Origin of the sequence: Priestia sp. YIM B13489, assembly GCF_042787645.1 — a bacterium.
GTDB classification, from domain to species: Bacteria; Bacillota; Bacilli; order Bacillales; family Bacillaceae_H; genus Priestia; species Priestia megaterium.
Genome location: NZ_JBHZOQ010000053.1, coordinates 682,271 through 739,808, shown reverse-complemented (window position 1 = coordinate 739,808; position 57,538 = coordinate 682,271). Strand labels below are relative to the sequence as shown.

Annotated in this window: 61 protein-coding genes and 1 tRNA gene (2 of these 62 cut by a window edge); 53 read left to right on the top strand and 9 right to left on the bottom strand. The window is 39.3% G+C overall.

What is annotated here, in order from left to right:
• From ACFX4W_RS09685 to spoVM, 6 genes are all read left to right on the top strand, one after another.
• On the top strand, positions 1 to 2 hold a 2-nt sliver of the coding sequence (locus ACFX4W_RS09685; protein ID WP_013084825.1) for a Stp1/IreP family PP2C-type Ser/Thr phosphatase. The gene continues 742 nt to the left of window position 1, outside the view; just 2 of its 744 coding nucleotides fall inside the window; its start codon lies beyond the left edge, outside the window; the stop codon is cut by the window's left edge — 2 of its three bases fall inside, at positions 1 to 2.
• Between the two features lie 5 nt (positions 3 to 7).
• Positions 8 to 2,053 (top strand): Stk1 family PASTA domain-containing Ser/Thr kinase, encoded by a 2,046-nt coding sequence (gene pknB / locus ACFX4W_RS09680; protein WP_028410789.1) that lies wholly within the window; start codon positions 8 to 10, stop codon positions 2,051 to 2,053.
• 13 nt (positions 2,054 to 2,066) lie between these two features.
• Positions 2,067 to 2,948: a ribosome small subunit-dependent GTPase A gene (gene rsgA, locus ACFX4W_RS09675; protein WP_013084823.1), complete on the top strand. Its 882-nt coding sequence runs from the start codon at positions 2,067 to 2,069 to the stop codon at positions 2,946 to 2,948.
• Positions 2,949 to 2,950: 2 nt separating this feature from the next.
• Positions 2,951 to 3,607, top strand: coding sequence for a ribulose-phosphate 3-epimerase (gene rpe / locus ACFX4W_RS09670; protein ID WP_013084822.1), 657 nt, complete (start codon positions 2,951 to 2,953; stop codon positions 3,605 to 3,607).
• Between the two features lie 116 nt (positions 3,608 to 3,723).
• Complete coding sequence (locus tag ACFX4W_RS09665; protein ID WP_043976450.1) at positions 3,724 to 4,371, top strand: thiamine diphosphokinase; 648 nt, start codon at positions 3,724 to 3,726, stop codon at positions 4,369 to 4,371.
• 79 nt (positions 4,372 to 4,450) lie between these two features.
• On the top strand, positions 4,451 to 4,531 hold the full coding sequence (gene spoVM, locus ACFX4W_RS09660; protein ID WP_016765421.1) for a stage V sporulation protein SpoVM: 81 nt from the start codon (positions 4,451 to 4,453) through the stop codon (positions 4,529 to 4,531).
• A 57-nt stretch (positions 4,532 to 4,588) separates the two neighbouring features.
• On the opposite strand, the gene rpmB is transcribed toward spoVM, so the two are convergent.
• Positions 4,589 to 4,777 (bottom strand): 50S ribosomal protein L28, encoded by a 189-nt coding sequence (gene rpmB, locus ACFX4W_RS09655; RefSeq protein WP_013058914.1) that lies wholly within the window; start codon positions 4,775 to 4,777, stop codon positions 4,589 to 4,591.
• A gap of 314 nt (positions 4,778 to 5,091) precedes the next feature.
• On the opposite strand from rpmB, the gene ACFX4W_RS09650 reads away from it, so the two are divergent.
• The 43 genes from ACFX4W_RS09650 to ACFX4W_RS09440 all read left to right on the top strand — a co-directional run bounded on the left by ACFX4W_RS09650 (position 5,092) and on the right by ACFX4W_RS09440 (position 47,708).
• Positions 5,092 to 5,454, top strand: a complete 363-nt coding sequence (locus ACFX4W_RS09650; RefSeq protein ID WP_013058913.1) for an Asp23/Gls24 family envelope stress response protein — start codon at positions 5,092 to 5,094, stop codon at positions 5,452 to 5,454.
• Positions 5,455 to 5,470: 16 nt separating this feature from the next.
• On the top strand, positions 5,471 to 7,138 hold the full coding sequence (locus tag ACFX4W_RS09645) for a DAK2 domain-containing protein (protein ID WP_043976452.1): 1,668 nt from the start codon (positions 5,471 to 5,473) through the stop codon (positions 7,136 to 7,138).
• Positions 7,139 to 7,334: 196 nt separating this feature from the next.
• Positions 7,335 to 8,363 (top strand): PTS sugar transporter subunit IIC, encoded by a 1,029-nt coding sequence (locus tag ACFX4W_RS09640; RefSeq protein WP_016765419.1) that lies wholly within the window; start codon positions 7,335 to 7,337, stop codon positions 8,361 to 8,363.
• A gap of 212 nt (positions 8,364 to 8,575) precedes the next feature.
• Positions 8,576 to 9,238: an L-serine ammonia-lyase, iron-sulfur-dependent subunit beta gene (gene sdaAB / locus ACFX4W_RS09635; protein WP_013058911.1), complete on the top strand. Its 663-nt coding sequence runs from the start codon at positions 8,576 to 8,578 to the stop codon at positions 9,236 to 9,238.
• Positions 9,239 to 9,336: 98 nt separating this feature from the next.
• On the top strand, positions 9,337 to 10,224 hold the full coding sequence (gene sdaAA / locus ACFX4W_RS09630) for an L-serine ammonia-lyase, iron-sulfur-dependent, subunit alpha (protein WP_013084817.1): 888 nt from the start codon (positions 9,337 to 9,339) through the stop codon (positions 10,222 to 10,224).
• Positions 10,217 to 12,265: an ATP-dependent DNA helicase RecG gene (gene recG, locus ACFX4W_RS09625; protein WP_025750343.1), complete on the top strand. Its 2,049-nt coding sequence runs from the start codon at positions 10,217 to 10,219 to the stop codon at positions 12,263 to 12,265. The genes sdaAA and recG overlap by 8 nt, the downstream gene beginning before the upstream one ends.
• 501 nt (positions 12,266 to 12,766) lie before the next feature.
• On the top strand, positions 12,767 to 13,330 hold the full coding sequence (gene fapR / locus ACFX4W_RS09620; protein ID WP_013058909.1) for a transcription factor FapR: 564 nt from the start codon (positions 12,767 to 12,769) through the stop codon (positions 13,328 to 13,330).
• Between the two features lie 20 nt (positions 13,331 to 13,350).
• Positions 13,351 to 14,355, top strand: coding sequence for a phosphate acyltransferase PlsX (gene plsX, locus ACFX4W_RS09615; RefSeq protein ID WP_028410795.1), 1,005 nt, complete (start codon positions 13,351 to 13,353; stop codon positions 14,353 to 14,355).
• Between the two features lie 3 nt (positions 14,356 to 14,358).
• Complete coding sequence (gene fabD, locus ACFX4W_RS09610) at positions 14,359 to 15,303, top strand: ACP S-malonyltransferase (protein WP_043976457.1); 945 nt, start codon at positions 14,359 to 14,361, stop codon at positions 15,301 to 15,303.
• Between the two features lies 1 nt (position 15,304).
• Positions 15,305 to 16,045, top strand: a complete 741-nt coding sequence (fabG, locus tag ACFX4W_RS09605; protein ID WP_013058906.1) for a 3-oxoacyl-[acyl-carrier-protein] reductase — start codon at positions 15,305 to 15,307, stop codon at positions 16,043 to 16,045.
• Positions 16,046 to 16,183: 138 nt separating this feature from the next.
• Complete coding sequence (gene acpP / locus ACFX4W_RS09600; RefSeq protein WP_013058905.1) at positions 16,184 to 16,417, top strand: acyl carrier protein; 234 nt, start codon at positions 16,184 to 16,186, stop codon at positions 16,415 to 16,417.
• A 181-nt stretch (positions 16,418 to 16,598) separates the two neighbouring features.
• A complete protein-coding gene (gene rnc, locus ACFX4W_RS09595; protein ID WP_013058904.1) occupies positions 16,599 to 17,345 on the top strand; it encodes a ribonuclease III in 747 nt (248 codons plus the stop codon).
• A 77-nt stretch (positions 17,346 to 17,422) separates the two neighbouring features.
• Positions 17,423 to 20,983, top strand: coding sequence for a chromosome segregation protein SMC (gene smc, locus ACFX4W_RS09590; protein WP_043976459.1), 3,561 nt, complete (start codon positions 17,423 to 17,425; stop codon positions 20,981 to 20,983).
• A gap of 25 nt (positions 20,984 to 21,008) precedes the next feature.
• Positions 21,009 to 22,007: a signal recognition particle-docking protein FtsY gene (ftsY, locus tag ACFX4W_RS09585; protein ID WP_013058902.1), complete on the top strand. Its 999-nt coding sequence runs from the start codon at positions 21,009 to 21,011 to the stop codon at positions 22,005 to 22,007.
• A 273-nt stretch (positions 22,008 to 22,280) separates the two neighbouring features.
• Positions 22,281 to 22,613, top strand: coding sequence for a putative DNA-binding protein (locus ACFX4W_RS09580; protein ID WP_025750337.1), 333 nt, complete (start codon positions 22,281 to 22,283; stop codon positions 22,611 to 22,613).
• A 12-nt stretch (positions 22,614 to 22,625) separates the two neighbouring features.
• The gene (gene ffh, locus ACFX4W_RS09575; protein WP_013058900.1) at positions 22,626 to 23,969 is read left to right on the top strand and encodes a signal recognition particle protein; all 1,344 of its coding nucleotides are present in this window, start codon (positions 22,626 to 22,628) and stop codon (positions 23,967 to 23,969) included.
• 136 nt (positions 23,970 to 24,105) lie between these two features.
• Complete coding sequence (gene rpsP, locus ACFX4W_RS09570) at positions 24,106 to 24,378, top strand: 30S ribosomal protein S16 (protein WP_013058899.1); 273 nt, start codon at positions 24,106 to 24,108, stop codon at positions 24,376 to 24,378.
• Between the two features lie 11 nt (positions 24,379 to 24,389).
• A complete protein-coding gene (locus ACFX4W_RS09565; RefSeq protein WP_013058898.1) occupies positions 24,390 to 24,620 on the top strand; it encodes a KH domain-containing protein in 231 nt (76 codons plus the stop codon).
• 151 nt (positions 24,621 to 24,771) lie between these two features.
• Positions 24,772 to 25,155 carry a YlqD family protein gene (locus tag ACFX4W_RS09560; protein WP_097824513.1) on the top strand — a complete coding sequence of 128 codons (384 nt, stop codon included), beginning with the start codon at positions 24,772 to 24,774 and terminating at the stop codon, positions 25,153 to 25,155.
• A gap of 12 nt (positions 25,156 to 25,167) precedes the next feature.
• A complete protein-coding gene (gene rimM / locus ACFX4W_RS09555; protein ID WP_013058896.1) occupies positions 25,168 to 25,680 on the top strand; it encodes a ribosome maturation factor RimM in 513 nt (170 codons plus the stop codon).
• The gene (gene trmD, locus ACFX4W_RS09550) at positions 25,680 to 26,420 is read left to right on the top strand and encodes a tRNA (guanosine(37)-N1)-methyltransferase TrmD (protein WP_097824512.1); all 741 of its coding nucleotides are present in this window, start codon (positions 25,680 to 25,682) and stop codon (positions 26,418 to 26,420) included. The genes rimM and trmD overlap by 1 nt, the downstream gene beginning before the upstream one ends.
• 161 nt (positions 26,421 to 26,581) lie before the next feature.
• Positions 26,582 to 26,926, top strand: a complete 345-nt coding sequence (gene rplS / locus ACFX4W_RS09545) for a 50S ribosomal protein L19 (protein WP_013084808.1) — start codon at positions 26,582 to 26,584, stop codon at positions 26,924 to 26,926.
• A gap of 180 nt (positions 26,927 to 27,106) precedes the next feature.
• On the top strand, positions 27,107 to 27,658 hold the full coding sequence (gene lepB / locus ACFX4W_RS09540) for a signal peptidase I (protein ID WP_013058893.1): 552 nt from the start codon (positions 27,107 to 27,109) through the stop codon (positions 27,656 to 27,658).
• A gap of 21 nt (positions 27,659 to 27,679) precedes the next feature.
• Complete coding sequence (ylqF, locus tag ACFX4W_RS09535) at positions 27,680 to 28,546, top strand: ribosome biogenesis GTPase YlqF (protein ID WP_028410801.1); 867 nt, start codon at positions 27,680 to 27,682, stop codon at positions 28,544 to 28,546.
• Positions 28,547 to 28,653: 107 nt separating this feature from the next.
• Positions 28,654 to 29,421: a ribonuclease HII gene (locus tag ACFX4W_RS09530; protein WP_043976467.1), complete on the top strand. Its 768-nt coding sequence runs from the start codon at positions 28,654 to 28,656 to the stop codon at positions 29,419 to 29,421.
• A 368-nt stretch (positions 29,422 to 29,789) separates the two neighbouring features.
• Positions 29,790 to 30,950, top strand: a complete 1,161-nt coding sequence (gene sucC / locus ACFX4W_RS09525) for an ADP-forming succinate--CoA ligase subunit beta (protein WP_013058890.1) — start codon at positions 29,790 to 29,792, stop codon at positions 30,948 to 30,950.
• A gap of 18 nt (positions 30,951 to 30,968) precedes the next feature.
• Positions 30,969 to 31,871 (top strand): succinate--CoA ligase subunit alpha, encoded by a 903-nt coding sequence (gene sucD, locus ACFX4W_RS09520; protein WP_013058889.1) that lies wholly within the window; start codon positions 30,969 to 30,971, stop codon positions 31,869 to 31,871.
• A 63-nt stretch (positions 31,872 to 31,934) separates the two neighbouring features.
• Positions 31,935 to 32,816: a DNA-processing protein DprA gene (gene dprA, locus ACFX4W_RS09515; RefSeq protein WP_043976470.1), complete on the top strand. Its 882-nt coding sequence runs from the start codon at positions 31,935 to 31,937 to the stop codon at positions 32,814 to 32,816.
• A gap of 154 nt (positions 32,817 to 32,970) precedes the next feature.
• Positions 32,971 to 35,046, top strand: coding sequence for a type I DNA topoisomerase (gene topA / locus ACFX4W_RS09510; RefSeq protein WP_028410804.1), 2,076 nt, complete (start codon positions 32,971 to 32,973; stop codon positions 35,044 to 35,046).
• Between the two features lie 206 nt (positions 35,047 to 35,252).
• Entirely contained in the window at positions 35,253 to 36,557 is a 1,305-nt protein-coding gene (gene trmFO, locus ACFX4W_RS09505; RefSeq protein ID WP_028410805.1) for an FADH(2)-oxidizing methylenetetrahydrofolate--tRNA-(uracil(54)-C(5))-methyltransferase TrmFO, read from the top strand.
• Between the two features lie 65 nt (positions 36,558 to 36,622).
• Complete coding sequence (gene xerC, locus ACFX4W_RS09500; RefSeq protein WP_014458427.1) at positions 36,623 to 37,525, top strand: tyrosine recombinase XerC; 903 nt, start codon at positions 36,623 to 36,625, stop codon at positions 37,523 to 37,525.
• Between the two features lie 14 nt (positions 37,526 to 37,539).
• Positions 37,540 to 38,082: an ATP-dependent protease subunit HslV gene (gene hslV / locus ACFX4W_RS09495; protein ID WP_013058884.1), complete on the top strand. Its 543-nt coding sequence runs from the start codon at positions 37,540 to 37,542 to the stop codon at positions 38,080 to 38,082.
• Positions 38,083 to 38,098: 16 nt separating this feature from the next.
• Positions 38,099 to 39,499: an ATP-dependent protease ATPase subunit HslU gene (gene hslU, locus ACFX4W_RS09490; RefSeq protein WP_013084801.1), complete on the top strand. Its 1,401-nt coding sequence runs from the start codon at positions 38,099 to 38,101 to the stop codon at positions 39,497 to 39,499.
• A gap of 28 nt (positions 39,500 to 39,527) precedes the next feature.
• Positions 39,528 to 40,307, top strand: a complete 780-nt coding sequence (codY, locus tag ACFX4W_RS09485; protein ID WP_013058882.1) for a GTP-sensing pleiotropic transcriptional regulator CodY — start codon at positions 39,528 to 39,530, stop codon at positions 40,305 to 40,307.
• A gap of 441 nt (positions 40,308 to 40,748) precedes the next feature.
• Positions 40,749 to 41,138: a flagellar basal body rod protein FlgB gene (gene flgB, locus ACFX4W_RS09480; RefSeq protein WP_043976473.1), complete on the top strand. Its 390-nt coding sequence runs from the start codon at positions 40,749 to 40,751 to the stop codon at positions 41,136 to 41,138.
• A 2-nt stretch (positions 41,139 to 41,140) separates the two neighbouring features.
• Entirely contained in the window at positions 41,141 to 41,590 is a 450-nt protein-coding gene (flgC, locus tag ACFX4W_RS09475; RefSeq protein ID WP_013084799.1) for a flagellar basal body rod protein FlgC, read from the top strand.
• 12 nt (positions 41,591 to 41,602) lie between these two features.
• Positions 41,603 to 41,893 (top strand): flagellar hook-basal body complex protein FliE, encoded by a 291-nt coding sequence (gene fliE / locus ACFX4W_RS09470; RefSeq protein WP_043976475.1) that lies wholly within the window; start codon positions 41,603 to 41,605, stop codon positions 41,891 to 41,893.
• A gap of 49 nt (positions 41,894 to 41,942) precedes the next feature.
• Positions 41,943 to 43,535 (top strand): flagellar basal-body MS-ring/collar protein FliF, encoded by a 1,593-nt coding sequence (gene fliF, locus ACFX4W_RS09465; protein ID WP_043976477.1) that lies wholly within the window; start codon positions 41,943 to 41,945, stop codon positions 43,533 to 43,535.
• 11 nt (positions 43,536 to 43,546) lie between these two features.
• Positions 43,547 to 44,566 (top strand): flagellar motor switch protein FliG, encoded by a 1,020-nt coding sequence (gene fliG, locus ACFX4W_RS09460; protein ID WP_025750326.1) that lies wholly within the window; start codon positions 43,547 to 43,549, stop codon positions 44,564 to 44,566.
• Positions 44,559 to 45,347, top strand: a complete 789-nt coding sequence (gene fliH, locus ACFX4W_RS09455; protein ID WP_043976479.1) for a flagellar assembly protein FliH — start codon at positions 44,559 to 44,561, stop codon at positions 45,345 to 45,347. The genes fliG and fliH overlap by 8 nt, the downstream gene beginning before the upstream one ends.
• On the top strand, positions 45,322 to 46,635 hold the full coding sequence (fliI, locus tag ACFX4W_RS09450) for a flagellar protein export ATPase FliI (RefSeq protein ID WP_043976481.1): 1,314 nt from the start codon (positions 45,322 to 45,324) through the stop codon (positions 46,633 to 46,635). Before fliH ends, fliI begins: the two co-directional genes overlap by 26 nt.
• A gap of 2 nt (positions 46,636 to 46,637) precedes the next feature.
• The gene (gene fliJ / locus ACFX4W_RS09445) at positions 46,638 to 47,081 is read left to right on the top strand and encodes a flagellar export protein FliJ (RefSeq protein WP_043976483.1); all 444 of its coding nucleotides are present in this window, start codon (positions 46,638 to 46,640) and stop codon (positions 47,079 to 47,081) included.
• 9 nt (positions 47,082 to 47,090) lie between these two features.
• A complete protein-coding gene (locus ACFX4W_RS09440) occupies positions 47,091 to 47,708 on the top strand; it encodes a MotE family protein (protein WP_043976484.1) in 618 nt (205 codons plus the stop codon).
• Positions 47,709 to 47,928: 220 nt separating this feature from the next.
• On the opposite strand, the gene ACFX4W_RS09435 is transcribed toward ACFX4W_RS09440, so the two are convergent.
• The 4 genes from ACFX4W_RS09435 to ACFX4W_RS09420 form a co-directional block, all read right to left on the bottom strand.
• The gene (locus tag ACFX4W_RS09435; RefSeq protein ID WP_377559363.1) at positions 47,929 to 48,066 is read right to left on the bottom strand and encodes a hypothetical protein; all 138 of its coding nucleotides are present in this window, start codon (positions 48,064 to 48,066) and stop codon (positions 47,929 to 47,931) included.
• A gap of 585 nt (positions 48,067 to 48,651) precedes the next feature.
• A tRNA-Asn gene (locus ACFX4W_RS09430) sits at positions 48,652 to 48,722 on the bottom strand.
• Positions 48,723 to 48,784: 62 nt separating this feature from the next.
• Positions 48,785 to 49,270, bottom strand: coding sequence for a DUF456 domain-containing protein (locus ACFX4W_RS09425; RefSeq protein WP_043976211.1), 486 nt, complete (start codon positions 49,268 to 49,270; stop codon positions 48,785 to 48,787).
• Positions 49,271 to 49,356: 86 nt separating this feature from the next.
• Complete coding sequence (locus tag ACFX4W_RS09420) at positions 49,357 to 51,012, bottom strand: Na/Pi cotransporter family protein (protein WP_080781555.1); 1,656 nt, start codon at positions 51,010 to 51,012, stop codon at positions 49,357 to 49,359.
• 220 nt (positions 51,013 to 51,232) lie between these two features.
• Between ACFX4W_RS09420 and ACFX4W_RS09415 the strand changes: the two genes are divergently transcribed.
• Positions 51,233 to 52,024, top strand: coding sequence for a DUF1189 domain-containing protein (locus tag ACFX4W_RS09415; RefSeq protein WP_237074129.1), 792 nt, complete (start codon positions 51,233 to 51,235; stop codon positions 52,022 to 52,024).
• A 147-nt stretch (positions 52,025 to 52,171) separates the two neighbouring features.
• Here the strand turns inward: ACFX4W_RS09415 and ACFX4W_RS09410 are convergent, their stop codons facing one another.
• Positions 52,172 to 53,383 (bottom strand): MFS transporter, encoded by a 1,212-nt coding sequence (locus ACFX4W_RS09410; protein WP_043976207.1) that lies wholly within the window; start codon positions 53,381 to 53,383, stop codon positions 52,172 to 52,174.
• Between the two features lie 76 nt (positions 53,384 to 53,459).
• Between ACFX4W_RS09410 and ACFX4W_RS09405 the strand changes: the two genes are divergently transcribed.
• A complete protein-coding gene (locus ACFX4W_RS09405; RefSeq protein ID WP_013059203.1) occupies positions 53,460 to 53,792 on the top strand; it encodes a hypothetical protein in 333 nt (110 codons plus the stop codon).
• Between the two features lie 151 nt (positions 53,793 to 53,943).
• Positions 53,944 to 55,047: a flavodoxin-dependent (E)-4-hydroxy-3-methylbut-2-enyl-diphosphate synthase gene (gene ispG / locus ACFX4W_RS09400; protein WP_201763664.1), complete on the top strand. Its 1,104-nt coding sequence runs from the start codon at positions 53,944 to 53,946 to the stop codon at positions 55,045 to 55,047.
• Between the two features lie 37 nt (positions 55,048 to 55,084).
• On the opposite strand, the gene ACFX4W_RS09395 is transcribed toward ispG, so the two are convergent.
• On the bottom strand, positions 55,085 to 55,450 hold the full coding sequence (locus tag ACFX4W_RS09395; protein WP_013059205.1) for a G protein-coupled receptor family protein: 366 nt from the start codon (positions 55,448 to 55,450) through the stop codon (positions 55,085 to 55,087).
• 259 nt (positions 55,451 to 55,709) lie between these two features.
• On the opposite strand from ACFX4W_RS09395, the gene ACFX4W_RS09390 reads away from it, so the two are divergent.
• On the top strand, positions 55,710 to 56,285 hold the full coding sequence (locus ACFX4W_RS09390) for a 5' nucleotidase, NT5C type (protein WP_013085038.1): 576 nt from the start codon (positions 55,710 to 55,712) through the stop codon (positions 56,283 to 56,285).
• Positions 56,286 to 56,315: 30 nt separating this feature from the next.
• Here ACFX4W_RS09390 and ACFX4W_RS09385 read toward each other — a convergent pair whose 3' ends face one another.
• Both ACFX4W_RS09385 and ACFX4W_RS09380 read right to left on the bottom strand, forming a co-directional pair.
• A complete protein-coding gene (locus ACFX4W_RS09385) occupies positions 56,316 to 56,729 on the bottom strand; it encodes a Fur family transcriptional regulator (protein ID WP_013059207.1) in 414 nt (137 codons plus the stop codon).
• A protein-coding gene (locus ACFX4W_RS09380; RefSeq protein ID WP_013059208.1) for a metal ABC transporter permease crosses the window boundary here: on the bottom strand, positions 56,726 to 57,538 show its 3' portion. It continues 30 nt past the right edge of the window; the window shows 813 of its 843 coding nt (coding positions 31-843); its start codon lies beyond the right edge, outside the window; the stop codon is at positions 56,726 to 56,728. The genes ACFX4W_RS09385 and ACFX4W_RS09380 overlap by 4 nt, the downstream gene beginning before the upstream one ends.

Below are 57,538 nucleotides of genomic sequence, written 5' to 3'. Positions count from 1 at the left end.
GAGAGTGTTGCTAATAGGTAGACGGCTAAACGACCGTTATAAGGTATTGCAAGTAATTGGTGGAGGCGGAATGGCAAACGTCTATTTAGGTCGCGACATGATTTTGGATCGTGATGTGGCAATTAAAGTGCTTCGTTTAGACTTTGCAAGTGACGATGCGTTTATAAAGCGTTTCCATCGAGAAGCACAATCTGCTACGAGTATTGCTCATCCTAATATTGTCAGTATTTATGATGTTGGAGAAGAAGAAGATATTTACTATATCATCATGGAATATGTACCGGGTATGACATTAAAGCAATACATTCTGCAAGAATCACCACTATCTCTTGATAAAGCCATACATATTATGACGCAGATTACATCAGCTATTGCCCATGCTCATCAGTACGGAATTATTCACCGGGATATTAAGCCTCAAAATATTTTAATTGATCATGATGATACCATTAAAGTTACTGACTTCGGCATTGCCGTAGCACTAAGTTCTACAACCATTACGCATACTAATTCTGTTTTGGGCTCTGTTCATTATTTATCTCCTGAACAGGCAAGGGGAGGGCTTGCGAATAAGCGTTCTGATATTTATTCGCTTGGCATCGTCCTATTTGAATTGCTAACGGGTCGAGTCCCTTTTTCTGGGGAATCGGCTGTGTCAATTGCATTAAAACATTTACAGACAGAAACACCTTCTCCCAAAAGATGGAATCCATCTATCCCTCAAAGCGTGGAGAATGTTGTATTAAAAGCAACAACTAAAGATCCATTTTACCGATACAGTTCCGTCGAAGAACTCGAAGCGGATTTACAGTCTGCTGTTCATCCAAATCGTTATAATGAACAAAGGTTTACGGTGCCTGATGATGAAGAAGTGACAAAAGCCATTCCAGTTATTAAGGAGGATTTTGTTGAATCCGAAGAAACGCACGTGCCTGTGAGAAAACCGCCTCACTTAGAGCGCGAAGAACAAGAGGAAGAAGAGTTAAAGCCGAAGAAAAAAAAGAAGAAAAAGAAAAAAGGCAAAAGCAAGCTGATTGTAACGCTTGTTTTAATTTTTTTGCTGCTGGCAGCTGCTAGCGTAGCCGCCGTTACATTTATTCCGGCTTTGTTACTGCCAAAAGACGTAAAGGTTCCTGATTTACATAATCAAGATTATGAATCAGCAGTAACCGATTTAGTTTCTTTAGGCTTTAAAGTGAAGAATCCTAAAGATATATCTGATAATGAGGTGGAAGAAGGCGACGTGGTTAAAACGATGCCAGAAGCGGGAGATGTTATCAAAGAAGGATCTAATGTCATTATTTATCGAAGTACAGGAAAGAAAAAAGAAGCATTTAACCGGTACATTGGAAGAAGCTTTACGGAAGTAAAAAGTCTGTTAGAAAAGCAGAATTATAAAGATATCCAATCCATCGAAGTTGAAAGCACAGAACCAAAAGGCAATATTACAGATCAGACCCCTAAAGAAACCGAACAAGTCGTGCCGGAGGATACAACGGTTACGCTATGGGTAAGTAAGGGGCCGCCGAAGATTACATTAAAGGATTTCTCGGGCTGGACGGAAAAAAGCGTAAAAGATTATGCATCAGATGAAGATATTGAAGTGGATGTAAAAACAGCGTATTCCGACACTGTTGAAAAAGGTCTTGTGATGTCTCAAAAGCCTGCAGCGGAGCAGAGTATCGAGCAAGGTGATAAGCTCACCATTACAGTCTCAATGGGCAAGGAGCCAAAAGCTCCTCAAACGGTGTCAGTGGACGTGACTATTCCGTATAAAGAAGAAACTGACACCGAAGCAAGCACGGAACAAGGCGACGCAACGGAAACAGGCGATGCCACCGGAACAGAAGAGGAAAAGCCAAAGCCGCAAAAAGTACAAATTTATATCGAAGATGCAGATAACGATATGTCCGTTCCTGCTAAAGAACTAACGATTACTGAAACAACAAAAGAATCGTTCGATGTTTTAGTTGATGAAAATGAAAAAGCGTCTTATAAAATTGTCCGAGACGGGGAAGTTATTGAAGAAAAAGACGTTGAATATCCAGAGTGATAGGAGTGAGGTTATGCCAGAAGGAAGAATTATTAAATCCCTTAGCGGATTTTATTATGTTCTTCATGACGGACAAGTAACGCAATGTCGAGGACGAGGTGTTTTTCGTAAAAAGAAAGTAACGCCTTTAGTCGGTGACAATGTAGTATTTCAGGCAGAAAATAAGCTTGAAGGATATATACTTGAAATTAAAGAACGTAAAAATGAATTAGTTCGTCCCCCAATTTCAAATGTTGATCAGGCGCTGCTTGTTTTTTCAGCGATTGAACCTGATTTTAGCACGATGCTTCTTGACCGATTTTTAGTGTTAGTGGAGTCTAATCATATTGAACCTATTATTTGTATTTCAAAAGTAGATCTTTTATCACAGCAGCAAAAGCAAGAAATCGAGCAATATGCCGAAGAATATCGTAAAATAGGATATGAGGTCATTTTAACGTCGACAGTCACAGAAAAAGGCATGGAACAAATTCAGCCGTTATTTGAAGATCGCGTAACGGTTATTGCCGGACAGTCAGGTGTAGGTAAATCTTCACTGTTAAATACACTTAAACCAGAGCTTGAGTTAAAGACAAATGATATTTCAATGTCACTTGGAAGAGGAAAGCATACAACACGTCATGTAGAACTGATTTCGTTTGGTGAAGGTTTAGTAGCCGATACGCCAGGTTTTAGCTCACTGGAATTTTTAACGTTAGAAGTAGAAGAGTTAACCCATTGTTTTCCTGAAATGTCGCGTTTGAGTGAACAGTGTAAATTTCGAGGTTGTTTGCATGTGAAAGAACCAAAATGTGCGGTGAAAGAAGCATACGAACAAAAAGAAATTCCGAGTTATCGCTACGAACATTACTTGCAATTTATTGAGGAAATTAAGCAAAGAAAGCCGAGGTATTAAAAATGACAAAAATCGCACCTTCCATTTTATCTGCCAATTTTTCAAAGCTTGCTGAAGAAATTCGTGAAGTTGAAGCAGGTGGAGCAGACTACATCCATATCGACGTTATGGATGGCCATTTTGTTCCTAATATTACAATTGGACCGCTTATCGTTGAGGCTGTACGCCCTGTCACAACACTGCCCTTAGATGTGCATTTAATGATTGAAAACCCAGATCAATACGTTCCAATGTTTGCAAAGGCAGGTGCTGATATTTTAACGGTACATGCTGAAGCGTGTACTCATTTGCACCGCACCATTCAATTAATCAAAGAGCACGGCATGAAAGCAGGCGTTGCTTTAAATCCTGCAACGCCAATTGACGTGGTAAAGCATATCTTAGAAGATATCGATCTTATTTTATTAATGACGGTGAACCCAGGCTTTGGAGGGCAAAACTTCATTCCAAATGTACTGCCGAAAATTGAGCAAATCTCTCAGCTTATTGAAATTCGTCACCTTTCTATTGAAGTAGAGGTTGATGGAGGAATTAATGAAGAAACAGCAAGAAAATGTGTGGAAGCAGGAGCAAATGTCTTAGTGGCTGGCTCAGCTATTTATAACCAAGAAGACCGAGCTGGCGCAATTAGTCAAATTCGCACAACTGTTCAAGCGTAAGTAATAAAAGCTGCTGTGTACAACGAGTAGAACTTGTACACAGCAGCTTTTTCTCTTAGGATAAAGAAAACATATTTATTTCGTTCATTTTTTAATAGAAAAGGAGCATATACATAATGAAAATTCATATTCTAGCAGGGGGACCGGATGAACATATGCCGCCCCTGCACCAGTCAAACGATGTAAAGTGGGTAGGAGTAGACCGCGGCGTATTCCTTCTTCTTCAGCAAGACATTTTGCCGGTAAAAGCATTTGGAGATTTTGATTCCATTACAAAGGCACAGCTTAAGCTAGTGAGAGAAGCATTACAAGATGTTGAATTGTATCCTGCAGAAAAAGATGCAACGGATTTGGAACTTGCTTTTGAGTGGGCAATAGGGCAAAAACCGGAAAGTATTTGTATCTTTGGAGCAACAGGTGGAAGGCTTGACCACATGTTTGGAAGCATTCAGCTCCTGTATAAAGGGTTAAAAGAGAAAGCGAATGTAAAAATGATTGACAATCAAAATATCATTCAATTGTTTGAACCAGGCACTTATCATGTTGATCGTTTAAAGGAGTTTCACTATATTTCATTCGTTCCTTTTGCAGGCGGTGTAAAAGAGCTTACGCTAGAAGGTTTCAAATACCCGCTCAATAAGCATGAAGTAGAACTCGGCTCAACTTTATGTATTAGCAATGAACTTATTCAACAAAGAGGTACTTTTTCATTTACAAAAGGCATATTAATGATGGTAAGAAGCAATGATAAACGTTGCTTGTGATGAAGCATGGAAAATGAGAGCAGGACATAGGGCTTTCTTTAAAAGGAGATAAAGTGTGGAGACGGTTAGGAGGGACAGTATGAAATTCTATACAATCAAACTTCCAAAGTTTTTAGGTGGCATCGTAAAGGTCATGCTTAATTCGTTCAAAAAAGATTAACAACGCCGGAATAATAAAAGAAGCACCATAAAATATGGTGCTTTTTCATTATAAAGATTAAACGCGTTGAACTTTACCAGACTTAAGGGCTCTAGCTGAAACGTACACACGTTTTGGTTTACCGTTCACTAAGATACGTACTTTTTGAACGTTAGCACCCCATTTACGCTTAGTAGCGTTCATTGCGTGAGAACGTGCGTTACCTGAACGAGCTTTTCTACCAGTTACTACACATTTGCGTGCCATGATTTTCCCTCCTAACACCAAAAAAACTACTCAATTCTGTTTTGAGAAATACTATATTAATTTATCACAGCCTTACAGAGAATGCAATAGTTCTGGAGAAAAGCTTTCAAGAAATTTTCCTTGACATATAAAATGAATCTATGTTCAATAATATAGAGAGTAGAAATAGGTATAACTTGGGCTATTACTTATTTTAAGACAAGTTGATACCTAATACTGTCATCTTTAAAAGGGACAAGCTGGACGCCTCTTTTAAAACGAGATTGATTATAGTAGAATATTTATAACCTATGAAAGTAGAAAGGGGAACGAGTATGTCCATCGAAATGAAAACGAAGTATGGTCAAATTGATATCTCTACAGATGTAATTGCAACAATTGCTGGAGGAGCAGCTGTTGATTGTTACGGGATTGTGGGAATGGCTTCAAAAAATCAGCTTAAAGATGGTCTTACAGAAATTCTTCGCAAAGAAAACTTTACACGAGGTATTGTGGTAAGACAAGAAGAGGATGACGTACATATCGACATGTACATTATCGTAAGCTATGGAACAAAAATTTCTGAAATTGCTCATAATGTGCAAACAAAAGTAAAATACACACTGGAACAAACGGTTGGTTTAACGGTTGATTCAGTAAATATTTATGTGCAGGGTGTTCGTGTAACGAACGTTTAATTAAGGAGGAAGATTCGTGTCAATGACAACGTTGGACGGAAAGCGGTTTAGAGAAATGGTGCTTCAAGGAGCCCAGCATCTATCTAACAATGCAGATTATGTAGATGCGCTGAACGTTTTTCCTGTACCAGATGGTGATACTGGAACAAATATGAACTTATCGATTACGTCTGGTGCTAAAGAAGTAAAAAATAAACTATCTGATCACATCGGCCAAGTGAGTCAAGCTTTGTCTAAGGGCTTATTGATGGGGGCGCGCGGTAATTCAGGAGTTATTTTATCTCAATTATTCCGCGGTTTTGCGAAATCGGTTGAGCAAAAGTCAGCGATTACAACAGTTGAGTTTGCTGAAGCTCTTGAGCTTGGGGTAGAAACTGCTTATAAAGCTGTTATGAAACCAATCGAAGGAACCATTTTAACAGTAGCTAAGGATACTGCTAAAAAAGCAGCGGCTGTTGCTAAAAAGCAATCTGATATGATTCTGTTCATGGAAGAAGTACTTAAGGAAGCTAATGCTTCGTTAAATCGCACGCCAGATCTTTTACCCGTGTTAAAAGAAGTAGGCGTAGTGGATAGCGGAGGTCAAGGGCTTGTTTTAATTTATGAAGGGTTTTTAGCTGAATTAAAAGGTGAAAAACTTCCGGGTGTACCCATGTCAGCTCCTTCGATGAATGAACTCGTAAATGCTGAGCATCATAAGCATGCACAAAGCCATATGAATACAGAAGACATTGAATTTGGCTATTGTACAGAATTTATGGTAAGGCTGGAAGAGGATAAGCCTGCAGCTAAAACATTTTCTGAAGAAACGTTTCGTCAAGACTTAAGTAAATGGGGCGACTCATTGCTTGTAGTATCTGATGATGAAATTGTGAAAGTTCATATTCACGCTGAGCATCCTGGAGAAGTGTTAAACTACGGGCAGCAGTACGGAAGTTTAATTAAAATGAAGATTGAAAACATGAGAGAACAGCATAGCACCATTGTTTCAGGTGAAGAAAAGCCTGCAGTAAAAAATGCTGAAAAACAGCCCTTTGGCATTGTTACTGTGTCAATGGGAAAAGGAATTGCTGAATTGTTCAAGAGCCTTGGGGCAACGGTTGTCATTGAAGGCGGACAAACAATGAATCCAAGTACGGAGGATATTGTCAAAGCGATTGAAGAAACAAATGCTGAACAGGTACTGATTTTACCTAATAACGGAAATATTGTGATGGCTGCTAACCAAGCGGCTGCTGTTGCCGGCAGTCACGTTTCGGTTGTCCCGTCTAAAACGGTTCCTCAAGGAATGACAGCGCTGCTATCATTTAATCCTCAGCAAAGCTTAAAAGAAAACGAGGAAGTAATGACAGAAGCTCTACAGCACGTGAAAACAGGACAAGTAACGTATGCAGTTCGCGATACAAATATTGATGGTCTTGAATTAGCTAAAGGCGATTTTATGGGTATTGCCGAAAAGAAAATCGTTGTAAAAGATTCAGAGAAATTAGAAGCAGCAAAAAAGCTATTGACTTATATGATCGATGACGAAGCGGAAATCCTTACGATTCTTCAAGGAGAGGATGTCTCAGACGATGAAGCTGAAGCGCTAACATCGTTTGTAGAAGAAACGTTTGAAGAAGTTGAGGTAGAGCTTCATAAAGGAGATCAACCTTTATATTCTTACATTTTTGCAATTGAATAACCAAAAAAGAAGCACCCCTCCCGAGGGGCGCTTCTTTTTTGGTGTTTTTTAAGATAAATACGAACTATTTTATTATTAAGTGTTGTAATCGTTCGGTATGTTAGGTATATTAGTTGAAAAGAACCCGTTTATATGGTAGTTTTGAAAACTGATTAAGTCAAATGTGAAAGAAAACAGCATGAGAGGAGAGACAACAGTGGATATTTTAAAAGGAACAGGTTTATTATTATTAGTTTTATTTTTATTTTGGTTGTTTAGCAACAAGGCACCTTATGGCATGAAAGCAATGGGGGCTCTGGCAAGCGGAGCGGTAGCTGCGTTTCTCGTAGAGGCCTTTCAGTCATATGTAGGAGGAGATTTACTAGGTATTTCATTCTTGGGTGAAGTTGGAAAGGCTGCAGGAGGAATGGGAGGAGTTGCGGCGGCAGCATTAGTTGCTTTGGCGTTAGGCGTATCTCCTGTATATGCTCTTATGATGGGGGTGGTGTGTTCAGGTCTAGGCTTGCTCCCTGGATTTTTTGCGGGATACCTCATGGCATTTGTAGTGAAATTTATTGAGAAAAAGGCACCTGCTGGTCTCGATTTATTAGGAAATATTTTAATTGCGGCACCTTTAACAAGATTAATTGGTAATGCATTCTCACCTATTGTAGATGCGACGCTTTTAAATATTGGAGGAATTATCAAAGACACAACAAGTGCTAGCCCTATTTTGATGGGAATTATTTTAGGGGGAGTTATTACAGTAGTAGCAACGGCTCCGCTTAGCTCAATGGCTTTAACGGCTATGCTAGGGTTAACGGGATTGCCTATGGCGATTGGAGCTCTTGCTGTGTTTGGTTCTTCTTTCATGAACTATGTGCTGTTTGATCGATTAAAAATTGGGGATCGTCGTACAACCATTTCAGTTGCAGTTGAACCTTTAACACAAGCGAATATTATTTCAGCAAATCCGATTCCTATCTACATTACAAACTTTGTTGGAGGTGCACTAGCCGGTGTGGTTGTGGCTCTGTTCGGATTGGTAAATGATGCTGCAGGCACGGCAACGCCAATCGCAGGACTTGCAGTGATGTTTGGGTTTAATGACCCTATGAAGGTCACAATTTGTGCAGTACTTTGCGCACTAGCGGGAGCATTAGCTGGGTTTATAGGTTCAGTTGTTTTTAAAAACTTTAAAATTAAAACAGTAGACGATGTAGCTTCCGAGCAAGAAGCAGCTTAAGTAATTCATCTTTTCCTGCATAATATAGCAAAAAAAGCGGTGTGCTTATCTTATTTTTATGGATAAATATACCGCTTTTTTTGTGCGTGAGTCCCTAATAAAAATGAGAATTTTTAAATTTTTTAAGAGCGTGAAACAAAGCTTCCAAAAAGTCAAAAGCTCAAGTAACATATAAGTAATAACAATGTCTAAATAGCAGGGGGAAAATCCTTATGAAATATAAATCTGTCTTTGATATTATTGGTCCGGTAATGATTGGACCATCTAGCTCACATACAGCTGGTGCAGCGCGTATTGGACGCGTTGCACGAACGCTTTTTGGCAAGCAGCCCACAAAAGTTGTGGTTTCACTGTACGGTTCTTTTGCTCAAACGTATAAAGGGCACGGAACAGACGTAGCGCTGATTGGCGGTATTTTAGATTTTGATACGTTCGACCAGCGTATTCCGCAATCTTTGGACTTAGCTAAAAAAGAAGGAATGGACGTCACATTTGTTGAGGAAGCGGCAATCACAGATCATCCGAATACTGCTCGCATCAAAATGAGCGACGGATTAAAGGAAATTGAAGTTGTTGGAATTTCAATTGGCGGAGGAAAAATTCAAATTACGGAGCTGAACGGATTTGAGTTAAATTTATCAGGCATGAATCCAGCTATTCTCGTTGTGCATAATGATCGATTTGGTGCCATTGCGACCGTTACGAATATTTTGATGAAACACTCAATTAATATCGGACATATGGAAGTATCTCGCAAAGAGCGCGGAGAAGTAGCGCTCATGGCAATTGAAATGGATACGAATATTGAAGATGATGTAATTGAAGAGTTAAAAACATTGCCTCACATTATTCAAGTAACAAGAATGGTTGAGTAGGATAGAGCGAATAGGAACGGCTTGAGAGAATAACTGAAGCCGGGTGATTATAGATGGTTCTAAAGTGAAAATAAGACAGAATGATAGCGGAGGTTACTATGTTTCGAAACGTAGCAGAACTAGTAGAATTAGCAGAAAGTCAAAATGTAAAAATTGCAGAGATTATGATTCAACAGGAAATAGATATCACGGGAGTTACTCGTGAAGAAATTATGGAAAAAATGGACCGGAACTTAACGGTTATGGAAGAAGCGGTTGAACGCGGTTTAAAAGGGGTACAGTCTGTTACAGGTTTAACAGGTGGAGATGCAGTGCTGCTTCAAAACTATATTCAAAGTGGAAAATCATTATCTGGAAATTTAATTTTAGATGCAGTCAGCAAAGCTGTAGCGACAAACGAGGTAAATGCGGCAATGGGGACAATCTGTGCAACGCCTACTGCTGGATCTGCGGGGGTAGTGCCAGGAACGCTGTTTGCAGTGCAGCATAAGCTAAACCCAACTCGTAAAGAAATGATTGAATTTTTATTTACATCAGGTGCTTTTGGGTTTGTTGTAGCCAATAATGCGTCTATTTCAGGAGCAGCAGGCGGATGTCAAGCAGAAGTTGGTTCAGCTTCAGGTATGGCAGCGGCAGCAATTGTTGAAATGGCAGGAGGTACACCGAGTCAGGCAGCTGAAGCAATGGCAATTACTCTCAAAAATATGCTAGGATTAGTATGTGACCCAGTAGCGGGACTAGTAGAAGTTCCATGTGTGAAACGAAACGCAATGGGAGCGGCGAATGCAATGATTGCAGCAGATATGGCCTTAGCAGGCATTACAAGTCGTATTCCATGTGATGAAGTCATTGATGCTATGTATAAAATTGGTCAAACAATGCCGGTTGCATTACGAGAAACTGCACAAGGAGGCTTAGCGGCAACACCAACAGGTCGCGAGCTTGAAGCGAAGATCTTTGGTATTGCATTAAATAAAAGTGAATGAACTAACAACTATTTCAATTAAAACCATTAAAGGTATTGGAGAGGAAACAGCACAGGCATTAGAGGATATGCATATTCATAGTGTGCATGACTTGTTAGAACATTTCCCATACCGCTATGAAGATTATGAGCTAAAAGATTTGGCTGAAGCAAAGCACGACGAAAAGGTCACCGTAGAAGGAAAGGTTCACAGCGTCCCTTCGCTTACGTATTACGGAAAAAAACGTTCGCGCCTTACGTTTCGGCTGCTAGTAAACCGCTATTTGATTACGGTTACTTGTTTTAATCGCCCTTACTATAAATCAAAGTTAGAAATCGATCAAACTGTTACGGTTACGGGGAAATGGGATCAGCATCGGCAAACGATTAACTTGCAGGAGCTTCAATTTTCTCCGTTTGTTAAAAATCAAACGATTGAGCCTGTTTACTCGGTTAAAGGCAGCTTAACGGTCAAAGGAATGCGGAAGTTCGTCTCTCTTGCGTTGAAGAATTATGGCAGCAGCATTCAGGATATGCTCCCGGCCTCTATTCGTTCTAGATACAAACTAGTAACGCGTGAAGAAGCGGTTAGAAGTATTCACTTACCTCGTGATCATGAAGATTTAAAACAAGCAAGACGCCGATTTGTCTATGAAGAATTTCTACTTTTTCAATTAAAAATGCAGGCGCTTAGAAAGCGCGAAAGAGAAGAAACACCTGGAATGAAGCAAGCATTTGATTCAACTGAGCTGGTAAACTTCACGAACTTGCTGCCGTTTCCGTTAACAAACGCTCAAAAACGTGTAGTAAACGAAATTACGCACGATATGAAATCGCCTTATCGCATGAATCGCTTGCTGCAAGGTGATGTAGGGTCTGGTAAAACAGTCGTAGCAGCGGTTGCTTTATACGCCACTGTTTTAGCAGGGCATCAAGGTGCTTTAATGGTACCGACTGAAATTTTAGCTGAACAGCATGCTGAGTCATTGACTGCGATGCTTGAAAAGGTAGGAATCAGCGTAGGCTTGCTAACAGGGTCTGTTAAAGGAAAAGCAAGAAGAGAGCTGCTTCAGCGAGTGAAAGACGGAGATGTTCATGTATTAGTAGGTACACATGCCTTAATTCAAGATGAAGTTATATATAATAGCTTAGGGCTCGTCATTACGGATGAACAGCACCGCTTTGGAGTTGGGCAGCGCCGGGTTTTACGTGAAAAAGGAGAGAGTCCGGATGTACTGTTTATGACGGCGACTCCTATTCCGAGAACTCTTGCTATTACGGTGTTTGGAGAAATGGATGTGTCCATTATTGATGAAATGCCAGCAGGACGTAAGGCAATTGAAACATACTGGGTAAAACATGATATGCTTGAACGTATTTTACATTTTGTTGAAAAAGAAATACATGACGGCAGACAAGCTTACGTTATTTGCCCATTGATTGAAGAATCGGACAAGCTGGATGTTCAAAATGCAATTGATGTACATGCAACACTCACTCACTATTTTAATGGAAAAGCAAGCGTTGGTCTCATGCACGGAAGATTGTCACCTGATGAAAAAGAAGAAGTGATGAAACAATTTAGCGTAAATGACGTGCAGATTTTAGTATCAACAACGGTTGTAGAAGTTGGAGTGAACGTTCCGAATGCAACCGTGATGGTCATTTATGATGCAGAGCGCTTTGGGTTATCTCAGCTTCATCAGCTAAGAGGACGCGTAGGACGAGGAGATGCACAGTCGTATTGCATTCTGCTCGCGGATCCGAAATCAGAAGTTGGAAAAGAACGAATGACCATTATGACGGAAACAAACGATGGATTTGTATTATCAGAAAGAGACTTAGAGCTTCGTGGACCTGGTGATTTCTTTGGAAGAAAACAAAGCGGGATGCCTGAGTTTAAAGTAGCCGATATGGTGCACGATTACCGTGCGCTTGAAGTAGCTCGAGAAGATGCTGCTAAGCTTGTAAATTCCGACAGCTTTTGGACAGAAGATCAGTTTGCACTGCTGAGAATACAACTAGAAGCAACGGGCGTATTGACTGGAGAAAAATTTGATTAGTAAAAGAGACTGAAACAAAGTAGTTTAGTTGAAGGAAAATCCGAACGATCAATCGTTCGGATTTTTTTCATTGTGATGATGAACGTAGATTTCATGTATGTGACGGGGATATAGGTGCTTCTAACTGTTAAGTGAAGGGCAAGGCACTTCTGCGGGGAAAGCGGAATAGATGAGACCCCGCAGAAGCGTAAGAGACGAGGAGGGTCACCGGCCGGCCGCGGAAAGCGAAGTCTTGCACGGAAATCCGTAGCGGTGTAACAAGCAATCTATACGAGCTCCTTTACCCCATTTGTTCATCTTTAGATTGGAGTGATCTAGTTATGTCTCAATCTCTTTTCGTCTATAAAGATAAAAAGCCGCTTAGAGTGAAAGAGTTAGCCGCTGGTGGCCATTAATACGACGTCAATGCACAGAATACAGCATGTGAAAAATGTTGCAATTAGAAGGCAATGATTATATACTGCTATTAGTACCTAGTATTAAAAGTTCGGATGGTGGACAATGAAGCGCAGTAAAAAAGAAAGACAGCAGCTATTAAAAACGACAATTGAAGAAAACCCATTTATTACGGATGAAGAACTAGCAGACCGTTTTTCAGTGAGCGTTCAAACAATTCGATTAGACCGCCTAGAGTTGTCGATTCCTGAACTGCGAGAACGTATTAAGCATGTAGCTTCAAAACAACTAGACGAGGAAGTGCGTTCGCTTCCGATTGAAGAAGTAATTGGAGAAGTTATCGACATTGAACTAGATCAATCAGCGATATCTATTTTTGATGTGAAAACAGAGCATGTGTTTCAGCGTAATCAAATCGCTCGTGGTCACCACCTTTTTGCGCAAGCTAATTCGTTAGCTGTCGCTGTTATTAACAACGAACTAGCGCTCACAGCAGATGCGTCGATCCGTTATCATCGCCCTGTTAAGCTTCATGAACGAGTGATAGCAAAAGCGAAAGTTCTGTCAACTAGTGAAGTGCGAACCACCGTTGAGGTAAACAGCTATGTAGGGCAAGAGCAAGTGTTCTCTGGCACTTTTAAAATGTATCGTTCTACAAAGGATAAATAATAAAAAGGATGAGACGCAACATGAAACTAGCTATTGATGCAATGGGCGGAGATCATGCACCGAAAGCCATTATTGAAGGTGTAGAAAAAGCTACTGCTCAATTTAAAGAATTACATATTACGTTAATTGGAAACGAATCAGAAATAAAAAAATATTTAACAAATTCAGATCGTATTTCGATTATTCATACAGAAGAAACCATTGATGCAACTGATGAGCCAGTGCGAGCTGTGCGCCGTAAAAAACAAGCATCTATGGTATTAATGGCAAATGAAGTAGCCGAAGGTCGTGCTGATGCTTGTATTTCAGCAGGAAATACAGGGGCGTTAATGACAGCGGGACTTTTTATTGTAGGTCGCATCAAAGGCATTGAACGTCCAGCACTTGCTCCGACGCTTCCGACACTAGATGGAAAAGGCTTTTTAATGCTAGACGTTGGTGCAAACGTTGATGCCAAGCCTGAACATTTGCTCCAGTACGCTGTGATGGGGTCTGTGTATGCCGAAAAAGTACGCGGCATTCAAGCTCCTAGAGTGGGACTGCTGAACATTGGAACTGAGGATAAAAAAGGAAATGATTTAACAAAGCAAGCCTTTCAGCTGCTAAAAAATGCTGATCTTAATTTTGTAGGCAACGTGGAATCCCGTGATTTGCTAAACGGCGTAGCGGATGTGGTTGTAACAGATGGTTTTACAGGGAATATGACTCTTAAGAGCATTGAGGGAACGGCGCTTTCTTTGTTTTCTATGATTAAACAAGAATTAATGAGCACGTTAAAAAGCAAGTTAGCCGCAGCGGTGCTAAAGCCTCAGCTGCAGGGGTTAAAAGCGAAAATGGATTACAGTGAATATGGAGGCGCAGGGCTGTTTGGATTGCATGCGCCTGTTATCAAAGCGCACGGTTCGTCGGATGCGAATGCAGTATTTAGCGCGATTAAGCAAGCTGTGAATATGGTGGAAAACAATGTGTCTTCCACTATTCAAAAAGCCATCGAACAAACTGCTAATGAAGAAAAGGAGAGATAAGAAATGGGGAAAATTGCTTTTATCTTTCCAGGCCAAGGGTCACAAACTGTTGGTATGGGAAAAGATTTATATGATGGAACAGAGGAAGCGAAAAAGCTGATTCATACAGCTGACGAAGCTTTAGGGTTCAGTCTTTCAAACATTATTTTTGAAGGGCCTCAAGAAGAATTGACTTTAACTTATCACGCTCAACCTGCTCTTTTAACAACGAGTACAATGCTGCTTGAAGCATTTAAAACGAGCGGAATTACACCCGATTTTGTTGCGGGTCACAGTCTAGGAGAATACAGTGCGCTTGTGGCTGCTGAGGTTTTATCGTTTAAAGATGCCGTTGTTGCTGTTCACAAAAGAGGTCGCTATATGGACGAAGCTGTACCAGCAGGTCAAGGTACAATGGCAGCAGTGCTTGGCATGTCAGCGGAAGATCTAGAAGCCGTTACCGCTCAAATTACAAGCGAAGGCGACGCTGTTCAGCTTGCAAATATTAACTGTCCGGGTCAAATTGTTATTTCAGGTACGGTAAATGGCGTAGAAAAAGCAGGAGCTCTTGCCAAAGAAAAAGGTGCAAAACGTGTGATTCCTCTAGTGGTAAGCGGTCCGTTCCACTCTAGTTTAATGAAGCCAGCCGCTGAAAAACTACGTGATACGCTAGAAACAGTGGGCTTTAGCGATGCGAAAGTTCCAGTCATAGCAAACGTAACAGCAAAGCCGGTTACTGACAGTCAAGATATTCAAAACAAGCTAGTGGAACAACTGTATTCTCCAGTGAGATGGGAAGAAACAGTTGAAACACTTCTTGCAGAAGGTGTAGATACATTTGTTGAAATTGGACCAGGAAAAGTATTATCAGGTCTTGTGAAAAAAGTAAATCGCCGTGCGGCTGTGTATGCTGTTAATGATCTTACATCATTAAAATCAACGATTGACGCACTAAAAGGGGGAGAATAACATGTTACAAGGGAAAGTTGCGGTTGTAACAGGCGCTTCTCGCGGAATTGGTCGTGCCGTTGCAATTGAGCTGGGAAAGCTTGGTGCTAAAGTAGTTGTAAACTATTCTGGCAGCGAAGCGAAAGCTCTTGAAGTTGTGGATGAAATTAAAGGATTAGGAACGGATGCAATTGCTGTACAAGCAAATGTGGCAGAAAGTGATTCTGTACAAGCAATGATAAAAGAAGCGATTTCTACATTTGGTTCAGTAGATATTTTAGTGAACAACGCGGGCATCACACGTGATAATCTTCTTATGCGTATGAAAGAAGACGAATGGGATGATGTTATTAATACAAACTTAAAAGGCGTATTTTTGTGTACAAAAGCAGTTACTCGTCAAATGATGAAGCAGCGCGCAGGACGTATCATTAATATTTCATCAATTGTCGGCGTCAGCGGTAATGCTGGACAAGCAAATTATGTAGCAGCAAAATCAGGCGTGATTGGTTTAACAAAAACAACTGCCAAAGAATTAGCGAGCCGCAATATTACAGTGAATGCAGTTGCTCCTGGTTTCATTGCAACAGACATGACGGATAAATTGAATGAAGAAGTGCAGGCGGAAATGTTAAAGCAAATCCCTCTTGCAAGCTTTGGCCAGCCTGAGGATGTTGCGAACGCAGTTGCGTTTTTAGCATCAGATGCAAGCCGTTATATTACGGGTCAAACGATTCACGTTGACGGCGGAATGGTGATGTAAAAAAGGCACTTTACGAAAAGTGTAATTTGGTGATAAAGTACAAAGGGACGTTTACTAGGCGACCGATAAACTTTATTATTCAACCATAGTATTTTAGATGGAAATCATCTATAATGACTTGAGGGGAGGTGAAGAACAATGGCAGAGGTACTAGAACGCGTAACAACAATCATTGTTGATCGTCTTGGTGTAGACAAAAGTGAAGTGAAACTAGAATCTAGTTTCAAAGAAGACTTAGGTGCTGACTCTCTAGACGTAGTTGAATTTGTAATGGAGCTTGAAGAGGAATTTGATATCGAAATTTCTGACGAAGAAGCTGAAAAAATTTCAACTGTAGGAGATGCAGTTAATTACATACAGAGCCAAATTTAATCTGTAGTATATGTATGAAAAGCCCCGTTAAACAGCGGGGCTTTCTCTTCTTTTTAAGAATTTCAAAAAAAGACCTCTTTTTTTTGAAAAGGTAGTGTATCTTTTAGGATACCTCGTTTTATAATGAGAGATGTTAGGAAAAAACTACGAAACAATTGAAGCAGGTAAGCGGAGGTATTTTATGCCTAAACAATATTCAAATCGAGATCGAAAGATGAACGTGAAATTCAAGCAAAATTTTGCAGAGTTTCAAAAGGAAATTGGTATTCAGTTTACAAATGAAGCGCTTCTTTTTCAAGCATTTACACATTCATCCTATGTGAATGAGCATCGCAGAAGACCGTATGAAGACAACGAGCGTCTTGAGTTTTTAGGAGATGCTGTATTAGAGCTAACCGTATCACAATTTTTATTTAAAAAATATCCAACGATGAGTGAAGGTGAGTTAACGAAGCTTCGTGCAGCAGTTGTGTGCGAACCGTCGCTTGTTACTTTTGCAAATGAAATGGATTTTGGTAAACTAGTGTTACTTGGAAAAGGTGAAGAGATGACAGGCGGCCGATCTAGACCGGCTTTACTGGCCGATGTGTTTGAAGCATTTATAGGAGCTCTTTATTTAGACCAAGGGCTTGATACGGTAGTAACGATTCTAAAAAAAGTTGTCTTTCCAAAAATTAATGAAGGTGCTTTTTCTCATGTGATGGATTTCAAAAGCCAGCTTCAAGAAGTGATTCAACGTGATGGAGTTGGACAATTAGAATACAAAGTTTTGCAAGAAAAAGGTCCAGCGCATAATCGCGAATTCTTATCTCGCGTATCGTTAAATGGTGAAGAGCTCGGCGTTGGTGTAGGCCGTTCGAAAAAAGAAGCAGAGCAAAAAGCAGCTCAAGTAGCTATTACGAAAATTAGAGCGAGTCAAACGAAATAAAATGATCCCCCTCTTAACGTATTCGTTATAAAGGGGGATTTGCTATGAAAAGATTACAAGTGTGAGGGGGGATTTCTATGTTCCTCAAACGATTAGATATTGCAGGGTTCAAATCGTTTGCAGAAAAAGTATCGATAGATTTTGTGCCAGGTGTAACGGCGGTAGTAGGACCGAATGGAAGCGGAAAAAGCAACATTACGGATGCCATACGCTGGGTGCTTGGAGAACAGTCAGCCAAATCGCTTCGTGGAGGGAAAATGGAGGACATTATTTTTGCGGGAAGCGAATCACGCCGTGCGGTAAACGTGGCTGACGTAACGCTGACGTTGGAAAATGATGACCAGTTTCTCCCGCTTGACTACCATGAAGTTAGTATTACAAGGCGCGTGTACCGCTCAGGAGACAGTGAATTTTTTATTAACAACCAGCCGTGCCGCTTGAAAGATATTGTCGATTTATTTATGGATTCAGGACTTGGAAGAGAAGCTTTTTCGATTATCAGTCAAGGAAAAGTAGAAGAAGTACTAAGCAGTAAATCTGACGAGCGCCGTAAAATTTTTGAAGAAGCTGCAGGTGTATTAAAATACAAAACGCGTAAACGAAAAGCGGAGCTCCGGCTTCTCGAAACGCAAGAAAATTTAAATCGAGTGGTAGATATTCTTCATGAAATTGAAGGCCAGTTAGAGCCTTTACAGATTCAATCGTCTATTGCAAAAGATTATTTGCAGAAAAAAGAAGAATTAGAGCACATTGATGTGGCTGTTACGGTATTTGAAGTTGAAGATCTTCATCAGAAATGGGAAAAATTAAAAGCTGAAATGGCTCAGCACGAGCAGCTTGAAGAATCTCTCGCGACGAATATTCGCACGCGTGAAGGAGAAATCCAGACCCTTCGTTTACACATTCAGCAAATAGATGAACAACTAGACTCTTTACATAAAAAACTACTATATGTAAGTGAAGAAGTAGAAAAGCTAGAAGGCAAAAAAGAAGTATTAAAAGAGCGTAAGAAAAATGCCTTTCAAAATAAAGAGCAGCTGGAACGTTTAGTAAAAGAGTATACTCATAAGCATCAAGAGCTAAGTAAAGCAAAAGACAGTGAAGGAAAAGATCTTCAGCAATCTCAAAAAGAAGTACAAGAGATACGTCTGAAGCTTACTGAGCAGGAACAGCTGTTCAGGCAGTACAGCGAGAATCTAGAAGAAAAACTTGAACAGATGAAAAGCGAGTATTTTGAATTAGCGAACGCTCAAACATCCGCCCGAAATGAAATTTCATTTTTAGAGCAGCAAAAAATGCAAACGTTTGAAAAAGAGCAGCGTTTAACAAAATCCAACGAGCAATACGTAGAACAGCGCCGTGAATTAACGCAGCGAAAAGAAGCGGCGATCAAAAGGCTTGCTCAGTTTCGTCAAGAGCTTCAGCAGGCTGTACAAGTGTATAAGCAGCAAGGAGAGAAGCTTGAGTCATTAAGGCAAGCCTATCGCAAACAAGAGTCTACTCTTTATCAAGCTTATCAGTACGTACAGCAGACAAAATCACGAAAAGAAATGCTGGAAGAGATGCAAGAAGACTATGAAGGTTATTTTCACGGTGTAAAAGAAGTATTAAAAGCGCGTGATGAGAAGCTTGCAGGTATCAAAGGCGCGATTGCTGAGCTAATTAATGTGCCAAAAGAGTATGAAACAGCGCTTGAAATTGCCCTTGGAGGAGCAGCTCAGCATATTGTCGTTCAAGACGAACAAAGTGCACGTCAGGCAATTGGCTTTTTGAAACAAAATGGTTACGGGAGAGCTACGTTTTTACCACTGACGTCTGTAAAAGACCGTTATGTTCCCGCTCAAACTATTTCTATGCTAGAGAGCCATGAAGCGTATGTAGGAATCGCTTCATCTCTTGTTAAGTACGAAGCTACCTACGACCGAGTTATTAAAAATTTGCTTGGAACCGTTATTGTAGTCAATGATTTAAAAGGTGCAAATGAACTTGCCCGTCTTGTGCAGCACCGCTATCGTTTTGTGACCGTTAAAGGAGATGTCGTCAACCCCGGTGGTTCGATGACAGGCGGTTCAATGAAGCAAAAGTCTAACTCTTTGTTAGGCCGTCAGCGTGAAGTGGAAGCCATTACGGCAAAAATAGAAGAGATGGAACAAAAGACGCTTGTGCTCGAGCAAGATGTGAAAGATAAAAAGTCACAGATTGAGGAGCTTCAGCAGGAAATTAATAAACAGCAGGCATTTGTGGAACGCTTGAAAGACAAAGAGCAGGAATCTGACCGAGAAGTAAAGCAAATTGACATCGAAGAAAAAGCAGTGAATGACCGCTTAACCATGTACGATCATGATATTGCTAGCTTTAGACAAGATCAGACGAGCTTGTCTGCTCGAATTGATGAGCTCCATACAAGTTTGCAAGGAAATCAGCAGCAGGCAAATGTATTAGAGAAAAACATTGAAGAGTTAGCTGCACGCAAGCATACACAGCAAACGTCTAAAGAAACGGTTCAACATGAGCTTACAGAAGTAAAAGTCCTTCTTGCGAAAAAAGAACAGTTCCTCGCAAATCAGCAAGAAAAATATGAAAGAGTGTGCTTTGAACTTGATCAAACCATTCAGCGTTTGTCTGAAGCTACAGATGACCTTTCTCTTTTAACGAGTGAAATCACGAGCAACGACTCGGGTGAACTTCAGCTCGAAGAAGCGGCGCATGAGCGAATAAAAGAAAAGACAGAAACGTTACAATTAATGGATGACTGCAGATCAGAGCGGTTGAAAGCCCAGAATAAACTTGAAGACGAAGAGAGGATTGTAAAAGAGCTGCAGCGTCAGTACAAACAAATTACGGATGCTTTAAAAGATGAAGAAGTCAAAATCAATCGAATTGACGTAGAGCTAGACAGCCGTCTGCAGCAGCTGACAGAAGAGTACGAAATTAGCTTTGAAGCAGCAAAAGAAAAATATCCTTTAACATTAGATATTCAAGAAGCAAGGAAAAAAATCAAGCTCATTAAGCTGGCAATTGATGAATTAGGAACCGTAAACCTAGGTTCTATTGAACAATACGAACGCGTTTCAGAGCGCTATGAATTTTTAAATACGCAGCGAGCGGACCTTGACGAAGCGAAAAATACGCTGTATCAAGTGATTGAAGAAATGGACGAGGAAATGAAGAAACGTTTTTCTGATACGTTCTCTCGTATCCGCAATGAATTTGGTACAGTGTTCTCTTCCCTATTCGGAGGAGGAAAAGCGGATTTAAAATTAACAGATCCGAAAGATTTATTAAATACAGGTGTGGAAATTGTTGCCCAGCCTCCTGGGAAAAAACTGCAGAATCTAGGGTTGCTGTCAGGCGGCGAGCGTTCGTTAACAGCCATTGCTCTCCTGTTTTCTATTTTGAAAGTACGTCCGGTGCCGTTTTGTGTGCTAGATGAGGTGGAAGCAGCGCTTGATGAAGCAAACGTTCATCGCTTCGCTACGTATTTACGCAAATTTAGTAATCAAACACAGTTCATTGTTATTACTCACCGAAAAGGTACAATGGAAGAAGCTGATGTACTGTACGGTGTGACAATGCAAGAATCTGGCGTATCGAAATTAGTCTCTGTTCGTTTAGAAGAATCAAAGCAATATGTTTAACTCATAGAATGAAAGGGTGGTACGAATGAGCTTTTTTAAGAAACTAAAAGAAAAAATTACAATGCAAACCGATTCTGTTACCCAAAAATTTAAAGATGGACTATCAAAAACGCGCAATTCTTTTTCAGAACGCGTGAATGATCTAGTGTCTCGCTATCGTCAAGTAGACGAAGAGTTTTTTGAGGAATTAGAAGAAATTTTAATTAGTGCTGATGTCGGTGTGGCTACCGTGTTGGATTTAATTGATGACTTAAAATCGGAAGTGAAACGCCGTAATATTAAGGATCCTCAAGATGTACAGGCTGTCATCTCTGAGAAATTAATTGATATTTATGAATCTGGTGAAGAGCAGATTGGTGAACTGAATATGCAGCAAAATGATTTAACGGTGATTTTGTTTGTAGGGGTAAACGGCGTTGGGAAAACAACAACAATTGGAAAAATTGCGCATAAATTCAAACAAGAAGGCAAAAAAGTCGTAATGGCAGCAGGAGATACGTTCCGTGCCGGTGCGATTGAGCAGTTAGAAGTATGGGGAGAACGCGTTGGTGTGGATGTTATTAAGCAATCTGCAGGCTCTGACCCTGCCGCTGTCATGTATGACGCTGTTCAGTCAGCTAAGGCTCGAAAAGCAGATGTTTTATTATGTGATACAGCAGGGCGCCTTCAAAATAAAGTAAATTTAATGAAAGAATTAGAGAAAGTAAAGCGTGTTATTGAACGAGAAATTCCTGGTGCTCCTCATGAGGTACTGCTTGTACTTGATGCGACGACGGGTCAAAATGCTTTAAGTCAGGCTAAAACATTCTCAGAAGCAACGAACGTGACGGGAATTGTGTTAACAAAACTAGATGGTACGGCTAAAGGCGGAATTGTTCTTGCCATTCGAAACGAACTGAAGCTTCCTGTTAAATTCGTTGGACTTGGAGAAAAAGTGGACGACCTTCAGCCGTTTGACACGGAGCAATATATCTATGGGTTATTTGCCAATGCTGTAGAAGAAGAAACAGAAAAAGAGGCGTAATCTAAAAAGAGGCTGGGATATAAGTATCTTAGTTGAAGGGCGATCCGAACGATTAATCGTTCGGATTTTTTTATTAGCAGGGTGGATGCAGGTTTCATATTTATTCTTCTTTAAATTGAAGTAATTTAGTTATATCTCCATCTCTTTTAAGTGGGAAAATGTGAGGTGTTAAGGAAAAAACTTGACATTCAAACCTCGCCTAGTTAAACTAATAACATGTAAAGGCTTTTCACTTAACAAGGGGGCGGTCAGATGGTTGAAAAGAGCGTGCATATGCTCGAAAAAACAACAAGAATGAATTACTTATTTGACTTCTATCAGGCGCTGTTGACGCCCAAACAAAGAAGTTATATGTCACTTTATTACTTGGATGATTATTCCCTCGGTGAAATAGCGGAAGAATTTGATGTGAGTCGTCAAGCAGTTTATGATAATATAAAACGTACAGAGCAAATGCTTGAACAATATGAGGAAAAGCTATTGTTATTTCAACGGTTTCAAGAGCGTCAATCAATTGTTCAACAACTGAAAGACGAACTTGCAGCCGACTTACACAAGAACAGTAAGCTTTCTTCTCTTCTTGATTCGCTCGAGAAATTAGATTAGGGGGCGGCGTATATGGCATTTGAAGGATTAGCCGACCGTTTGCAAAGCACACTGCAAAAGTTAAAAGGAAAAGGAAAAGTTAACGAAGCTGATGTTAAAGAAATGATGCGTGAAGTTAGACTTGCCCTTTTAGAAGCCGATGTAAACTTTAAAGTAGTAAAAGACTTTGTTAAGCGCGTAAGCGAACGTGCTGTAGGTCAAGACGTTCTTAAGAGCTTAACGCCTGGACAACAAGTTATTAAGGTTGTACAAGAAGAATTAACTGCACTTATGGGCGGAGAGCAAAGCAAGATTGCAGTAGCTCCAAAAGCTCCAACTGTAATTATGATGGTTGGACTTCAAGGTGCAGGTAAAACAACAACAACCGGTAAACTTGCCAATTTATTACGTAAAAAATATAACCGTAATCCATTGCTTGTAGCAGCAGATATTTATCGTCCGGCAGCTATTAAACAGCTTGAAACACTAGGAAAACAGCTTAGCATGTCTGTTTTTTCATTAGGTGATCAAGTAAGTCCTGTGGAGATTGCGAAACAAGCTATTGCTCATGCGAAAGAAGAGCATCACGATTATGTATTAATTGATACAGCGGGACGTTTGCATGTTGATGAAAATTTAATGGAGGAGTTAGAACAGATTAAAGAGCTTTCTAACCCAGACGAAATTTTCCTTGTTGTCGATGCGATGACGGGTCAAGATGCAGTAAACGTTGCGGATAGCTTTAATAAGCAATTAGGATTAACTGGAGTTGTATTAACGAAACTAGACGGCGATACGCGCGGTGGTGCAGCGCTTTCTATTCGTGCAGTAACCGATACACCAATTAAGTTTGTCGGTCTTGGAGAAAAAATGGATGCTATTGAAGCATTCCATCCAGAGCGTATGGCTTCCCGTATCTTAGGTATGGGTGATGTGCTGACGCTTATCGAAAAGGCTCAGGCAAATGTAGATGCTGAAAAAGCAAAAGAGCTTGAAGCTAAGCTGCGCACGCAGTCATTTACATTTGATGACTTTTTAGATCAACTTGCTCAGGTGCGTCAAATGGGACCGCTTGATGAGCTGATTGGTATGCTTCCGGGCGCCAATAAAGTAAAGGGGCTCAAAAACCTGCAGGTGGATGAAAAGCAAATTAATCATGTAGAAGCAATTATTCGTTCTATGACGAAAGCGGAAAAAACAAACCCTGAAATCATTAATGCAAGTCGAAGAAAGCGTATTGCAAAAGGAAGCGGACGTTCTGTACAAGAAGTCAACCGTTTGCTTAAACAATTTGAAGACATGAAAAAAATGATGAAACAAATGACAAATATGTCAAAAGGCAAGAAAAAGGGTATGAAACTTCCATTCTTTTCATGATAAAACGCTTGATTTGGACTGAAAAACCAAAGAAAATAAAATATTTTTCTAGTGTTAAGAAAAAAACCTTTACAAACATTTTACCTATTTGATATTATATTATCTTGTTGAAACATATTCGGAGGTGCTTTATAAAATGGCAGTAAAAATTCGTTTAAAACGTATGGGAGCTAAAAAATCTCCTTTCTATCGTATCGTAGCAGCAGACTCTCGTTCACCACGTGATGGACGTTACATCGAAGTAGTTGGAACTTACAATCCTGTAGTTCAACCAGCTGAAGTTAAAATCGATGAAGAGCTAGCTCTTAAATGGTTACAAAATGGTGCTAAACCATCTGATACAGTTCGTAACCTTTTCTCTAACGAAGGCATCATGGAAAAATTCCATAATGCTAAATTAGGAAAATAATTTCACTCGAGATGACATCACTAATCGAAACAATTGTAAAGCCGCTTGTTGATTACCCAGCTGATGTTAAAGTGGAGGAACAAGAAGATGAACGTCAAGTGACGTACATTCTTACTGTTCACCAAGAAGATGTCGGCAAAGTAATCGGCAAACAAGGCCGCGTTGCAAAAGCGATTCGAACTGTTGTGAATGCAGCAGCATCACAGCAAGGTAAAAAAGTGTATGTGAAAATTCAAGAGTAATCAAAAAGGGAGAGGGATAACCTCGCCCTTTTTTTATGTTATGATAAGATGAACGTTTTGATCACAGTAAGTCTTTTGCGAGCAAGAAGCAGCTATTTCAATATGCATGTAAAAAGCACAAGGTCACTATCTTGAGAGCGGAGGGAACGTTTTGAACATTATTCAAAAAGTGGTTGTGAAACAAGTGTTAACTGAAGCAAGCAAACAAGATCTTGAAAATCGTTTTATAAATCGCAAGCAGGCGCTTGAAAAAGAAATGGAACAGCTGAAATTTCAGTTAAAGCACATGGAAAAAGCCAATAAAGGTTCTTCTTTATTACATAGTCAGTTTGAAAAAGAAAAATCCGCTCGCCTTGAAAAAATTGAAGTGTTGAACTTTCAGCTGACGCAATTAGAAAAGCTTCCTTTAGGGAGCGAACTCGTTGAAACGGAACTGGATGCCTTGGTAGAGGTAGAAATCGGCGATGATTGGGAAAAGATAAAAGAAAGTAAAACAATTATTATAAAAGATAGCAAAGTTGTTGAGATTAGATAGAGGTGAAGAAGTATGAAATGGTTTAAGGTTGGAAAAATTGTGAATACCCATGGTGTAAAAGGAGAAGTTCGTATTGTATCAACTACGGATTTTGCTGATGAGCGTTATGAAAAAGGAAATAAACTTTATATCTTCAAAGAAAAGCAAAGCGAGCCGGTAGAAGTAACAGTAGCAAGCCACCGCAGGCATAAAAATTTTGATCTGCTTACATTCGAAGGCTATCAAAACGTAAATGATGTTGAGCAGTATAAAAACTGCGAAGTAAAAATCCCTGAGGAGCAGCTAACGGATTTAGAAGACGGTGAATTCTATTTCCACGAAATTATTGGCTGTACAGTAAAAACAGAAGACGGAGTAGAGGTAGGAACGGTCAAAGAAATTTTAACGCCGGGAGCTAATGATGTGTGGGTTGTTAAAAAAGGCGGAAAAGAAGTTCTTATTCCTTACATCGACGACGTTGTACAATCTATTGATATAGATGAAAAAGAGATTGTTATTACAGTAATGGAAGGGTTATTGGACTAATGAAAATTGATGTACTGTCGCTATTTCCTTCTATGTTTGACGGTGTTTTTGGTGAATCAATTTTGAAAAAAGCACAGGAAAAAAATGCGGTTGAACTGAATGTAGTTAATTTCCGAGAATATTCTACGAACAAACATCAAAATGTGGACGATTATCCTTACGGCGGAGGTGCTGGAATGGTATTGACGCCTCAGCCTATTTTTGACGCTGTAGAAAAGCTGACTGAAACAGCCAAGAAGCCCCGGGTAGTTTTGCTTTGTCCGCAGGGCGAACGCTATACACAGGCAAAAGCAGAAGAGCTAGCAGCAGAAGAGCATTTAATTTTTATTTGCGGTCATTACGAAGGATATGATGAACGAATTCGTGAGCAGCTGGTAACTGATGAAATTTCAATTGGTGACTATGTATTAACTGGAGGAGAGCTTGGTGCAATGGTTGTGATCGATAGCGTTGTTCGCCTGCTTCCCGATGTGCTTGGCAATAATCATTCAGCTGTACAGGACTCACACAGTACCGGTTTACTAGAGCACCCCCACTATACGCGTCCCGCTGATTTTAGAGGCTTAACGGTTCCTGAAGTACTTATGTCAGGAAATCATAAAAAAATTGAACAGTGGCGCCAAAAAGAGTCTTTAAAGCGCACGCTGCTTCGAAGACCGGATATGCTTGAAAAGATAGAGCTAACAGAAGAGCAAAAGAAACTAGTAGCTCAATTAAAAGAAGAAAATCAGCTTTCATAAATCCATAAAATTTATGCATAAACTCTGTTGCATACGGTATAAGAGTGTGCTAAGATAGATTTTGTGGCTTGGGCAGATGTCTGGTCACCTATAACGATGTTCCGCTGCAATGATTGAAAAGCATTGGTATGAGCGTCTGTTGGAAGGAGTTGAAACACGCGATGCAAAAATTAATCGAAGAGATTACAAAAGAACAATTAAAAACAGATCTTCCTACGTTCCGTCCTGGTGATACTGTACGTGTACACGTAAATATCGTTGAGGGTACTCGTGAACGTGTTCAGGTATTTGAAGGTGTTGTTATTAAGCGTCGTGGCGGTGGTATCAGCGAAACATTTACAGTACGTAAGATTTCTTACGGTGTAGGTGTAGAGCGTACATTCCCACTTCATACGCCAAAAATTGCAAAAATCGAAGTAATGCGCCGCGGTAAAGTACGCCGTGCGAAACTTTATTACCTACGTGAATTACGTGGTAAAGCTGCGCGTATTAAAGAAATTCGATAATAGTAAAGGGGAGCTTGTTTATACAAGCTCCTTTTTTCAAATGTTTTTTTAGAACGATTCGTTCTCTGACAGTAAAAAATAGACGTACAAGTCATCATTTTTTTATTCTATTTATTTATTAGGCGTTTCAAACATTATCGTTTAAAATAAAGGTATGACATAAGAGTTGGAGGACTGAAGATGGCTCGAAAGAAAAATGAACTGTGGGAATGGATAAAAGCAATCGCCATTGCCGTACTGTTAGCTGTTGTAATTCGCTATTTCTTGTTTGCACCGATTGTAGTAGATGGACTTTCTATGATGCCTACGCTGCATGACCAAAATCGAATGATTGTAAATAAGTTCTCCTATAAGATTGGTGATCCTGATCGCTTTGATATTATTGTTTTTCATGCTACAGCGGAAAAAGATTACATAAAACGTATTATCGGACTGCCGGGTGATCATATTGAGTATCGAAATGATACGCTATATGTAAATGGAAAAGCTTATAAAGAACCCTATTTAGATCAGTATAAAAAAGAAGTGATTGACGGTAATTTAACCGAAGATTTTAAACTAGAAGACGTAACGGGTAAAAAGACCGTGCCAGAAGGCTATTTGTTCGTGATGGGAGATAATCGACGCTACAGTAAAGACAGCCGTCAGATTGGCTTTGTGAGCATGGACAAGGTGCTTGGTAAAACGAGCGCCGTATACTGGCCGATTAAAGAAGCACGTTTTGCAAAGTAAAATATAAAAGGTGAGTAAAATATGACAATTCAATGGTTTCCTGGCCACATGGCCAAGGCCAGAAGACAAGTAACTGAAAAGCTAAAATTGATTGATATTGTATACGAACTGGTTGATGCACGCATTCCGCAATCATCGCGAAATCCAATGATTGATGAGATTATTGTGAACAAGCCGAGAATCGTATTGCTGAATAAAGTGGACAAAGCTGATCCGCGCGTTACTCAGCAGTGGCTAGATTATTACAAAGCACAAGGTATTTATGCCTTAGCTATTGACGCACAAGCAGGTAAAGGAATGAAACAAATTGTTTCGTCTTCCAAAGAACTTCTTCAAGAGAAGTTTGACCGTATGCGCGCAAAAGGAGTCAAAAAACCCCGCGCTATTCGAGCGATGATTGTAGGGATTCCTAACGTTGGTAAATCCACGCTGATTAATCGCCTTGCCAGTAAAAAAATCGCCAAGACCGGAGATCGTCCAGGTGTGACGCAAGCACAGCAGTGGATTAAGGTAGGAAATGAGCTGGAGCTACTTGATACGCCAGGTATTTTGTGGCCTAAGTTTGAAGATGAAACAGTTGGATATAAGCTTGCGACAACGGGTGCTATTAAAGATACCATTTTAAATATGCAAGATGTTGCTGTTTATGCGCTGCGCTTCTTAACTAGCCATTACCCAGAACAATTAAAGCAGCGTTATGATTTAAATGAAATCCCTGAAGACATTGTAGAGCTTTTTGATGCAATTGGGTCGCGCCGCGGCTGTTTAATGGGTGGCGGCATGGTGGATTACGATAAAACGGCTGAGCTTGTTCTTCGAGAAATTCGAACGGATAAAATTGGCACCTTTACATTTGATGATCCAAGTGAAGCTGAACAGCAGCTGTAAGCAATACATTGCGAACTGAAACAAAAAACGCCTCTGCCTTTTTAGCATGAGGCGTTTTTTATGTAAAAGTGCCGCATGGAAATGTTGATATAAAGAAGGTGGAGCTAATGAAAAAGAGTATTAAGGAAATAAAAGAAGAACTAAAGCAAGTGAGAAGCCCGGAAGATGCTTTATTTAAGGCATATGCGCAAGATGAGCGTAAAGGTGTGCAGCAGGTTATTATTCAAAAACAAAGGCAATTTGAAGCCGCTGAGCGCTTGAAGAAACAGTTTGATGAAATGATGGCATATGAAAACGAATTATACAATCAAGGAGCAACCTATATTGCCGGAGTAGATGAAGTAGGAAGAGGACCGCTAGCAGGACCGGTAGTAGCTGCTGCTGTTATTTTGCCGCCGGATTTTTTTCTCCCTGGTTTGACGGATTCAAAGAAGTTATCAGAAGCAAAGCGAGAAGCGTTTTATGAAGAAATTTGTAAAAGCGCTGTCGCTATCGGTATAGGTATTATAGACGCAGAGGTCATTGATTCTATTAATATTTATGAAGCAACAAAAAAGGCAATGACTGAAGCAATTGAACTTCTAGCTGTTCAGCCTGATGAACTGCTTATTGATGCGATGAAGCTGCCGGTGCCTATTTCGCAGCAGTCAATCATCAAAGGCGATGCTACAAGCATTTCCATTGCTGCAAGTTCTGTTATTGCAAAAGTGACGCGAGATCGAATGATGAAAGAACTTGGTGAACGCTATCCTGCATACGGATTCGAAAAACATATGGGATATGGAACAAAACAACATTTAGAAGCAATCGAACAATATGGAATTTTGCCAGAACACCGCCGATCTTTTGCACCAATAAAAAACCAAGTAAACTAGAACATGATACCCAAGCATATCTCTGCTTTTTAGCGCATGTTTCACATGCGGGATTTAGGCTCAAAAAGGATATAGCTTATTTAAGTGGAGATATTGCAGAGGGTGAAGTTCGTAAATTATTTTCTTCTCAGTTCGCTTCAGTTGTGAAGGTTGATTTACATGATCAACCGTACGTTTAACGTCCGCAGAGTCTCATTGACCTCATAAGGTATGGTTAAGTACTATCTCCATAAAAATATCAATTTTCTTATTATTTCAATATTTTTCACTAGAATAGTAGACAATTAGACAATTATTTTTATACAATGAAAGCGCAGTCTATTTTGTGCAGTATAGTTTTGTGGTTGATTATGTTAGGAGGATGGGAAATGAATATCCATGAGTATCAAGGAAAAGAACTACTCAGAAAATATGGGGTTGCAGTACCAAACGGTCGAGTAGCTTTTACTGTTGAAGAAGCAGTTGAAGCAGCAAAGGAATTAGGTTCACAAGTATCAGTGGTGAAAGCACAAATCCATGCTGGTGGACGCGGTAAAGCGGGCGGTGTCAAAGTAGCAAAAAACTTAGATGAAGTTCGTACATATGCACAAGATATTTTAGGAAAGACCCTCGTAACACACCAAACAGGCCCTGAAGGAAAAGAAGTTAAGCGCTTGTTAGTTGAAGAGGGATGCGATATTAAGAAAGAATACTACATCGGTTTAGTTCTTGATCGTGCAACGTCTCAAGTTGTATTGATGGGTTCTGAAGAAGGTGGAACTGAAATTGAAGAAGTGGCGGAAAAAACGCCTGAAAAAATCTTTAAAGAATATGTGGATCCTGCGATTGGTTTACAAGCATTCCAAGCTCGCAGACTTGCATTTAATATTAATATTCCAAAAGAACTAGTTGGAAAAGCAGTTAAGTTCATGACAGGTTTATATACAGTATTTGTTGAAAAAGACTGCTCAATTGCAGAGATTAATCCTCTAGTTGTAACAGGTGACGGAGACGTTATGGCATTGGATGCGAAGTTAAACTTTGATTCAAATGCGCTGTATCGTCAAAAAGATATTCTTGAATATCGTGACCTTGAAGAGGAAGATGCTAAAGAAATTGAAGCATCTAAATACGACTTAAGCTACATTTCACTAGATGGTAATATCGGTTGTATGGTAAACGGTGCAGGTTTAGCAATGGCAACGATGGATATTATTAAACATTACGGAGGCGACCCTGCTAACTTCCTGGATGTTGGGGGCGGCGCAACTGCTGAAAAAGTAACAGAAGCATTCAAAATTATTTTATCTGACCAAAATGTAAAAGGTATTTTCGTTAATATTTTCGGCGGGATTATGAAATGTGATGTTATTGCAACAGGTGTTGTTGAAGCAACGAAACAAGTTGGATTAAGCCTTCCATTAGTTGTTCGCTTAGAAGGAACAAACGTTGAACTTGGAAAAGAAATTTTACAAAAATCAGGCTTAAATATCACAGCTGCTGAATCTATGGCAGACGGCGCACAAAAAATCGTTTCACTAGTGAAATAGAAAGGCTGGGGGATAGGAATGAGCGTATTTATTAATCAAGATACAAAAGTAATTGTACAAGGAATTACAGGCGGAGTTGGCCTTTTTCATACACAGCAAATGTTAGAATATGGAACGAAAATTGTTGGTGGCGTAACACCAGGTAAAGGCGGCTTAGAAGTAGAAGGTGTTCCGGTATTTAATACGGTTGCCGAGGCAAAAGAAAAAACAGGCGCAACGGCTTCTGTTGTATATGTTCCGCCAGCATTCGCAGCTGACTCCATTATTGAAGCAGTTGACGCAGATTTAGATTTAGTTATTTGTATTACGGAAGGTATTCCAGTATTAGATATGGTAAAAGTAAAGCGTTATATGGAAGGAAAACGTACGCGCCTTGTGGGACCTAACTGCCCAGGTGTTATTACACCGGAAGAATGTAAAATTGGAATTATGCCAGGGTACATTCACAAAAAAGGTCATGTAGGTGTAGTTTCACGTTCTGGTACATTAACATATGAAGCTGTTCATCAACTTTCTGAAGCTGGCATTGGCCAATCAACAGCTGTTGGTATCGGTGGTGACCCAGTGAACGGCACGAACTTTATCGATGTATTAAAAGCGTTTAATGAAGATGAAGATACGTATGCAGTAATTATGATTGGTGAAATCGGCGGTACGGCAGAAGAAGAAGCGGCAGAATGGGTAAAAGCAAACATGACAAAACCTGTGGTCGGCTTCATTGGCGGTCAAACAGCACCTCCAGGAAAACGTATGGGCCATGCTGGTGCTATTATTTCAGGTGGTAAAGGGACAGCATCTGAAAAAATTAAAACAATGAATGAGTGCGGTATCCAAGTAGCTGAAACACCATCTGTTATGGGAGAAACACTTATTAAAGTGTTAAAAGAACAAGGCATTTACGAGCAGTGTAAGACTCATTAATAGAAGACATATAGCCTCCTTTGACTGGGGGCTATTTTGTCCATTTAAAAAGGAGATTGTAGAATGTCTGATTTACGGGAAAAATTAATTCATTTAGCACATTGTCCATCTGTTAATTGGAAACAAATTTTTACGCTACTTCAACAGAATTCTTCATTACAAAATCTCTACGAGTACTCTCCATCACAGCTTCAAAAACTATTGACTCTCTCGATTGAACGTGCTAATCAAATAAAAAAAGATTTGCAAACTATTCCAATACGAGATATTCTAGATAAATATGACGCTGAGAATATTCAATGTGTCACCATCCTAGATGATGAATATCCTGAACTTTTGCGCCATATTTATGATCCGCCTTGGGTATTATTTGCAAGAGGAAAGATTTCTCTCCTACACGCTACGGCAAGCTTAAGCGTTGTAGGAACAAGGAACCCCACTTCGTATGGAACTGCAGCTCTGACTCATATTGTTAAGCCGATGCTGCATGAAGAATTTGTCGTTGTAAGTGGACTGGCCTTAGGGATTGACCAGGCTGCTCATGAACTGGCTATCGCTGAAAAAGCTAAAACGATTGCAGTTTTAGGCGGAGGGTTTTATAATATTTACCCAAGAGGAAACCAAAATTTAGCAAGAGAAATTGCGCAGCATCATTTGCTGCTTTCTGAATATGCCCCGTTTATGAAGCCGACAAAATGGTTTTTCCCTCGCAGAAACAGAATCATTAGCGGATTAACAGGAGGCACGTTGGTGGTGCAAGCAAAAGAAAGAAGTGGATCTTTTATTACCGCCGACCAGGCGCTTCAGCAAGGAAGAGAAGTATTTGCCATACCGGGTTCTATTTTTGAAGAAACATCATGTGGAACGAATAAGTTAATCCAATTAGGGGCAAAACTTGTGCAAAGCGCTGCTGATATTACAGATGAAATGATGTATATAAGATGAATGTTTCAAAGTAGTCATATTCTTGCATGGTATGAAATACTAGTGAGATACGTAGTAAAATCGTATGACTTATCTTTTGGACATTTGACAAACAAGAACCAAATATTTAATAATAATGAAGATTTTATTCTACCTCTTGAGGAGGAACAAATAGATGTCTGACTACCTAGTAATTGTAGAATCGCCTGCAAAGGCTAAAACAATTGAACGTTATTTAGGAAAGAAATATAAAGTAAAAGCATCGATGGGACATGTTCGCGATTTACCTAAAAGTCAAATGGGAATTGATATTGAACAGGATTACAATCCGAAATATATTACAATTCGCGGGAAAGGCCCGGTTTTAAAAGAACTAAAAACAGCGGCTAAAAAAGCAAAGAAGATTTACCTAGCAGCCGATCCAGACCGTGAAGGAGAAGCGATTGCATGGCACTTGGCGCACAGTTTGGATGTAGACATTGCATCGGACTGCCGCGTAGTATTTAATGAGATTACAAAAGAAGCGATTAAAGAATCTTTTAAACATCCACGAGCAATTAATATGGATTTAGTAGATGCTCAACAAGCACGCCGTATTCTTGACAGGCTGGTTGGCTACAACATCAGTCCATTGCTGTGGAAAAAAGTGAAAAAAGGATTAAGTGCCGGAAGGGTTCAATCAATTGCAGTGCGGTTAATTATTGATCGTGAAAAAGAAATTGCAAAGTTTATCCCAGAAGAATACTGGACGGTAAAAGCAACTTTTCAAAAAGGGAACGACCAATTTGAAGGCCAGTTGATCGAATATCAAGGAAAAAAAGTAGAGCTATCGAATGAAAATGATGTAACCAACATTGTTAAACAATTAGATGGAAATGAATTTTCAATTTCTAAAGTAACAAAACGTGAGCGAAAGCGTAATGCGGCTCCTTCTTTTACCACGTCTTCATTACAGCAAGAGGCAGCGCGGAAACTGAACTTCCGAGCGAAAAAAACAATGATGATTGCGCAGCAATTATATGAAGGAATTGATTTAGGAAAAGAAGGCACAGTAGGTCTTATCACGTATATGCGTACCGATTCTACTCGTATTTCAGAAACAGCTCAAACGGAAGCTAGAGATTACATTACGAACGCATACGGAAATCAGTTTGTGGCAACGGAAAAGCGTAAAGAAAAGAAAAATTCGAACGCGCAAGATGCCCACGAAGCGATTCGTCCAACTTCAGCTCTTCGTAAACCAGGAGAGGTAAAAGAGTTCTTATCGCGTGATCAGTATCGACTGTATAAGCTAGTATGGGAGCGCTTCGTTGCTAGTCAAATGGCACCTGCAATTATGGATACAATGGCTGTAGATTTGAAAAATGGAGACGTAACATTTAGAGCAAACGGCTCCAAAGTTAAATTTCCAGGCTTTATGAAAGTGTATGTTGAAGGCAATGATGATCAAGTGGAGGAAAAAGAAAATCTTCTTCCAGACTTAGAAGAAGGAGAAGTAGCTTATTCTAAAGACATCGATGAAAAGCAGCACTTCACACAGCCGCCGCCAAGATATACTGAAGCTCGTTTAGTCAAGACATTAGAAGAGCTAGGCATTGGCCGACCGTCTACATATGCTCCAACACTTGACACGATTCAAAAGCGCGGGTACGTAGCGCTCGATAACAAGCGTTTTGTTCCAACAGAACTTGGAGAAATTGTACTAGAGCTTGTATTGGAGTTTTTCCCGGAAATTTTAGATGTAGAGTTTACAGCTAAAATGGAAAACGATTTGGATGAAGTGGAAGATGGTAATGTTCAATGGGTGCGTGTTATTGACGAATTTTACAGTGATTTTGAAAAACGCTTAGAACATGCTGAAAAAGAAATGCGCGAAGTGGAGATTAAAGATGAACCTGCCGGAGAAGATTGCGGAGAATGCGGTTCACCTATGGTATACAAAATGGGACGCTACGGAAAATTTATGGCATGCTCTAATTTCCCTGACTGCCGCAACACAAAGCCAATTGTAAAAGAGATTGGCGTAAAGTGCCCGAAATGTGAAGAAGGAAATATCGTTGAGCGAAAATCGAAGAAAAAGCGTACATTTTATGGCTGTGATCGATTCCCGGGCTGTGACTTCGTATCTTGGGATAAGCCGATTGCAAGAAAATGTCCGAAATGTGAAAACCTGCTTGTGGAGAAGAAACAGAAAAAAGGAACTCAAGTCGTCTGTACAAGTTGTGATTATAAAGAGGAAGCTCAGCAGTAAAAGAGAATGGGATGAATTCCCACACTTTAAATTTAAAAATAGCAGTTATATAAGATGCGGCGACATTGCTTCATGTGCTAAAATGGAAACGTTATTAGCGACATTGAGTAATGTCGCATTTTCTTTGTCCCGTTAAAAAAGGAACAGACAAGTGAATGAATAAGGAAAATGATAGAAAAGATAGAAATGAAGTTGGAGGATTTACAATGAATGAACAAGTAATTAATGTTATCGGAGCAGGTCTTGCTGGAAGTGAAGCGGCTTGGCAAATCGCAAAGCGCGGTTTGAAAGTCCGTCTTTATGAGATGAGACCAGTGAAGCAAACACCTGCTCATCATACGGACAAATTTGCTGAATTAGTATGTAGTAATTCACTGCGTGCAAATACATTAACAAATGCAGTGGGTGTTTTAAAAGAAGAAATGCGATTATTAGACTCTGTAATTATTCGTTCAGCAGACGAGTGTGCGGTTCCAGCAGGTGGAGCACTGGCTGTTGATCGTCACGAATTTGCCGCTCGTGTGACGGAAAGTGTTAAAAACCATCCGAACGTAACGGTTGTTAATGAAGAGATTACGGAAATTCCACAAGGGCCAACTGTTATTGCAACAGGTCCGTTAACGTCAAAAGATTTATCAGAACAGCTGCGCGCGTTAACAAGTGAAGATTATTTATATTTTTACGATGCGGCTGCACCTATTATTGAAAAAGACAGCATTGATATGGATAAAGTATATCTTAAATCTCGCTATGACAAAGGGGAAGCTGCCTATTTAAACTGTCCGATGACAAAAGAAGAATTCCAGCGTTTTCATGAAGCATTAATCAATGCAGAGACGGTTCCTTTAAAAGAATTTGAGAAAGAAATTTATTTTGAAGGATGTATGCCAATTGAAGTAATGGCCTCACGCGGAGAAAAAACAATGCTCTTTGGACCCATGAAACCAGTTGGGTTAGAAGATCCGAAAACAGGAAAGCGACCTTATGCAGTTGTTCAGCTTCGTCAAGATGATGCAGCAGGTACACTATATAATATCGTAGGTTTCCAAACACACTTAAAATGGGGAGCACAAAAAGAAGTATTAAGCTTAATCCCAGGTTTAGAAAATGCAGAAGTAGTACGCTACGGAGTTATGCATAGAAATACGTTTATTAATTCTCCTAAATTGTTAAAGCCTACGTATCAATATCGTGAGCGTGATGATTTATTCTTTGCTGGACAAATGACGGGAGTAGAAGGATATGTAGAATCAGCTGCGAGCGGATTAATGGCAGGAATGAACGCAGCTCGACTTGTGCTTGGTGAAGAATTGGTTGTATTGCCGCAGGAAACGGCGATTGGCAGTATGGCTCACTATATCACACATACAAACGCAAAAAATTTCCAGCCGATGAATGCCAACTTTGGCTTATTCAAAGAATTGGAAGTGCGAATCAAAAACAAACAAGAACGAAATGAAACGCTTGCTAAACGAGCATTGGAAACTATTCAGAATTTTACAACAAAATAATCAAAATTGTTTGCAAGGGCTACTTAATTGTGATAATATTTAGTAGCCCTTGTGAGGTGATAACATTGGAATTTGTTAAAGATGTATTAAATTCCTTTCTAGAATATTTACAAATTGAGAAAAACTATTCAAAATATACAGTTGACTGCTATGAAAAAGACATAGGTATCTTCATGTCTTTTATGCAGGAAGAGCAAATACAAAACCTACAAAGTGTTACATATGCTGATGCAAGGCTGTTTTTAACACGCCTATATGAAAAGCAGTATTCAAAAAGATCGATGTCACGCAAAATTTCTTGTTTGAGAACGTTTTATCGTTACTTAAATAGAGAAGAATTAGTAGAAGATAATCCATTTGCGCTCGTTACCCTTCCTAAAAAGGAGGAGCGAAATCCTCGCTTCCTGTATGAAGAGGAGATTGTGAAATTATTTCAAATGAATGACTTAACAACTCCGTTAGGGCAGCGTAATCAGTCTCTATTAGAATTGCTGTATGCCACCGGAATACGAGTGAGTGAATGCGCATCTATTAAGCTTAGCGATATAGATTTTTCACTTCAAACTTTGCTCGTATATGGCAAAGGGAAAAAACAACGGTACGTGCCATTTGGCTGTTATGCCAAGGACGCTCTTAGAGTATATATAGATAATGGAAGAAAGCTTCTTTTAAAAAAGGCTCCTTCTGATACTCATTCGCTCTTTTTAAATTATAAGGGGACACCGTTGACAGACCGAGGCATACGCTTAGTCATTGATCAGTTAGTAAAGAAGACCGCTGAGAATATACATATTAGTCCACACGTTTTGCGGCATACTTTTGCGACTCATATGTTAAATGAAGGGGCAGATTTACGTACAGTTCAAGAAATGCTAGGTCATGAACATTTATCAACCACTCAAATATACACACATGTGACGAAGGATCGTTTAAAGGCAGTTTATATGAATCACCATCCTCGCGCATAAAAGGAGGAGTTAATTTGTCTACTTTCCATGCTACTACGATTTTTGCGGTTCAGCATAACGGTCAATGTGCCATGTCTGGGGACGGACAAGTAACGTTCGGAAATGCTGTTGTTATGAAACATACTGCTCGAAAAGTAAGACGTTTATTTCAAGGGCAAGTTCTTGCCGGCTTTGCAGGTTCAGTAGCTGATGCATTCACTCTTTTTGAATTATTTGAAACGAAGCTTGAAGAGTATAACGGAAATCTTCAGCGTGCAGCCGTTGAGCTTGCTAAACAATGGAGAAGTGACAAAGTATTGCGAAAGTTAGAAGCAATGCTTATTGTTATGAACAAAGATAACTTACTGTTAGTATCAGGAACGGGTGAAGTTATTGAACCGGACGACGGCATTTTAGCAATTGGATCAGGCGGAAATTATGCTTTATCAGCGGGACGTGCATTAAAACAACATGCAGGCGAACATTTAACAGCTAAAGAAATTGCAAAAGCAGCTTTAGATGTAGCAAGTGAGATATGTGTTTATACAAATGATCATATTATTGTAGAAGAACTGTAGGAAAGGGGATTTTTTTATGAATTCTCATTTAACACCTCGACAAATTGTAGAAAAGCTCGATCAGTATATTATTGGTCAAACGAAGGCAAAGAAAGCGGTCGCTGTTGCGCTGCGAAATCGCTATCGACGCGGTCTGTTAGACGAATCTTTACGTGATGAAGTTGTGCCGAAAAACATTTTAATGATTGGTCCTACAGGTGTGGGTAAAACCGAGATTGCACGCCGCTTAGCTAAGCTTGTCGGTGCACCTTTTATTAAGGTTGAGGCAACAAAATTTACGGAAGTTGGATATGTAGGACGCGATGTAGAATCAATGGTTCGTGATTTAGTGGAAACGTCAGTTCGACTTGTGAAAGAAGAAAAAATGAACGGCGTGCGTGATCGCGCAGAAGAAAATGCAAACAAGCGGATAGTAGAGCTTCTTGTTCCAAGTAAAAAGAAGCAGCAATCGTTTAAAAATCCGTTTGAAATGATTTTTTCAAACGGTACACAGTCAAGCGATGCGGATCCTGATCAAGATGAGGAAACGAATATTGCAACGAAGCGCAAGCAGATTGCTCATCAGCTTGCTTTAGGAGAGCTTGAAAATCATTATGTCACAATTGAAGTAGAAGAGCAACAGCCTTCTATGTTTGATATGTTACAAGGTTCGGGTATGGAACAAATGGGCATGAACATGCAGGATGCCTTAAGCAATTTTATGCCTAAAAAACAAAAAAAGCGCAAACTTACTGTTAAAGATGCACGAAAAGTATTAACAAATGAAGAAGCGCAAAAATTGATTGATATGGATGAAGTGACGCAAGAAGCTGTGAATCGTGCAGAACAATACGGAATTATTTTCATTGACGAAATTGATAAAATTGCTCAGAAAAGTGGTAATTCATCTTCCGCTGATGTTTCACGTGAAGGCGTACAGCGAGATATTTTACCAATTGTAGAAGGGTCAACGATTGTTACAAAATATGGCGCAGTCAAAACTGATCATGTTTTATTTGTAGCAGCCGGTGCTTTCCATGTATCAAAACCGTCGGATTTAATTCCAGAATTGCAAGGTCGATTCCCAATTCGCGTTGAATTAACGAAGCTAACCGTTGAAGATTTTATAAACATTTTAGTAGAGCCAGATAATGCGTTATTAAAGCAATATGCGGCATTATTGGAAACTGAAGGTATACAAATTGAATTTTCTGACGATGCTATACGTAAGATTGCAGAAATTGCATATCAGGTAAATCAAGATACAGACAATATTGGTGCAAGAAGGCTTCATACGATTTTAGAACGTTTGCTAGAGGATTTATCGTTTGAAGCACCAGAAGTAACATTAGAGAAAATTGTGATTACTCCACAGTACGTGGAAGAAAAATTAGAAAAAATCGCTAAAAACAAAGATTTGAGTCAATTTATTTTATAGAACTGAAATCGCAGGAGGAAGAGTACTAATGGATTTATTAGGGAAAACTAGAAAGATTAATGCAATGCTACAAAAAGCAGCTGGTAAACCAGTAAACTTTAAAGAAATGGCTGAAACACTTTGCGAAGTGATCGAATCAAACGTATTCGTAGTAAGCCGTCGCGGTAAATTATTAGGAATCGCTGTTAAACAGCAAATTGAGAATGCGCGCATGAAAGATATGTTAGAAGCACGCCAGTTCCCAGAAGAATATACTCAAAGCTTATTTAACATTCAAGAAACATCTTCTAACTTAAACATTGAAAGTCAATATACAGCTTTCCCAGTTGAAAATAAAGACTTATTTGATGCAGGACTAACAACAATCGTTCCAATTATCGGAGGCGGAGAGCGTCTAGGTACGCTTGTATTATCTCGTTTAGACCGTCAGTTCGAAGACGATGATTTAATCCTTGCTGAATACGGTGCAACGGTAGTAGGTATGGAAATTCTTCGTGAAAAAGCAGAAGAAATTGAAGAAGAAGCACGTAGCAAAGCTGTTGTACAAATGGCAATTAGCTCATTATCATACAGTGAGTTAGAAGCTATTGAGCACATCTTTGAAGAGTTAAATGGAAATGAAGGACTATTAGTAGCAAGTAAAATTGCTGACCGCGTTGGAATTACACGTTCAGTAATCGTAAATGCGCTACGTAAATTAGAAAGTGCTGGCGTTATCGAATCACGTTCTTTAGGAATGAAAGGAACTTACATTAAAGTTCTTAACAACAAATTCTTAGTAGAGCTTGAAAAATTAAAATCTAACTAAGTTTATGAACAAAAAAGCACACGGGCTTTGCCCGTGTGCTTTTTTGTATGCTCTCAGTACAAAAAGATTCGCTGTGGGTTAAGACGATTCGTTCACTATTTTTATAAATCTTTAACAAAGTTCATATAAAAATCTAAAAATTATATTATAGAATCTTTAAATAGTAAAAAGATACTAGTTGATTACAAATCGTTACTTTTATTACATATTGTTCAGGACTTATGGTATATATTTTGATTTTAAATTAAAAAAATAGAGCTAAAGTATAGCATTGATGTTAAAATATGCTTGGAAAACGAATGAAAATTTTGGTTTATAGTCCAAAAGTTCTTAAAAAAGGATAGACATTGCATGAAGTTTTTCTTACAATAAGTTCTATGGTACTAAAGTCGAAATTTGTCTCATTTTGAGAAAAATAGAATAGATAAGCAGGTGTAAGAAGTGAGTTTGTTTTCAACTACTTTTCAAACAATTGAAAATGGAATTAGCTACGCGTCACAAAAGCAGCAGACGATTGCACAAAATATTGCAAATGTTGATACTCCAAATTATAAATCGAAAACCGTATCGCGTACGAGTGAATTCCGAGATTTATTACATAACGAGTTAGAAGCATATCAGACTGATTCAAAACATATCCCATTTTCCGGTTCATCCCAGCGAGTGATTACCCAGCAAGGAAACACTTCCTATCAAGCAAATGGAAACAATGTGGATATGGATAAAGAGATGGCGGATATGGCTGAAAATCAAATTTACTATGAGGCGCTAGTAGATCGTTTAAATGGAAAATTTAATTCTCTTCAAACAGTCATTAGAGGAGGTAAATAAGTTTGACTATTTTTCAAAATATGAATATTACATCTTCAGCTTTAACTGCCAATCGTTTAAGGATGGACGTTGTTTCATCTAATATGGCGAATGCTGAAACGACAAGAGGGACGTACGTTAATGGTGAGTGGCAGCCTTACAAAAGAAAAATGGTTGTCATGCAGTCTGATCGTTCGCCTTCTTTTTCGTCCGTCTTACACTCCGAAATCAATAAAAATCAAAACAATGGTGTAAAAGTCACAGATATCGTAGAAGATAATACTCCTTTTAATTTAGTATATAACCCGACGCATCCAGATGCGAATGACCAAGGGTACGTGCAGATGCCGAACGTAGATCCTTTAAAGGAAATGACGGATTTAATTAGTGCTACTCGATCTTATGAAGCAAACGTGACGGTCTTTAATACAAACAAAAGTATATTAACAAAGGCATTAGAAATTGGGAAATAAAGGAGCGATAAAATGATTAATGGTATCAGCAATCAAATAGCCATAGCAAAAACAGCAACTTCTACTACCACTGGACAAACAACTCAACAGTTTTCAACGTTTTTAAAAGACTCAATCAATGAGTTAAACAATACTCAACGCGCTTCGGATATAGCGACTGAAAAGCTTGCTAAAGGAGAAAACGTCGAACTCCAAGATGTAATGATTACTGCTCAAAAAGCAAGTATTACGATGCAAACGGCTCTTGAAATACGCAATAAAGCTGTTGAAGCCTATCAGGAAATGATGAGAATGCAAATGTAATTGAGCGGTTATTAAAGAAAATGAAAATAGTAATAACCGGAGGAATACCATGAATGAAAGAATAGCTCTTTATCGAGATAAGATGAAAGTCTTTTGGAATAACCGCAAAAAAGGACAAAAAATAGCCCTTATCGCTGCTCCTCTTGCGGCTGTTCTAGTCATTAGTTTAGCATCTGTTTTTTTAAACAAGGATAAATTTGTCCCTCTTTATAGCAATCTATCGGCTCAAGAAACAGGACAAATCAAAGCAGAGCTTGATGCTAGAAGCGTTCCTTCAGAAATCTCTGATAACGGAACAACCATTTCGGTACCTGAACAAAGCGTTGACTCGCTAAAAGTTGATTTAGCTGCACAGGGAATTCCTGATAGCGGAAGTATCGACTATTCGTTTTTTGGGAAAAATGCGAGCTTTGGTATGACAGATAATGAATTTAATGTGTTAAAACTCGATGCGATGCAAACTGAATTGGCTAACTTAATGAAAAACATTCAAGGAGTCAATGATGCAAAAGTGATGATTACCCTTCCCAATGAAAGCGTCTGGGCGAATGAAAAGCAGGGAGAAGCATCAGCATCGATTGTGCTTAATACAAAGGCTGGTTATAAATTTGATGATCAGCAAATTAAATCTCTTTATCATTTAGTATCCAAAAGTGTGCCAAACCTTCCTACAGATAATATTGTCATCATGAACCAATATTTTGAGTACTTTGATTTAAAAGGTAACGAAACGAATTCAGCTTCTAGCTCATTTGCTTCGCAGAACGAAGCGAAAAAAGAAGTTGAGCGAGATATTCAGCGTCAAGTACAGCAAATGCTAGGAAGACTGGTCGGTCAAGACAAAGTAATGGTCTCTGTTACAGCAGATCTTGATTTTACACAGGAAAATCGCGAAGAAAAGCTAGTAGAGCCTGTTGATAAAGATAATATGCAAGGAATTGCCGTTAGCGCTGAAAAAATTAATGAAACATTTTCTGGTAAAAACGCTCAAGATGGAGGCGTTGCTGGAACAGGAGAAGAAGATACAACAAATTACTCATCTAGTACAACAAGTGGAGACGGAGACTACGAAAAAAACGAAGAACGAATTAATTATGAAGTGAATAGAATTCATAAAGAAATCGTCGAAAGTCCATACAAAATTCAAGATCTTGGCATTCAAGTAATGATAGATCCGTCCAATGCAAAAGGGAAATCACAAGTTTCCGATACGCTTGAGTCAGACGTTCAAAAAATGTTAGGTACAATTGTCCGTACTTCTATTTCAAAAGACGCAAATACGAAAGCCCTCTCGGATAACGCGGTCAGCGATAAGATTACCGTTTCCGTTCAGCCGTTTAATGGACAAGAAACAGCTGACAACACAGCAAGTTCGATTCCATTGTGGATGTATATAACCGGAGGAGCACTGCTGCTTATTATTGTTGTTCTTATTGTGCTGTTGGTTAGGAAAAGACGTCAAGACTTTGATGAAGAGGAATATGATGAAGAGTACGAGGAAACTTTTGAAGCATATGAAGCGGCACAAAAAGCTCCTGTTTTAAGTGCTGAACAGCAAACAAAAAGCAATCTTGAAACGTTAGCGAAGCAAGACCCGGAAGAGTTTGCAAAACTGCTGCGAACATGGATTAGTGAGGATTAGGAGGAAAGCTAATGGTAAAGGCTATGCAAAAAAATGAGTTAACTGGAAAGCAAAAAGCAGCAATTTTGTTGATTTCTCTCGGTCCGGATGTATCAGCTTCTATCTATAAACATCTCAGTGAAGATGAAATTGAGCAACTAACGCTTGAAATTTCTTCAGTGAGAAAAGTAGAGCCGTCTCTAAAAGAAGCTGTGCTTCATGAGTTTGAACAAATAACGCTTGCTCAAAACTACCTTGAAAAAGGAGGAGTAAGCTATGCGAAACAGGTGTTAGAAAAAGCACTTGGACCAGAGCAGGCTATGATGATTATCAATCGATTAACTTCTTCTTTGCAAGTTCGTCCGTTTGATTTTGCCAGAAAAGCTGATCCTATGCAGCTGTTAAATTTCATTCAGCATGAGCATCCTCAGACGATTGCCCTTATTTTATCTTACTTAGAGCCGCCGCAGGCAGGACAAATCTTATCATCACTGCCTCAGGAAAGGCAAGCGGATATTGCAAGACGGATTGCCACGATGGGAAGTACGTCTCCCGAAGTCATTAATGAAGTGGAGCAAATTTTAGAGAGAAAGCTTTCTGCTACTGTTACCCAAGACTATACCCAAACAGGTGGTTTAGAAGCAGTAGTTGAAGTATTAAATGGAGTAGACCGAGCGACTGAAAAAATTATTATTGATACGCTTGAAATTCAAGATCCGGCATTAGCAGAAGAAATCAAACAGCGAATGTTTGTATTTGAGGATATCGTAACGCTCGATAACCGTTCTATTCAGCGTGTGATACGAGATGTAGAAAATGATGATTTATTGTTGAGCTTAAAAGTAGCAAGTGAAGAAGTGAAATCTATTATTTTTAAAAATATGTCTAGCCGTATGGTGGAAACGTTTAAAGAAGAAATGGAATTTATGGGTCCTGTGCGTTTGAAAGATGTAGAGGAAGCTCAGTCACGTATCGTTGCTGCAATTAGACGTTTAGAAGATGCTGGTGAAATTGTACTAGCTCGAGGTGGAGGAGACGATATTATTGTCTAATATCATTAAATCAACTTATACGAACAAACTTTCAGACGAAAATGCGAAGCACATTCAAGTCATTCCGTTTGGTTTTCCGATACAAGATGAGCCCACAGAAGAGCATCTTCAGCAAGAAAATGCACAGCATGTTATTAAACAAGCGCACAGTGAAGCTGAAATAATAAAGGCCGAGGCAGACGCTTACCGAAAACAAGTTCAAAACGAAATTGAACGTTTGAAAAAGCAGTGGGAAGAAGAGAAGGTGCTGCTGTTTCAACAAGAACAAAAGCGAGGCTATGAAGAAGGATACGAAGAAGGGCTACTTCAAGGAAAACAAGAGTATGAGCATGTATTAGCCATGTCGCGAAACATTGTTGACGAAACAAAGAATCAGTACTACGAATATATAAATCAATCTGAAGAAATCATCTTTGAATTAGGTTTCACCCTAGCTGAAACGATTTTAAATGAGCAGCTTCAAAGAGATGAATCATTTTTATCACTTGTTGCAAGGTCTTTAAAAGAAGTTAGAGAACATAAAGAAATCCAGCTTTTTGTTTCTCCGAAAAAATATGCATATGTATGTGAACATAAACGAGAACTGTTCGATTTGTTGAACGGAGAAACCGGGCTATTTATTTATGCAGATGAAAATCTTCAGGAAATGGATTGTGTCATCGACTCCTCTTATGGGCGTCTTGTTGCTTCTTTTGATAGTCAGTTAACGGAAATGAAGAAAAAATTAAAAGAACGTTTGTTAGAGGAGAGTAAACATGAAAGTCGCACAACTCATTCATGAAATCCCGCGCATATCTTCTTTTAAACGGTACGGGAAAGTCAGCCGAGTAGTAGGAATGATGATTGAATCTAAAGGACCTAGAACGTCAATAGGAGATGTTTGCTTTATTCATCTTAGTGAACGAGGAGATAAAATTCGTGCAGAAGTTGTTGGTTTTAACGGTGAGCACGTCGTTTTAATGCCTTATACATCTGTTCGATATATCGGACCTGGCTGCCTAGTGGAAACGACAGAAAAACCTCTGCAGGTAAGCGTGGGAAAAGAGTTAATAGGTCAAGTGCTTGATTCGCTAGGGAACCCTTTAGACGGGTCTGAACTTTCTCAATATCTGCCGTTTGTTTTAACCGACCAAGACCCGCCTAACCCCTTAGAGCGCCCGCCTATTGAACAGCCAATTGAAGTAGGGGTACGAACGATTGATAGTTTGCTAACAGTAGGTCAAGGGCAGCGCATCGGTATTTTTGCAGGAAGCGGTGTTGGGAAAAGTACGCTGCTCGGGATGATTGCACGCAATACAAAAGCAGATATCAATGTCATTGCCCTTGTAGGCGAGCGAGGAAGAGAAGTTAGAGAGTTTATTGAGCGAGATCTTGGAGAGGAAGGGTTAAAGCGCTCCGTTGTAGTAGTTGCTACCTCGGATCAGCCTGCTCTGCTTCGAATGAAAGCAGCATATACAGCTACTTCTATTGCTGAATACTTTCGAGATGAGGGGCTGAGCGTCATGATGATGATGGATTCTGTTACCCGTGTAGCAATGGCTCAAAGAGAAATTGGATTAGCCGTAGGTGAACCTCCGACTACCAAAGGTTATACACCATCTGTTTTTGCTAGCTTGCCAAGGCTGCTTGAACGTACAGGAACTAATCAACATGGATCTATTACTGCTTTTTACACTGTATTAGTAGACGGTGATGATATGAACGAACCTATTTCGGATACGGTGCGAGGCATTATAGACGGACATATTGTACTAGACCGGGAGCTGGCCAATAAAGGTCAATATCCGGCCATCAATGTCTTAAAAAGCGTTAGTCGCGTGATGAACCATATCGTAAGTGAACGGCACAAAGAAGCAGCTGAAAAACTGCGTTCATTAATGGCTACCTATGCTAATTCTGAAGACTTAATTAACATAGGTGCCTATAAAAGAGGATCTTCTGCTTACATTGATGAGGCCATCCACTATCATCCTGTCATTGATGCATTTTTAAAGCAAAAAACGAACGAACATCCATCATTTGAAACAAGTGTAACAAAGCTCTGTGAACTGTTTGTGAAAGGTGAGTAAATATGGCATATGAATTTAGGTTATCTAAAATAATGGCAATCAAGTCAAATGAAAAGGATGAACTGCTATCTCAATATAATCAATCCTTGCAGCAGTTTGAAACAGCGGGTAAAAAGCTTTATAAAAAGCTAAAAGAAAAAGAAACGCTGATTGAACAGCATACGGGCAAAATGAAGCAAGGGCTTTCTATTTTAGAAATTACATCGTTTCAGCAGTTTTTAACAAGTGCCGAACGAGTGATTGAAAGGCTGCAACAAGAGGTCATGTTTGCAAGACAGCAAATGAACTTAAAGAAACTGAAGCTAGAAGAAAAGAACATAGAAGTAAAGAAGTATGAAAAGTTAAAAAAGAGAGACTACGATTCTTATATAACCGCGGAAAAACAGTTAGAAGCGAAGCAAATGGATGAGCTGTCGCTACAGCAGTATATGCTGCATAGGAATTAGGTGGAAAACATGGCTAATCAAAAAGAGTTAAGAGAAGAGTACGAAGAAGAAAAGTCTTACAGTAAAAGCCAAGTGTTTTTATTTTTAATCTTTATTCCAGCGGTGTTCCTCATCTTGGCGGCTTATATTGTTCTGACGCTTTTAGGCGTTAATGTAAATGATAAAGTTTCAGGTATTACACACGCCATTCCGTTTGTATCAAGTGAACAGTCGCAAAAAAATGAAAATATTCAAGAAAGCAATGAAGAAATACAAAAGCAGGTTGAGAGCCTTCAAAAGAAGCTGAGCACGAAAGAAAAGCAAATCGCAGCTTATGAGAAAACGATCGCTACAAAAGATCGTCAAATGGATGAACTAAAAATTGAAATGCGCGATATGGAAGAAAAAGCCGATGATGAAGCGAAAAAACAAAAGAACAATCAGCTGGAAAAAAAAGATGTCATTGCAACTTATGAAAATATGTCTCCTAAAAATGCAGCGCTCATCTTTGCCGAATTAAAAGAAGACAAAGCGGTCGCGATGCTTAAGCAGTTCAAAGCGAGTACAAGAACGGCAATCTTAGAAAAAATGGATCCGAAAGTAGCTGCACGCTATACGACATTGTTAACAGATCAGATTGAGGAATAAAAGCAGAGGTGAAAACAGTGGAAATTTCACTACGTCCAGCAGCTGCATCAAAGGTAAACTGCGATGAAAAAGTAGCTGCTAGTAAGACTCAGGGTTTTTTGGAAGAAATCGTTCAGCAGCTTAAGCAGCTAGATGCGCAGTCTTTAGCGCGCGGGGAGAAATTATCCGATGAACATGCGGTAGATGGAGACGTCTTCAAGGCGGTCGGATTAATGGCGATTCAGTTAAGCGAAGCAGAAGATGAAGAAGATGAACCGTCTGTCTTGTACGAACATCTAGCTGAGATGATCAGTAGTATTCCAAGTAGTCTAGATTTGGAACAGCCGCTTCTAAAGCTGCAGCACGTGTTAACAGACATGCAGCGGGCACCTGTTTCATCTGAAACAGACAGTCAAGAACAATATTTGTCTTCTATTTCTACCTTGTTGACCATTTGTAAAAATACATCATCTGCGTTTCAAACGGAGTTCGCTCAGCTCATGGAAGAACTACAAAAACCGCAGCTGCAGTCAGTGACCCTTTCGAATTCGCAGCTTGAGGGTTTGCGGAAAGCTGCTGCTGAAAAAATAGAGAAAATTCATAAACAACCACGTGTATTAACCGATACCTTACATGAAAAGCGCTCAGCTGGTTTCTTCGCCGTTGTTCATGCGGCCCCAAAAAGTTCTGTAAGAGATATGGACGCTGTTCATAAAGAGGAAAAAGTGCCATTTTTGAATCAGCTTCCATGGAAAAAAGATGTGGTTTTACGTAACGAAAGTATGGATAGGGATAGTTCAAAAAAAGATAGTGAAATTTCTTTCACTGCTAGCACGGCCGGGGCGACGTTAGAAAATCATCCATCATCTTTCAGATCTAAAGAAGTACCCAAGATCCAAGAGTTTTCTATTGATCTAGGGAAAGTAAAATCTGATCATCAACAGTCTGACAATCTGTTAAATGNTCCACAGGTAGGACTCGAACCTACGACCGATCGGTTAACAGCCGATAGCTCTACCACTGAGCTACTGTGGAACAATATAACATTTACTAGCGACATTAAAAATTTAACATGTTTCTAGCCTAAAGTCAATATATTATTTTAAAACAGCGTATAAAAAATAGGCAATCATCAGCAGTTGAATAAATCCTTTTGAAATAGCGCCACTAAAAAAGCCAATAACCGAACCTACTCCAATTTTTACTGCGTTGCTAATTGTGGTCCGATGAACAATCAGTTCTCCTACAATCGCTCCGATAAACGGCCCTAAAATAATTCCAAATCCCGGAATGACAAACGGACCTACAAGCAGCCCAACTGTACTTCCCCAAACACCTGCTCTAGTGCCTCCGAATTTTTTCACACCAATAATATTAGCTATATAGTCTGCTAAAAAAAGTGCGACAACTAACAATCCTTGTATCACCCAAAATAACCAGCTATAGGAGCTGAAATCATAAAATAAACCGTATATAACAAATCCTAGAGCTACAAATAGCACGCTTGGGATGATGGGATAAACCAACCCAACAAACGATACAACAAAGCTAACGATAATTAATGCCCAACATAAAATAGCCACGTTCGCACCTATCCTTTTTAGTATTACTATTTATCATACAATAACTACACCTATAAAGAAAGACCTTGCTTAAGCAAGGTCTTTCTTTATGTTACCTGTGAATAGGTCTTTGCATAACGATCGCCCAGTACCGCTTCCGCAATATTAACCGCATGATCCCCGACCCGTTCTAAGTTGCTAATAATATCGACAAAAACAATAGCAGCAGATCCTGTACAAATGTTTTCATTCAGACGTAAAATGTGCTTCTTACGAAGTAGACGCTCCATCGCATCAATCTGTTCTTCTTTTTGAATGACTTGTACTGCTTTTTCTCTATCCACTTTTTCTAAAGAAGAGACAGCTTCTTTAACTGTTAGAATAGTCAATTCGAACATATCAGCTAAATCGTTATTAGCTTCTTTGGTCATCTTTACTTTGTTCGTAATTTGATAATCAACAAGCTCAATAATGTTCTCAAAATGATCGCCAATACGCTCAATATCTCGTGCTGTATCTAGAAGAACCGAATGTTCCTCACTTTCTGCTTCTGACATTGAAGAGCGGGATAACAGCACTAAATAATCAGTAATTTTTTTATCCAGATTATTAATCGCATTTTCAATTTGCATAGTAGCATCAGCATGTTGAGGCTGACGTGTTTTTAAATAGCCGTTTGCCTCTTCCAACCCAAGCGTCGCAAACTCTCCCATACGAATCAGCTCTGCCTTTGCCTGACCAAGAGCAATTGAAGAGGACTGCTCAATAAAAATCGGATCAAGATGCTTAGGCTTAAAGTCTATAACAGCATCTTCTCCAGGAATTAGTTTTGTCACAATTAAAGCAAGCAGACCGATCAACGGGAACTGGATAATTGTATTGGTTGTGTTAAAAATACCATGAGCAAACGCAATCGTCATTTCAGGATTCAAATCCATTGCTACTTTCAAATATTCCACAAAACGAGTAAATAGAGGCAAGATAATCAAAAAGATTGTTGTACCAATTAAGTTAAACATGACATGCGTTAAAGCAGCCCTTCTTGCAGCTACACTTGCCCCGATTGAAGCTAAAATGGCAGTAATAGTTGTGCCAATATTATCTCCAAACAGTACAGGCAGCGCTGCCTGTATATCAATAGCGCCCTGTCCAAAAAGTTCTTGTAGAATGCCAATAGTAGCGCTAGAACTTTGAACAATTACCGTAAATAAAGTGCCAATTACGACTCCTAAAATAGGATTATCGCTCATGCTTACAGTTAAATCTTGAAATTGTTGAAGGGACCTAAGCGGCTTCATTCCACTTCCCATAAGCTCTAAACCAAAGAAGAGCATGCCAAAACCAAAAGCGATCTGGCCAAAGTTTTGAACTGCCTTACTTTTAAAGAAAAAGAGTAAAATAGCTCCCACTGCGAGAATAGGAAGAGCGTAGCTCGAAATGTCAATTCCGATTATAAAAGCTGTAACTGTCGTACCGATATTTGCTCCCATAATAACGCCTATAGCTTGGCGCAAAGTCATAAAACCAGCACTTACTAAGCCTACCGTAATAACAGTAGTTCCTGAGCTGCTCTGAATAAGAACAGTAACTAGGATACCTGCTAGAACTCCCATAAACGGATTAGTAGTAAATCTGTCTAAAATATCACGTAATTTGTCTCCTGCTGACTTTTGCAATCCATCTCCCATGAACTTAATTCCAAATAAAAAGATTCCCAGTCCGCCGATAAACTCAAAAATCATTTTTTGAACATCTAGTTCCAAATATCTCAGCTCCTTGATTTTTTTCTAACGACATAAATAAGTCCCTACCATTATTAATGAAGTTTGAAAGTACTGTAAACGGCTTTCCCTTAATGTTTACAATAACTTAACAGTATATTTACATTGTAATTGGAAACGATTTCTAGAACCTATTGTAAACCTTGAATTCTCGCTATAAAATAAGAGATAGTTAGAATTTTTAATATAAGGAGGCTTTACAATGAGCATGCTGAAAAAGATGGCATGGAGTTTTACTTCCTTCAAAAAAATAAGGTCGCTTCGCTTTGAGCATACGAATAAAACAATTGGCTTTGTGCTGTTTTTAACATTTATTTCTTTGCTGCCTACATTTTTCTTTATGACTTTGACGATTGTAAACGGCTATCATATTGCTACTACAGATCTTCCGAAATCTGTTTCTTCTTTTTCTATTTCAAACTCACAGCTTACGTCAAATCAACCTTTCACAAAAAAAGTAAACGGTACCGCTTTTATCTTAAACCCCTCACAGTCTATTGAACGATTTCATTCCCCTGCTCATGCCATTGGTTTTTTAAAGGATGGAATTTACATCACGACTAATTCACAAACACAAACGTATTCATATGAGTTGCTAAACTGGCACCATAAAGATAAAAATGAACTGTTAAACTTGCTGCACGAACAAAAATTTTCTTTATACATACTTGTCCCTATCGCTATGCTTTTACTGTACGTATTAACATCTGGACTAAACTTCCTTTCTATTACCTGCCTTGCTTATCTTGGAAAACTGATTGGACTCATTGCTAAAAAGCAGCTTCCTTTCAAGCAGCTATGGGCACTGAGCGCTTATAGTACGGTAGCCTTCACGCTGCTTTATACGCTTTTTGAAGCTTTTTCTTTGTCTCTAGCACTACATAGCTCTCTTTACTGGATAGGAACATTCTTCATTTACTTGTTGCTCGTCACAAGGGTTCCTATAAGAAAAAAGGTAAAACCTAATAAAGATGCTGGGACAAACGTATTTTAGTTGAAGGAGAATCCAAACGAGGAATCTAGATTCTTGACAGAGAATCCACCTCTTTTGGATTTTTTTATTGATATGGTGAACACAGGTTTCATGTATGCGGCTGCTTCTAGCTGGTGATTGGAGTGATTTAGTTAAGTCTCAGCCTCTTTATTTCGGTACAACTTTTCTTCTTCCCATTGCAGAAGAAAGAATTTTCAACTGATACAAAACCCACAAACCTCCTGCTGTGAGCAGAATAAAGCTGTAAACAAACATCAGCCTTTCAGTATGCATCCACACTTCAAAAACAACAGGTCCCAACGCTACTCCTAAAAATCTCACCGTTCCATAAATGGATACAATAAACCCTCTTTCTTCGTCTGAAGCCGCTGAAGTAATCATCATATTAATACACGGAAGAACAAATCCTAAGCCGCCAAAGGCGACTGTCAAACAAAACATCAGCACAGGAAGCGTATAAATAATCGTTAATACTCCAAACATCAGGAATAAAAAAATTATCCCTACTATCATTAATTTTTTCATGAGCTCTACATCTGTTTTGATGCGTTGACCGGTCCAATAAGAAACGAGCGTCATCGCACCAAGAGGAAATAAAAAAGCGGTTCCTTTAAAAAAACCGTCTATATGATACGTTTCCTCTATTAGAAAAGATAAATAATATAAAATGCCAAATAATAAAAACAACCCCAATCCCCCGACAAAGAATAAAGGAAAAAGCGATTTTCTTTTATCATAGACAATTCCAATGGCTCTCTTTAAATATTCTTGAACAGATACTGAATCCGAACCTGTTTTCCCTTCTCTCACATACATCACTATACCTACTAAAGCAGCACCTGCAGCTAAAGGATAGACAAAAAACGCGGCATACCATACGACGAGTGCTGCCGATGCTCCAATTATCGGTGCAACCACTTTTCCAACTCCGTTATACACTTCTAAAATCCCGAGGACTTTTGCTCTTTTTTCCCCTGCAAATACATCTCCAGTTAATGCCATTGCCAACGTTGTAGTACCTGCAGCTCCAATCCCTTGAATGACTCTGCCTGCTATCAACACAGCAAAGTTTCCAGAAGAGAATGAAGCACTACTAGCAGCGATGACACTACCTATTATCATCATGATGAGTGAATATATGATTAACTTTTTACGCCCATACCGGTCTGATAAAATCCCTACAGCAGGAATACACAATGCGGCTGGAATTGAAAATGCACTCAGTATCAAACTGGTTTGAACTCCGCTTAAGTGAAGTGACTTTTGAATGCTTGGCAGCAGAGGAATGAGCATGGAATTTCCCAGCACCATGATTAAAGGCAATAAGCCTAATGAAACAATCATTAATTTTTCTTTCAATTTTCGTTCTCCAATCATATTTAAGTAAGACAAGCATAGGCTTTACACATAAGCAAAAGAATGAAGGAGGAGCATAATGAAAAAGCTATGTGCATTAGCCGCTTTCGCTTTTATCGGATATATTTGTCACTACGACATTAAATACGGGACCATTCCCACTGCTACTGAAGCAGTTCAAGTCAGCAAAGCGCAGCCTGCAGAAACAAAAGCCGCCAGCTCTTCTTCCACCTATACAAAAATAAAAATTAAGCCAGGCGATACAGTTTTGTCCGTCATTGAGGAGCTTACAAAAAAATCGATACCGGTTTCTATGAACCAAATGATTACAGACTTCAAAAAGTTAAATAACGGTACAGCGCCTGAGGATATTCAAATTGGAAAAACGTATAAGTTCCCTATTTACAAGTAATGACAGCATTCTTCTTGTCAAGATGGGATAGTCATTGTTAAAATAGCTAAGGTAGTACTTTCTACTAGTTATTTTGTTCATAAAGAGTTATTCTATTAATGAATTCAAATTCTTGATTTCATTTTGAAGGAGAGATTATCACGTGAGTGAAATTATACATCGTACAAAAACACGCCCGGTTAAAGTTGGAGATTTAACAATCGGAGGCAGCAACGAGTTAGTTATTCAAAGTATGACAACCACTAAGACACATGATGTTGAAGCAACGGTTGCAGAAATTAAACGTTTAGAAGAAGCAGGATGCCAAGTTGTTCGTGTTGCTTGTCCAGACGAGCGCGCAGCAGATGCAATCCCTGAAATTAAAAAACGCATTAACATTCCATTAGTTGTGGATATTCATTTTGACTACCGCTTAGCATTAAAAGCAATTGAAGGTGGAGCGGATAAAATCCGTATCAACCCTGGTAATATCGGTCGCCGTGAAAAAGTGGAAGCTGTTGTAAATGCTGCAAAAGCTAAAAATATTCCAATTCGTATTGGAGTTAACGCTGGTTCACTTGAAAAACGTATTTTAGACAAATACGGCTATCCGACAGCAGATGGCATGGTAGAAAGTGCACTTCATCACATTAAAATTTTAGAAGACCTTGATTTCCATGACATCATCGTTTCAATGAAAGCATCGGATGTTAACTTGGCAATTGAAGCTTATGAAAAAGCTGCTCAAGCATTTGACTACCCTCTTCACTTAGGAATTACAGAATCGGGTACATTATTTGCAGGAACTGTAAAAAGTGCAGCAGGTCTTGGCGCTATTTTATCTAAAGGAATCGGAAATACATTACGTATTTCTTTAAGTGCGGATCCTGTAGAAGAAGTAAAAGTTGCGCGCGAATTGCTAAAATCATTCGGTTTAGCTTCCAATGCCGCAACGCTTATTTCTTGCCCAACTTGTGGACGTATTGAAATTGATTTAATTAGCATTGCTAATGAAGTTGAAGAGTATATTTCAACTGTAAAAGCACCGATTAAAGTAGCGGTACTTGGCTGCGCTGTAAACGGTCCTGGTGAAGCTCGTGAAGCTGATATCGGGATTGCGGGAGCACGCGGTGAAGGTCTACTATTCCGCAAAGGCGAAATCGTACGCAAAGTTCCTGAAGAAACAATGGTTGAGGAACTAAAAAAAGAAATTGATAAAATTGCTGCTGAATATCACGCAAAGCAAGAAGCTGAAAAAGCTGCAGCTAAATCATAACTAAAAAAAGCGAGGCGCATATGCGCCTCGCTTTTTTTTATGAAAAGAACGGTAATATAAACGTACCGACAATAATCGATACAACTCCGATCCCTATTGCCCATGCTCCTAGCGTAAGTGCTCCTTTTCTGCGTGCGATAAACCCTAGAATAATCCCAGCGGCACCAAGAATAATTGGTAAAAAGAATAGTGAAAGAATCGAAAGCACGAGTGCGAAACGACCGTATCCCGTTCCTTCTCCTCGTCCAGCGACTTCATGATTGCGATTGCGATCAATATCTATAACTTCACGCTCTGCATGAGGCTCTCCTACTCGGTAAGGAACGCCCACTTCAGCTGCAGTTTCTTCCATGAAATCAGCTTCATATACATCTTTTCTACGCCTTTGTTCTTCATTCTCCATGCTTAATCCCTCGCTTTCGTAAATAAGGAGCATTTATAGTATCTGAATGCGAGGAAAAATTATAAGTGTTAATCTTATACAGCCGCTCACTCTCTTACAAGAAATAGGTACAGACGCAATCACCAGGCCGTGCAGTGATCATTACGTTTTGCCAAAGGCGTATAAAAAGTATTACTGTTTCTCTTTGGGCTTTATGTTACACTAGACAAGAATAATCAAGCACCTAAGTAGAATAAACGTATTAAAGGAGTGCACGTAGTTGACGAAAAAGTTTGGAATTGACATTGATGGAACTGTTACTTCTCCTGAAACTTTTGTTCCTCATTTAAATAAAGCCTTTAACTTAAATTTAACACTTGAAGACATTACAGAATATGATTTCAGCCCTTTTGTAAATGTATCACCTGCTGAACTCGGGAAATGGTTTAAAGCAAATGAACGCTCTATTTACGAAACCTCTCCACTTGCAGACGATGCAAAAGCTGTTTTGCAAAAATGGCATCAAAAGCACGAATTATTCTTTATCAGTGCAAGGCACGATAAGCTATTGGACGTCACGGAAGAATGGTTTCAAAAAAATGAACTATCGTTTCATCACATTGAGTTAGTCGGTTCTCATTTTAAAGTTGAGACAGCAAAACGATATGATGTTGATATCTTTTTTGAAGACAAACATGATAATGCTTGTGAAATCAGTGAAGAATGCAATATCCCCGTTATCTTATTTGATACTCCTTATAATCGCTTACCTGTTCCAAAAGGAGTGGTTCGCGTATACAATTGGCTAGAAGCAGATCAGTGGGTAGCCAGCTGGTTAAAAGAACAGCAAAAATAAAAAAGAGAGGTGCATAACGCCCTCTCTTTTTTATTGATTACATTCTATACATTGACCGTAAATTTCAAATTTATGGCCTGTAATATTGTACCCTCGCAAATCCTCGTCTACATACTCCATCGGACAAGCTTCAATTTCTTTTGTTTTTCCACAATCTAAACAAATGAAGTGGTGATGATGATGGGCGGTCGCACATTTAAATCGAAAGTGCTTTTCGCTCGAAAGCTCCGTCATTTCAAGTACACCTAACTCCACAAACAATGATAAATTACGGTAAATTGTATCAAAACTCAGGCCAGGATAATCGGGCTTCATGTACTCTAATACATCTTTTGCCGTTAAGTACTTATTTGATTTTGAAAACAAGGCAAGCATTTCTTCACGCTTTCCTGTATGTTTATATCCTTGATCTTTTAATAAATGAATGGCTTCAGTTAAATTCATTTTTGTTTCCCCTTCCGTCCTTTATTAATCATAATAGATATGATTAAAATAACAACAGCAATGACAACAATTGTACCGCCTGGTGCTAAATCCAAGTAGTACGCTGAAAATAATCCGCCTAAAACAGATATTTCACCAAAAATCACCGAAAGCAGAATCGTTTGTTTAAAGCCTCTAGCTAAGCGAATGCTTGCTGCTACAGGAAGAGTCATAAGAGATGAAACTAATAAGATACCGACGATACGCATTGATACAGCAATGACAAGAGCAACCATCACAATAAATAAAAAGTGCATCCACTTTGATTTAATCCCAGAAGCAGAAGCGTGCTCCTCGTCAAAAGATAAAATAAACAATTCTTTATATAAGAAAAAGACAATAGCTATAACAAATACGGCTATGACAACAACTGTCCAAAGATCCGAACGACTCACCGCACTTACGCTTCCAAACAAATAATTCATTAAATCATTATTAAAACCGTCCGCTAGCGAGATACAAATTGCACTAATACCAATTCCGCCCGATAAAATAATCGGAATGGCCAGCTCTTGGTAATGCTTGTAGACGCTTCGAAGTTTTTCAATAAAAAGAGCGCCTGTAACGGAAGATACCATCCCTAAATAGACGGGGTTCACTCCTTGCATAAACCCTATTTTCTGACTAAGAAGCAAGCTCGCAGAAATCCCCGCTAGCGTCACGTGACTTAACGCGTCTGCAATTAAAGAAAGACGTCTTACTACGATGAACGTGCCCAATAAAGGAGCTAAGACGCCAATAATCATACCGGTTAAAAATGCATTTCGTAA

What these genes read in the sequence shown, in the direction of transcription:
- rsgA (WP_013084823.1), top strand. Translation starts at nt 2,067, where the DNA reads ATGCCAGAAGGAAGAATTATTAAATCCCTTAGCGGATTTTATTATGTT.
- rpe (WP_013084822.1), top strand. Translation starts at nt 2,951, where the DNA reads ATGACAAAAATCGCACCTTCCATTTTATCTGCCAATTTTTCAAAGCTT.
- ACFX4W_RS09665 (WP_043976450.1), top strand. Translation starts at nt 3,724, where the DNA reads ATGAAAATTCATATTCTAGCAGGGGGACCGGATGAACATATGCCGCCC.
- spoVM (WP_016765421.1), top strand. Translation starts at nt 4,451, where the DNA reads ATGAAATTCTATACAATCAAACTTCCAAAGTTTTTAGGTGGCATCGTA.
- rpmB (WP_013058914.1), bottom strand. Translation starts at nt 4,777, where the DNA reads ATGGCACGCAAATGTGTAGTAACTGGTAGAAAAGCTCGTTCAGGTAAC.
- ACFX4W_RS09650 (WP_013058913.1), top strand. Translation starts at nt 5,092, where the DNA reads ATGTCCATCGAAATGAAAACGAAGTATGGTCAAATTGATATCTCTACA.
- sdaAB (WP_013058911.1), top strand. Translation starts at nt 8,576, where the DNA reads ATGAAATATAAATCTGTCTTTGATATTATTGGTCCGGTAATGATTGGA.
- sdaAA (WP_013084817.1), top strand. Translation starts at nt 9,337, where the DNA reads ATGTTTCGAAACGTAGCAGAACTAGTAGAATTAGCAGAAAGTCAAAAT.
- fapR (WP_013058909.1), top strand. Translation starts at nt 12,767, where the DNA reads ATGAAGCGCAGTAAAAAAGAAAGACAGCAGCTATTAAAAACGACAATT.
- plsX (WP_028410795.1), top strand. Translation starts at nt 13,351, where the DNA reads ATGAAACTAGCTATTGATGCAATGGGCGGAGATCATGCACCGAAAGCC.
- fabD (WP_043976457.1), top strand. Translation starts at nt 14,359, where the DNA reads ATGGGGAAAATTGCTTTTATCTTTCCAGGCCAAGGGTCACAAACTGTT.
- fabG (WP_013058906.1), top strand. Translation starts at nt 15,305, where the DNA reads ATGTTACAAGGGAAAGTTGCGGTTGTAACAGGCGCTTCTCGCGGAATT.
- acpP (WP_013058905.1), top strand. Translation starts at nt 16,184, where the DNA reads ATGGCAGAGGTACTAGAACGCGTAACAACAATCATTGTTGATCGTCTT.
- rnc (WP_013058904.1), top strand. Translation starts at nt 16,599, where the DNA reads ATGCCTAAACAATATTCAAATCGAGATCGAAAGATGAACGTGAAATTC.
- smc (WP_043976459.1), top strand. Translation starts at nt 17,423, where the DNA reads ATGTTCCTCAAACGATTAGATATTGCAGGGTTCAAATCGTTTGCAGAA.
- ftsY (WP_013058902.1), top strand. Translation starts at nt 21,009, where the DNA reads ATGAGCTTTTTTAAGAAACTAAAAGAAAAAATTACAATGCAAACCGAT.
- ACFX4W_RS09580 (WP_025750337.1), top strand. Translation starts at nt 22,281, where the DNA reads ATGCTCGAAAAAACAACAAGAATGAATTACTTATTTGACTTCTATCAG.
- ffh (WP_013058900.1), top strand. Translation starts at nt 22,626, where the DNA reads ATGGCATTTGAAGGATTAGCCGACCGTTTGCAAAGCACACTGCAAAAG.
- rpsP (WP_013058899.1), top strand. Translation starts at nt 24,106, where the DNA reads ATGGCAGTAAAAATTCGTTTAAAACGTATGGGAGCTAAAAAATCTCCT.
- ACFX4W_RS09565 (WP_013058898.1), top strand. Translation starts at nt 24,390, where the DNA reads ATGACATCACTAATCGAAACAATTGTAAAGCCGCTTGTTGATTACCCA.
- rimM (WP_013058896.1), top strand. Translation starts at nt 25,168, where the DNA reads ATGAAATGGTTTAAGGTTGGAAAAATTGTGAATACCCATGGTGTAAAA.
- trmD (WP_097824512.1), top strand. Translation starts at nt 25,680, where the DNA reads ATGAAAATTGATGTACTGTCGCTATTTCCTTCTATGTTTGACGGTGTT.
- rplS (WP_013084808.1), top strand. Translation starts at nt 26,582, where the DNA reads ATGCAAAAATTAATCGAAGAGATTACAAAAGAACAATTAAAAACAGAT.
- lepB (WP_013058893.1), top strand. Translation starts at nt 27,107, where the DNA reads ATGGCTCGAAAGAAAAATGAACTGTGGGAATGGATAAAAGCAATCGCC.
- ylqF (WP_028410801.1), top strand. Translation starts at nt 27,680, where the DNA reads ATGACAATTCAATGGTTTCCTGGCCACATGGCCAAGGCCAGAAGACAA.
- ACFX4W_RS09530 (WP_043976467.1), top strand. Translation starts at nt 28,654, where the DNA reads ATGAAAAAGAGTATTAAGGAAATAAAAGAAGAACTAAAGCAAGTGAGA.
- sucC (WP_013058890.1), top strand. Translation starts at nt 29,790, where the DNA reads ATGAATATCCATGAGTATCAAGGAAAAGAACTACTCAGAAAATATGGG.
- sucD (WP_013058889.1), top strand. Translation starts at nt 30,969, where the DNA reads ATGAGCGTATTTATTAATCAAGATACAAAAGTAATTGTACAAGGAATT.
- dprA (WP_043976470.1), top strand. Translation starts at nt 31,935, where the DNA reads ATGTCTGATTTACGGGAAAAATTAATTCATTTAGCACATTGTCCATCT.
- topA (WP_028410804.1), top strand. Translation starts at nt 32,971, where the DNA reads ATGTCTGACTACCTAGTAATTGTAGAATCGCCTGCAAAGGCTAAAACA.
- trmFO (WP_028410805.1), top strand. Translation starts at nt 35,253, where the DNA reads ATGAATGAACAAGTAATTAATGTTATCGGAGCAGGTCTTGCTGGAAGT.
- hslU (WP_013084801.1), top strand. Translation starts at nt 38,099, where the DNA reads ATGAATTCTCATTTAACACCTCGACAAATTGTAGAAAAGCTCGATCAG.
- codY (WP_013058882.1), top strand. Translation starts at nt 39,528, where the DNA reads ATGGATTTATTAGGGAAAACTAGAAAGATTAATGCAATGCTACAAAAA.
- fliE (WP_043976475.1), top strand. Translation starts at nt 41,603, where the DNA reads ATGATTAATGGTATCAGCAATCAAATAGCCATAGCAAAAACAGCAACT.
- fliF (WP_043976477.1), top strand. Translation starts at nt 41,943, where the DNA reads ATGAATGAAAGAATAGCTCTTTATCGAGATAAGATGAAAGTCTTTTGG.
- fliG (WP_025750326.1), top strand. Translation starts at nt 43,547, where the DNA reads ATGGTAAAGGCTATGCAAAAAAATGAGTTAACTGGAAAGCAAAAAGCA.
- fliI (WP_043976481.1), top strand. Translation starts at nt 45,322, where the DNA reads ATGAAAGTCGCACAACTCATTCATGAAATCCCGCGCATATCTTCTTTT.
- fliJ (WP_043976483.1), top strand. Translation starts at nt 46,638, where the DNA reads ATGGCATATGAATTTAGGTTATCTAAAATAATGGCAATCAAGTCAAAT.
- ACFX4W_RS09440 (WP_043976484.1), top strand. Translation starts at nt 47,091, where the DNA reads ATGGCTAATCAAAAAGAGTTAAGAGAAGAGTACGAAGAAGAAAAGTCT.
- ACFX4W_RS09435 (WP_377559363.1), bottom strand. Translation starts at nt 48,066, where the DNA reads ATGTCTGTTAACACGTGCTGCAGCTTTAGAAGCGGCTGTTCCAAATCT.
- ACFX4W_RS09415 (WP_237074129.1), top strand. Translation starts at nt 51,233, where the DNA reads ATGAGCATGCTGAAAAAGATGGCATGGAGTTTTACTTCCTTCAAAAAA.
- ACFX4W_RS09405 (WP_013059203.1), top strand. Translation starts at nt 53,460, where the DNA reads ATGAAAAAGCTATGTGCATTAGCCGCTTTCGCTTTTATCGGATATATT.
- ACFX4W_RS09395 (WP_013059205.1), bottom strand. Translation starts at nt 55,450, where the DNA reads ATGGAGAATGAAGAACAAAGGCGTAGAAAAGATGTATATGAAGCTGAT.
- ACFX4W_RS09385 (WP_013059207.1), bottom strand. Translation starts at nt 56,729, where the DNA reads ATGAATTTAACTGAAGCCATTCATTTATTAAAAGATCAAGGATATAAA.